Below are 57,499 nucleotides of genomic sequence, written 5' to 3' on the forward strand. Positions count from 1 at the left end.
CGTTCCTGCCGCGACGTTGTGGATTTGCGTGCCGTTCGAACCGCCCAGCGTGACCGAATCCTTCGATGCGTCGTCATAGGCCACGAACGAGTTGGTCGGAGTGCCATCGCTGCCGACCTTCAAACCAGCCTTCGTCAACTGGTCGAGATTCACCGCGTCCTGGTCCGCCGTTCCTGCCGCGACGTTGTGGATCTGCGTGCCGTTCGAACCGCCCAGCGTGACCGAAGCCTTCGACAGATCGTCATAGGCCACGAACGAGTTGGTCGGGGTGCCGTCGCTGTCCGTCGTCAGACCCGCGTCCTTCAACTGCTTCAGGTTGACCGCATCCGCGTCGACCTTGCCCGCTGCAACGTTGGTCAGCGTGACCGGCGTCGTCGAATCCGTGCCGCCCAGCGTGACCATGTCATGCGCCGGCGTGTCGTACTGCACCGAGTTTTCGCCAGGGGCTGCGGCCGCTGCCAGCGCCGTGTCGACGTCGTAATACTTCTTTCCGCCGATCACAAACGTCGGTGTGCTGATCTTGCCGTCCGCACCGACCCCGGCACCGCCGCCGAACGCCTTCGCGGTCGTCGATGCGGTGTTGTAGAGCTGCGAGCCATTGATCGCGTCCGTGCTGCTCGCCGAGATCGTGCCCGGTGCGACATTGACGATCTTCCGTTCCGCTCCGCTTGCACCCACCGAAACTACGTTGCTCTGGCTGCCATCACTGTTGGCGCCGAGAACCACGCTGTTCGTACCGGCCGCTTTCACATTGCTGCCGAACACGAAGGTGTTCGAAGCGCTGACAGTATTGCTTCCACCGATCGAAGCGGAGTTCGTGACACCTTGACCGGCCTTGCCAACCAGCGAGCCATTACCCAACACGATCGACGACGTGCCAGCCGAAGTCGAGTTGTTACCGATCACATACGTGCTGTCGCCGATCGACGTGGCATTCAGACCGACCGCGACCGCACCGTTCGCACCGGAAGCGGAGTTAGTGCCGACCGCGATGCCGTCGGCAGAGCCAGTAAGAACGGTCGCCGTATTTCCAAGCGCGAGACCGCGGGCCGACAGCGTCGTGGCCTTGACGCCGAACGCCGACGAATTGGCGCCGGTGGTCGCCACCTGAACACCTACGCCAACCGAGCCGACACCGGCCGTGGTAACGTTCTGACCCATCGCGACGGCGCCATTCGCGTCCGCGTGCGTGTTGATGCCGGCTGCGAAGGCATCCGTGCCGAGTGCGCTGATGGTGAACGCGGCGGACAGAGGACCCGCCTTGACCCATTTCGAGTCACCCACTGCGGTCGTCAACTGCTGGACGTTCACGGCGTCGGAGGGCGCCGTACCGGTTGCGACGTTGGTGATCTTGACCGGCGCCGACGTGCCCACACCGCCGAGCGTAATGGTGTTCTTCGCACCACTGTCATAGGCCACGAACGCGTTGGTGATGTTGCCGCTCGCATCCGTCGTCATGCCGAGCGTTTTGAGCTGGCTCACGTTGACCGCGTCGGTGTTCTGCGTGCCGGCGCTGACATTGACGAGCTGCCGGGTCATGGTGTCGTTGCCGACCGAAACCGAGTTTACACGGGTTGCAGTCGAAGCAGAGCCGAGAGCCATCGCGTTATCGGCGCTCGCTGTCGCATTGGTGCCCATTGCGAGACTGTTGGCGCCCGTACTCGCCGCCTGATAACCAACGGCGGTAGAATTATCGCCAGAACCGTTCGCTTTGTAACCAATGACGACAGCATTAGTGCCAGTCGCGGTAGAGAGCGCGCCCACCGCCATCGAAAACACGCCGGTGCTAGTTGCCATGTTACCGAACGCGAACGTACCTGAGCCATCTGCAACCGCGCGGGCGCCAACAGCCGTGGCCGCCTCATCAAAGTCTAGAAAGCCAGTACTCGGATTCACTGCGCCGGTCGCCGTGCCGCTCGCCTTGGCAGCGGCACCAAGTGAAAGGTCACCAACGCCGTTCGCGACTCCGCCGTTGATAGCGGTCGCATAAAAACTCAGTGCCTTGGCGAAGTAACCAACGGCGAGGCTGCCGCCGCCCGCAGCCGTCGCCTTTCCGCCAAATGCCTGAGAGTCCGCGCCGGATGCAGTGGACGACGGGCCGACCGCCACCGAGGCCTGACCAGAGGCAAGTGCGTTACTGCCAATGGCGGTTGGCCCCCCCCAAGGATCGCTTCCGCCGGTGGCAGTGCCGCCGTCCAGCCCACCTGCGTGCGCTCCACCCGCCGCCCCGATGCCCAGCAGCGCCACGGCAGCCAGCGCTTTCCGCTTGCTGGACTTGCCGCGACCGGACGCTAGTTCGGAAACCGCGACCCATGAGCCTGTCGACTCATTCCATACGGACTTGTATGTCTTATTCATACCTTGAACACCTTAAATGATAAAAAATCGACTAATAGTTGACGCAGAGTTCGTCATTCTTTTTTAGGACTGCTTACTCTCCCCCAACAGATCGTCCCGTCTGCGATGTCTTCTATAGGTCTACTCCAGCGCTATGGCGCCAGCGGGCAGAAATAGAGACCGCTCCGTTGCGAACGTTGGCGAACTATAGTTTTTGTGAGGCGCTGGCTTAAGGCGAAAACTCTTAAATGCGTACCGGAGATCCACCGTCCGGTTGATCGGTAGTGTTCGCAGTGGAAGCCGCGCTGTTCGGAGACCAGCGTCAACACCTGAAGTCAGGGCATAAGGCGTTCGTCATGCGCTGCCTTTCGCCTCGGTTCCTTCTGCGATGCCGTGTTGCTTTTTTACTTATCCTTGTCGCCAAATAGCAACGGCACTCCTAAACGATTAGGATAATTCTCACGAAAGTCTGCTTTTGGTTCGACGCTTACATGGAAAGCGCGCAAAGCGCCGATCGGGCGGTATCGGTGAAAGCGCTTGCGGTTTGAATCGTCGAAGGAAGAGATTGGCTGTGCTACGCGGAGGCGTGCGTGATGCAGGACGGCCATGTGCAAGCGGATATGTCACTGCGACCGCATGCTGCGATAAGCACCGTCGCAGACCTGTTGGATATTCAGCTATTCGAACTTATACCGCTTTGCTCATGCGTCAATTACGCACGGCTGACGATAACGCCCGATTTTGGAGAATTGCATTCGAATGCATTCACGCCTCGCGCCCCCGAACGCTTGCGCGATGTGAAACCGGGGACGCGTGACCGTGGCGATAGCTGCGCGGACACATCCGGCCGTCGATGTGACAAAAAGGCACAGCTGGCCTGACGACGCGTTCGTCGATGCGTCCGTCGACCCAGCGATGACGGGCTGCAAGTGTGGCGAAGCGCCTAAAGTTGGCTGACCGGCAGCAAAGGCGGGACATGTGCCAGTCAGAAGGGTGTGCGAGCCTTGCCGGCCGAACCGGCCGTCAGAAAGGCTTGATGACCACCAGCAAGGTTGCGCCGAGCAGCCCCAGCACGGGCAATTCGTTGAACATCCGATACCACTTGTCCGAGCGCGTGTTCTCGCCGCGCTGGAACGTGCGCAGCAGCCGGCCGCAATACGCGTGATAAACAATCAGCAACGCGACGATGGTCAGCTTCGCGTGCAGCCAGCCCTGCCCCTGGCCGATGCCGACCACGAGCCACAGCCACAGCCCGCACGCGAGCGCGGGCACGGCGATGAAAGTCATGAAGCGAAACAGTTTGCGCGCCATCAGCAAGAGCCGCGCGGTGGCGGCTGCGTCGCTCTCCATCGCGAGGTTCACGAAAATGCGCGGAAGATAGAACAGCCCCGCGAACCACGAGGCCACCAGCACGATATGCAGCGATTTGATCCAGAGCATCGAGGCAATGCCTTCTTATTGGCGCACTTCGCCGTGGCCGAGGACCACGTACTTGAGCGATGTCAGTCCTTCGAGCCCCACCGGTCCGCGCGCGTGCAGCTTGTCGTTCGAGATGCCGATTTCGGCGCCCAGGCCGAACTCGAAGCCGTCGGCGAAACGGGTCGATGCGTTCACCATCACGCTCGCCGAATCCACTTCGCGCAGGAAGCGCATCGCGCGGTCGTGGTCTTCGGTGAGAATCGCGTCGGTGTGATGCGAGCCGTGTTCGTTGATGTGGTCGATGGCGTCGTCGAGATTTCCGACCACTTTCACCGCCAGCACCGGCGCGAGATATTCGGTGCGCCAGTCTTCCTCCGTCGCCTCGACGAGACCGCCGATCTGCGCCGCTTCCAGCACGGCGCGCGCGCCCGGATCGACGCGCAGCTCGACTTCCTTCGCCTGGAACATGCGCGCGAGCGCGGGCAGCGCCTCGTTCGCGATGCCGCGCGCGACGAGCAGCGTCTCCATCGTGTTGCAGGTGCCGTAGCGATGCGTCTTCGCGTTTTCGCAGACGGCGAGCGTCTTTGCGAGATCGGCGCGGTCGTCGACATAGACGTGGCAGATGCCGTCGAGATGCTTGATCATCGGCACGCGCGCTTCTTCCATCAGCCGCGCGATGAGGCTCTTGCCGCCGCGCGGCACGATCACGTCGACGTAATCGGTCATCGTGATGAGCTTGCCGACCGCCGCGCGATCCGCCGTCTCGACGACCTGCACGGCATCCTGCGGCAATCCGGCGGCCGCGAGCCCTTCGCCGATCAGCTTCGTGAGCGCGGTGTTGCATTCGAGCGCCTCGGAGCCGCCGCGCAGGATCGCCGCGTTGCCGGACTTCAGGCACAGCGCGGCGGCGTCGATGGTCACGTTCGGCCGCGATTCGTAGATGATGCCGATCACGCCGAGCGGCACGCGCATCTGGCCGACCTGGATGCCGGTCGGGCGGAACTTGAGGCCGCTGATTTCGCCGATCGGGTCCGCAAGCGACGCCACCTGGCGCAGGCCTTCGACCATCGTGTTCAGCGCGCGGTCGGACAGTGTGAGGCGGTCGATGAACGCGGCGTCGTGGCCCTTGTCGCGCGCGCGGGCCAGATCGCGGGCGTTCGCTTCTTTCAGCGCGGCGCGTTCGCGTTCGATCGCCTTCGCGACCGCTTCGAGCGCCGCATTGCGCGCGGACGTCGTGGCGCGCGCCATCGCGCGGGACGCGGCGCGCGCGCGGCGGCCAAGGTCGGTCATGTATTCGTCGATGTTCATCGTGGGTCTCTTGCTGTTGCTCGTCGCCGGTCTGCGAGGCGCGCTGAACACGAGCGCGCCGGATGCGGCGGGAACCGAATGCGCCCGCAGAAAAAGGGACGCCCAATAACCTGATTCTAAGCCGATGTGCGTTTCAGCGACGAGGTCGGCCGGGCGCGGGCGCCGGGTTTCCGGAATGCGCGACCGTCATCGCGAGTTCGAACATGCCGTCCCACGGATTCGGCGGCGGCTCGCTGCCCGGCTTGCCGGTGCTGCCGGACAGGCCTTTGACCTGCCGGTCGAGCTTCGCCGCAAGCGTGAGCGCCTTTTCCAGCGCGTTTTCGGTGACACGGGAAAGCGCCGGGCCGATCAGCCGTTCGCGCGGACCCCACACGCGGTTTTCGCGCAGGAGCGTCGCGAGCGGCTTGCCCGCCGCGACGCCGCGCTTGATGCGCAACAGCGTGCGCACTTCCTCGACGAGCGCCCACAGCACCAGCACGGCCGCTTCGCCCTCTCCCTTCAGACCGTCGAGCATGCGCGCGAGACGGCCGACGTCGCCCGTCAGCATCGCCTCGTTGAGCTTGAAGACGTCGTAGCGCGCGACGTTGAGCACGGCGTCGTGAATCTGCTCGAAGGTCAGCACGCCCTCGGGATAGAGCAGCCCGAGCTTCTGGATTTCCTGATGCGCCGCGAGCAGATTGCCCTCGACCCGTTCCGCGATGAACGTCAACGCGCGCCGCCCTTCCTCGCCGGGCGCGACGCGCTGTCCCTGTTGCGAAAGACGCTGGTTGACCCACATCGGCAGTTGAGCGCGCTCGACCGGGTCGATCTTCAGCGCGACGCCCGTACCGGTGATCGCGGTGAACCATGCGGCTTTCTGCGTCGCGGAGTCGAGGCGCGGCAGCGTGATGAGCGTGAGGACGTCGGGGTTGTCGGCGGCGGCGATGGCCTTGAGCGCTTCCGCGCCTTCCTTGCCGGGCTTGCCGGAAGGAATGCGCAACTCGACCAGCTGACGGTCGCCGAACAGCGACATCGACTGGCTCGCGCCGAGGAGGCTGCTCCAGTCGAAATAGCGCTCGACCGTGAACACCGAGCGATCGGTGAACCCGCCCGCGCGCGCGGCCGCGCGGATGCGGTCGCACGCTTCCTGCGCGAGCAGGTGCTCGTCGCCGTAGACGACGTACAGGCCCTTGAGACCCTTGGCGAGATGCGCGTCGAGCGCGTCGAGTTTGATTTGCATGCCAGGCGCGCTTCGCTCAGAGCGGCGGCGTCGGTAGCGGCGCGCGCGGTGCGATGGCCGGCGTCTGCTCGCTCGGCGCGGGATGCAGCGACCGCACGACGGCGAGCCGGCGCGTCAACTGATCGACCGCATCGTTCTGCATGTCGCGATAGAGCAGATCCGCTTCCTGCTGCTTCGCGAGCGCGTATTGCGTGCTGTAGGTCATCGCCCGGTTGAGCGCGATCACGCTCTGCGGGATCAGCACGGTGCCGTCCGCGCCGGTCAGCGAATAGTTCAGCGAATACACCAGCTCGTATTCCTGCACGACGCCCTGCGAGTTCAGGCTCAGCGTGCGCTGCCCGCGTCCCTCGCCGAGCGACAGGATCGCCTCCGGCTTTTCCGACGGCCTGACGACCACGGTGTCGCTGCCGCCCTGCACCATGCGTTCGAGGCGCGCGACCATCTGCGGCGCGCCGCCGCTGATCGCGAGGCGCTTGAAGACGTAGTCCTGCTGCCCGCGCAACTGGAAGCCGCACGCGGACAACGCGAGCGCGCCGCCCACGAGCGACAGGAACGCGCGCCTGCTGACACCGGACTGCGCGTGCGTCCCGGACAAACGATCGCACGCCTTCCCTTCGACGACTTTCCGGCTCACATACACTCCCATGTTTTTCGTTGCGGCTCAGACGACGACGTTGACGAGGCGCCCCGGCACCACGACGACCTTCTTCGGCGCGCGGCCTTCCGAGAACTTCGCGAACATTTCGTGTTCTACGGCCGCCTTTTCGATGGCTTCGCGCGGCGCGTCCTTCGCGACCGTGAGCGAGCCGCGGACCTTGCCGTTCACCTGCAGCACGAGTTCGATTTCGGCCTGTTCGAGCGCGGCTTCGTCGACTTTCGGCCAGGGCGCGTCGAGCAGGTCGCCGAATTCCTTCGCGTAGCCGAGTTCCGACCACAGCTGGAACGTGAGGTGCGGCACGACCGGATACAGCACGCGCAACAGCACGCCGAACGCCTCGTTGAGCACGCCCGCGCTCGCGTTCTTCGCACCTTCGACGGCGTTCAGCATCTTCATCGCCGCCGACACGACCGTGTTGTACTGCAGCCGGCCATAGTCGAAGTCGGCCTGCTTGAGCACGCTGTAGATTTCGCGGCGCAGCGCGCGCTCGGCGTCGGTGAGCGTCGACGCATCGAGCTTCGCGTGCTGCCTGAGCGCATCCGCCTGGGCATGCGCGTATTGCCACACGCGACGCAGAAAGCGGCTCGCGCCCTCGACGCCCGTGCCCGACCATTCGAGCGACTGCTCCGGCGGCGCGGCGAACATCACGAACAGACGCGCGGTATCGGCGCCGTATTGATCGATCAGCGTTTGCGGATCGACCCCGTTGTTCTTCGACTTCGACATCTTCTCGACGCCGCCGAGCACGACCGGCTGGCCGTCCGCGATCAGCACGGCGCCGGTCGGCCGGCCCTTGTCGTCGTGCGACACGGTGACGTCGAGCGGGTTGTACCAGGTCTTCTTGCCCGCCGCGTCTTCGCGATAGTAGGTTTCGTTCAGCACCATGCCCTGCGTGAGCAGGTTTTTCGCGGGTTCGCCGAACTTGACGAGGCCCATGTCGCGCATGACCTTCGTCCAAAAACGCGAATACAAGAGGTGAAGAATCGCGTGCTCGATGCCGCCGATGTACTGATCCATCGGCATCCAGTAATCGGTGCGCTCGTCGACCATCGACTTGGCGTCGGGCGCGGCGTAGCGCGAGAAGTACCACGACGAATCGACGAAGGTGTCCATCGTGTCGGTTTCGCGCTTCGCCGCCGCGCCGCACTTCGGGCACGCGCAGTTCACGAACGCTTCCGACTTCGCGAGCGGATTGCCCGTGCCGTCCGGCACGAGGTCTTCCGGCAGCACGACGGGCAGGTCCTTCTCCGGCACCGGCACGTCGCCGCAGCTCGGGCAATGGATGATCGGGATCGGCGTGCCCCAGTAGCGCTGGCGCGAAATGCCCCAGTCGCGCAGACGCCACGTCACCTGCTTGTCGCCGAAACCGGCCGACTTCAGGTCGGCGGCGATCGCGTCGATGGCTTCTTCCGACGTGAGGCCGTCGTACTTGCCGCTATTGACGAGGCGGCCGCCGGTCTTGTCGGCATACCACTCTTGCCACGCGTCGGTCGAGTAGTCCTTGCCTTCCATCGCGACGACCTGCTTGATCGGCAGATCGTATTTCTTCGCGAACGCGAAGTCGCGTTCGTCGTGCGCCGGCACGCCCATCACCGCGCCTTCGCCGTAGCTCATCAGCACGTAGTTGCCGATCCACACTTCGACCTGTTGCTGCGTCAGCGGATGCGTGACGAAGAAGCCGGTCGCCATACCCTTCTTTTCCATTGTCGCCATGTCCGCTTCGGCGACGCCGCCGCGCTTGCATTCGTCGATGAACGGCTGCAGCGCGGGATTGTCGCGCGCGAGGCGCGTGGCGAGCGGATGTTCGGCGGCGATCGCGGCGAAAGTGACGCCCATGATCGTGTCGGCACGCGTGGTGAACACGCGCAGGAGCTTCGCTTCGCCGTCGATTTCATACGGGAAGCCGAAGTTCACGCCGAAGCTCTTGCCGATCCAGTTCTGCTGCATCACCTTCACGCGCTCGGGCCAGCCGAGACCTTCGAGGTCGTCGAGCAGTTGATCCGCGTAATCGGTGATGCGCATGTAGTACATCGGAATTTCGCGCTTTTCGACGAGCGCGCCCGAGCGCCAGCCGCGCCCGTCGATGACCTGCTCGTTCGCGAGCACGGTCTGGTCGACCGGGTCCCAGTTCACCGTGCCGGTTTTCTTGTACGCGATGCCCTTTTCCAGCATCTTCAGGAACAGCCACTGGTTCCACTTGTAGTAATCGGGCGAGCAGGTGGCGATTTCGCGCGACCAGTCGATCGCGAGGCCCATCGACTGCATCTGCTTCTTCATGTACGCGATGTTGTCGTACGTCCACTTGGCGGGCGGCACGCCGTTCGCCATCGCGGCGTTCTCGGCGGGCATCCCGAACGCGTCCCAACCCATCGGCATCAGCGTGTTGTGACCGTTCATCCGCAGATAGCGGTACATCACGTCGTTGATCGTGTAATTGCGCACGTGGCCCATGTGCAGCTTGCCCGACGGATACGGCAGCATCGAGACGCAGTAGAACTTGGGCTTGGTCGTGGATTCAGTCGACCGGTAGACGTCCTTCGCGCGCCAGTCGCTTTGTGCGGCGGATTCGACGTCGGCGGGTACGTATTTATCGTGCATGGTGTGGTTGGCTGTTCGGCTGATGCTGGAATCTGGCCCGGCCCCGCTCGCTGTGGCGCGTGACAGGGAAATCGGCTTGTTGGCTTGAGTCTACGGTCGTGACGGACGCGCCGATCAGGCAAAGGGCGATTATACCGTTCGGCGACGCGCCCTTGGCGGCGGGTCCGGCGGCCCGGCCAGCGCGGTTTGACGGGGCTTTCGCGGGCTTTGGCAGACTGCCCGCGCTCGGCCTAGCGAGCCTGCACGCCCTTCGGCTGGGTGACGAAACCGATCTTGTCGAGCCCCGCCTGCTGCGCGGCGCTCATCACCTGCGCGATGACGTCGTAGCGCGTTGCCGCCGACGCCCGCAGATGAATTTCCGGCGGCGTCGCGCGCTTGCCTTCGGCCGCGAAGCGCGTGCGCATCTGGTCGAGCGTTACCGGCTGGTCGTTCCAATAGAGCTTGCCGGCGTCGTCGATGGAAAGCGTGATGGTGTCCGGCGTCTCGCGCACGGCTTGCGACGAGACCTTCGGCAATTCGAGCCGGATCGCGTGCGTGAAAAGCGGCGCCGTGATGATGAAGATCACGAGCAGAACGAGCATGACGTCGATGAGCGGCGTCATGTTGATGTCGGCCATCGGCGAGCCGTTCGGTTTTTTTTCGAGTCCGCCGAAGGCCATCGCCGTTACGCCTTGTCGGCGCGGACGCCGCCGCAGAGATAGGCGTGCAGGTCGTGCGCGAAGCCGTCGAGTTCCTCCGAGACCTGCCGCACGTAGCGCCCGAGCACGTTGTACGCGAGCACCGCCGGAATCGCGACGACGAGGCCGAACGCCGTCATGATGAGCGCCTCGCCGACCGGCCCGGCGACGTTTTCGATCATCGCCTGCCCGCTCGCCGCGATGCTGTTGAGCGCGTGATAGATGCCCCAGACCGTGCCGAGCAGCCCGACGAACGGCGCCGTACTGCCGACCGACGCGAGCAGCACCTGTCCGAATTCGAGCCGCCGCTGCGAGTTGAGCAGCGCCTGACGCAGCGCGCGCAGCACGCGCTCGCTGCGCTCGACGCGCGCGAGCAGCGCGCCCGGCACTTCCGCCTCCGACGCATGCCACGCCGCTTCCGCGAGCGGCAGATAGACGCGCTCGCGATCGGTCGCGCGCAATTGGTCGATGCCGTCCGCGAGCGTCGCGGCCTGCCAGAAGCGTTTCAAAGCGCGCGGACCCTGGCGCTTCGCGCGCGAGAGCACCCACGCCTTGACGATCAGAAAACACCAGCTCGCCACCGACATCGCGAGCAGCACGATCGCGACGCCGCGCGTGATGCCGTCGCCGCTTTGCAGATAGTGGATAACGCCCGTGGCCGCCATCGTCAGCTAGGGAACGCTCAGCGCAGGCCGAGCACGTCCTGCATGTCGAAGAAACCGGCGTCGCGGCCGGCGAGGAAGCGCGCGGCGCGCAGCGCGCCCTGCGCATACGAGAGGCGGCTCGCCGACTTGTGCGTGATCTCGATGCGCTCGCCGATGCCCGCGAAGAGCACCGTATGATCGCCGACGATATCGCCGCCGCGGATCGCGGAAAAACCGATAGTCGACGGATCGCGTTCGCCGGTTACGCCTTCGCGGCCGTAGACCGCGCAGTCCTTCAGGTCGCGCCCGAGCGCGCCCGCGATCACTTCGCCCATCGCGAGCGCCGTGCCGGACGGCGCATCGACCTTGTGGCGGTGATGCGCCTCGATAATCTCGATGTCGTAGCCTTCGGCGAACTGCTTGGCGGCGAATTCGAGCAACTTCATCGTCACGTTCACGCCGACGCTCATGTTCGGCGCAAACACCACGCCGATCTGCTCGCCCGCCGCGCGCAGTTGCGCTTTTTGCGCGTCGTCGAAACCGGTCGTGCCGACGATCATCTTGACGTTATGCCGCAGCGCCGCTTCCAGATGCGCGATCGTGCCTTCGGGCCGCGTGAAGTCGATCAGGAAATCGGCGTCGGCGAACACGCGCTCGATGTCGTCGGTGAGCACGACGCCTGTCGTCTTGCCCAGGAACGCGCCCGCGTCCTGGCCGAGCTGCGGCGCGCCGGTACGGTCGAGCGCGCCGGCCAGTTTGGCGTCGGCATCGTTGAGAACGGTTTCGATCAGCATCCGGCCCATGCGGCCCGATGCGCCGGCGATGGCGATTTTCATGGCGTGTCTGCGGTGACTGGGTTGAGACGTGCGTCCGGACCCGGGTGAAACGTGCGACGAAACCCGTCTGGTCTGTCGCGCGCCGGATTCAGACGAGAGACAGCGGGACCACGCCCGCCGTTCCCGAATGACCTGCTCATTGAAGCGCTTTATGACGTGTGCTGCGACCTGCGTCAGTTGCTCGGCGCGCCCTGCTGCGGCACGTAGAACTGCGTCTGCCCGGCGGCGTTCGCGGACGCCGGCGCCGGCGACGAACCCTGCGGACCGACCGCGCTGCTGTCCGGAATGTTGACCGGCTGCGGCTGGCGTTTCAACTGGATTTGCGAATTGCCGGCCGTGGTGGCCGCCGCGCCCGGCGCGCCGCCTGCCGTCTGCGGCACGCTCGCCCGCGCCGACGACTGCGTGCGGCCGGTCGGCGACTGCACCTGGCTTGTCGCGCGGTTGGCGGCCTGCGCGGCCTGCTGGTTCGGGTCGCCCGCGAATGCCGCCGACGCGTCAGGCTGGATCGACGGCTGCTCGGCCGACGGCGCGGTGACGGCAGCCGTCGTGCCCGACGCCGCGGAAGCCGCGACCACCGGCGCGGCCGGGATCGACGCCTTCGCGAGCTTGACGCCCTTGTCGCCGTCGATTTCGGCGAGCAATTCGAGGTTCGAAGGCAGATTCTCGCCGCCCGACCAGCTCACGACGCGATCGCTCGTGAAGTTGACGATGAAGTCGCGCTGCTGCACGACCGACGTGGACCCGCGCTTGAAATAGAACACATAGTCCCAGCGGTCCGAGTGGAACATGTCGGTGAGCAGCGGCGTGCCAAGCAGCGCCTTCACCTGATCGCGCGACATGCCCACCTGCATCTGGCTCGCCGCTTCCTGCGAAACGAAATTGCCCTGCACGACAGTGATTCGATACGGCGTGATGCTTTGTGCAATCCGCTGCGTGACGCTGTCGTAGGTGGAACATCCGGCCAGCGCGGTGGCTAGTACGGCAGCGATCAAGGTTCCCCGCATACGACGGCTCTCCAGGCAATTCGACAAAGATTTTGGCAACATTTCACCTTTCATTTCACCCTGCGTGCGAGGCGTTTTCAGACCACGCTGATTGCTTCCACCGCGGTTCGACTTCGCACGAAGATGACCGAAACGGTAAAAACGCATTACTATGAGAACCTTGAATTGTACTCTAGGGATGCCTAGCCATGACCAATCCCGCCGATCTCAAAAATATCGGGCTCAAGGCGACCCTGCCCCGCCTCAAGATTCTGGAAATTTTTCAGCATAGTCCGGTGCGCCACCTGACGGCCGAAGACGTGTATCGCAACCTGATCCATGAGGAACTCGACATCGGGCTCGCGACGGTTTATCGCGTGCTCACGCAGTTCGAGCAGGCCGGGTTGCTTTCGCGCAGCAATTTCGAATCGGGCAAGGCCGTCTTCGAACTGAACGAAGGGTCGCATCACGATCACCTCGTGTGTATCGACTGCGGACGCGTCGAGGAATTTTTCGACGGCGAAATCGAAAGCCGCCAGCAGGCGATTGCGAAGGACCGCGGTTTCAAGCTGCACGAGCACGCACTCGCGCTTTATGGCGCGTGCACGAAGGAGAATTGCCCGCATCGCAAGCACTGAAGTGCTTGCCTGAAACGGAACCGCCGCCCATCGGCAATGATGGGCGGCGGTTTTTTTGCGCCTCGGGTTGTCAGGCGGCGTGCCGCGCGGACGCCGCGCGAACCAGCACATGCCGTTCTGCCAGATCGATTTCGTCGCAATTCGGCTGGCTGCCGCCACGGTCGACGACGATGAAATCGCCTTCGCGATCCAGCACGATCAGCGGATGGTGCCAGACGCCGCGCGCGTAGTTCACGCCCTGCCAGCCGCGCGTGTGAAAGGCGCGCAACCCCGCGGGATCGAACTCGCCCGGTGGCGCCACGACAACCAGATACGCCACGTCGTGCATCGGCAGGAACGCCTGGCTGCCGAGCGGATGGCGCTCCATCATCGAAATCTCGACCGGCTGCGGTCGCGGCTGGCCGCGAAACACGCTGATGAGCGGCCGCCCGCCCTCGTCGGCGCCGATCTCGACGCGTGCGAGATCGTGAAAGCGCTCGGTCGTGCCGCCATTGATCGGAAAATGGCGCGCGCCTTCCAGTTCGATGACGTCGCCGAAAGGCGCGAACGCCTCGCGCGTCAGGGGTTCCAGCGTCAGCGTTTTCATGGCTTTACTCGATGTCGCCGAAGACGCGCAGCCGCGACACGCCGCCGTCCGGGAAAATATTGAAACGCACGTGCGTCACCGGTCCGAGCGCCGCGACTTCGCTCTCGAAGCGATGCACGTTGTCCATCGACAGCTTCTGCTCGGGCAAGAGCACCGGCCAGAACATCGCCTGCGTGACGAGCGACTCGTCCGTGCCGCCCGCCACGCGCGCCGCCTGCAACGAGCAGCGGTCGGGGAAATTGCCCTTGAAGTGCGCCGTATCGACTTCGATCGCGCGGATCACGCCCGGATGCGCCAGCGCGACGATCGCCCAGTCGTTGCCCGGCTCCCGGCGACGCCGCGTCTCCCAGCCGTCGCCCATGTTGACGCCGCGTCCAGGCATCAGCATCTGCGAGGCCGGCCCGAAATGCTGGTTGTTCGCCGCGACCAGATACGCGCCGTTTTCGATCGCCGCCAGATCGAGCAGCGTGCCGCGCGCGACGCGCGAGAAGTCCGTCTTCGGCTGGCCGTAGACACGCAGCCGCGCGATCCCGCCGTCCGGATAGATGTTCACGCGCAAGTGCGTGTAGGCGCGCGCGTCGGCGATCTCGACGTAATGATGGCGATTGCCCTGCAGCGTCGTCGCGGGGACGATCTCGCGCCAGTCGCCGTTTTCCTGCGGGTTCGGGCTGTCGGTGCAGCACGCCTCGATCGACGCCGCCGGCGGGAAGTTGCCGGTGAAATGGCTCGTGTCGATGTCGATGCCGTGGATCGTGCCCGGCCGCGCGAGCTTGACGATGCAGAAGTCATAGCCCGTCGTGCGCTTGCGGCGCGTTTCCCAGCCGTCCATCCACTTGCCGTGGTCGTCGTACTTGCCGGGGATGAACTGCGCCGGCTGCGGGTCGAGCATGCGCTCCTTCGGCGCAAAGAATTCGTCGCTCGCGAAGAGCGCTTCGGCGCCCAGCCGCGGATCGGCGAGATTCATGTAGCGGCGCGTGAAGGCGGGAGCGTCGGCGTCGAGGATCGGGTTTGCCATGATGATCGTTTCCTTTGAAGTTGAGCGTTACAGCGCGTGCGCGGTTTCGTGCGTGTGTCCGTTCGTGTGCGCGGGCGCCGGCACGAACAGGAAGTCGGCGTCCTGGTCGAGCACGCGTTTGGCGCGCGCCCGGTCGATGTCCTTCTCCCACACGGCGACGACCACCGTCGCCACGCAGTTGCCGATCAGGTTGGTCACGGCCCGCGCGATGCCGACGAACCAGTCGACCGGCAGGATCAGCACGAGGCCGAGCACGGGGATCGCGGGAATCGCGGAGAGCGTCGCGGCGAGAATCACGATGGCCGAGCCGGGAATGCCGTGCGCGCCCTTCGACGTCACGAGCGACACCAGCACCACGACGATCAGATCGTGCAGCGAGAGCGGCGTGTTGGTCGCCTGCGCGATGAAGATGACGGCGAGCGTCAGATAGATCGAGAAGCCGTCGAGGTTGAACGAGTAGCCGGTCGGGATCACGAGGCCGACGGTCGAGTCCTTCACGCCCATCCATTCGAGCTTGCGCATGATCTGCGGCAGCACGGCGTCCGACGAAGCGGTGCCGAGCACGATCGACAGTTCTTCGCGCAGGTAGCGCACGAGCTTGAAGATCGAGAAGCCCGCGAGGCGCATCACGACACCGAGCACGACGAACACGAACAGGAAACAGCTCGCGTAGAACACGACGACGAGCAAGCCCAGTTGCTTGAGCGACGCCACGCCGTACTGGCCGGTCGTGAACGCGATCGCGCCGAGCACGCCGAGCGGCGCGAGCTTGATGACGAACGCCATGATGCGAAAGAACACGTGCGACAGTTCGTCGATCAGGCCCGTCACGCGCTGCGCCTTCTCGCCGAGCAGCGACAGCGCCGCGCCGAACAGCACGGAGAACACGAGCACCTGCAGGATGTCGCCCTTCGCGAAGGCGTCCATCGCGGTGTCGGGGATGATCTTCAGCAGGAAGCCGGCGGTGTCCTTCAGGCCTTTCGCGTGCTCCGTGTAGGTGGTGAGCGACGCGGCATCGAGCGAATGCAGGTCGATGTTCATGCCGACGCCCGGACGCGTCACCCACGCGAGAACGGCGCCGATCACGAGTGCGAGCGTCGTCATGATCTCGAAGTAGACGACCGCCTTCAGGCCGACGCGTCCGACCTTTTTGAGGTCGCCCGCGCTCGCCATGCCGCTCACCACGACGCAGAACACGATCGGCCCGATCACCATCTTGATGAGCTTGAGAAAGCCGTCGCCGAGCGGCTTCAGCGACTGTCCGAAGTGCGGGAACAGCGCCCCGACCACGATGCCTATGATCAACGCGATCATTACCCTGCCAAACAGCGAATTCAGGAATCTCGACACGACCATTCTCCTTCGTCGTCAATCTCAGTCAGAGGATCAATTCAGCAACTGTTCGGACTGGTCGGACCAGTGCTGTGATGACGAATATTAGAAAGCCGATATAGCCCAGTCAAGGACGGTTTGATACCGGTTTACCCGTGTTATCAGGGGCTTGCGGCGATAGGTAAAAATGCTTGTGGGACGGAACGGCGCGCTGCGCCTACAATGGCGGTCAGACCGGACTACTCCGATTAATCCTATGAAAAACGTTCCGCATACCGTGACCGATGCCGCGATCGCGACCATTCGCGACCGCATCGAGGCCAGCGTCTATCCCGTGGGCAGCCTGCTGCCGGCGCAGCGGCAGCTATCGGAGGAACTGGCGATCAGCCGGGCTTCGCTGCGCGAGGCGCTCACGACGCTCGAAGCGCTCGGCATGCTGCATATCCGGCCGGGCAAGGGCGTGTATGTGAGCAGCGCGCAGGCATCGACGTCGCATGCGTGGCGTTTCGCCGATCAGGCGTCGCTGCCCGACACGTACCAGATGCGCTTTGCGCTCGAAGGCTTCGTCGCACGGCTGGCGGCGCATTCGATCGGCGACGGCGATATCGAGTGGCTGCAGGACAATCTCGATTCGCTGCAAGGCGCGCTCATCAGCGCCGAACTTGAAGAAGCGGCGCAGCTCGACTTCGCATTCCATATGCGCATCGTGAGTCTCGCGGGCAACGCGGCGATCGAATCGATCCTGCGCGGCAGCGCCGACATCATGAAGGAAAGCCAGCGCCTGCCGTTCTACCGGCGCGAACTGGTGCTGTCGACCTTTCACGAGCACGCGGCGATCGTCGAAGCGCTCAAGGCGCGGGACAGCGAAGGCGCGGGCCGCGCCATCGAGATGCATATCGTCAACGCCGCGCAGCGCGCGGGCGTGCATTTTCCGCTGCCGCTGAAGGCGTAAACGAAAAAAGCCGCTCCGAAGAGCGGCTTCCTGACAGCAGTCGCGTGGCTTACTTGGCGTTCGCGAGCGCCACAGCCGTATCCAGCATGCGGTTCGAGAAACCCCACTCGTTGTCGTACCAGCTCGACACCTTCACCAGCCGGCCCGACACCTTCGTGAGCGTTGCGTCGAACGTCGACGATGCCGGGTTGTGGTTGAAGTCGATCGAGACGAGCGGCGCATCGTTGTAGCCGAGGATGCCTTTCAGCGCGCCTTCCGACGCGTCCTTCATGATCTTGTTGACTTCATCGACCGTCGTGTCGCGCGCGGCGATGAACGACAGGTCGACCACCGACACGTTGATCGTCGGAACGCGAATCGCGTAGCCGTCGAGCTTGCCGTTCAGTTCCGGCAGCACGAGACCGACCGCCGATGCCGCGCCCGTCTTGGTCGGGATCTGGCTGTGCGTGGCCGAGCGCGCGCGGCGCAGGTCCTCGTGATACACGTCGGTCAGCACCTGGTCGTTCGTGTACGCGTGGATGGTCGTCATCAGGCCGTTCACGAGGCCGATCTTGTCGTTCAGCGGCTTGACGAGCGGCGCGAGGCAGTTCGTCGTGCACGACGCGTTCGAGATGACCGTGTCCGATGCCTTCAGCACGTGGTGGTTCACGCCGTAGACGATGGTCGCGTCGACGTCCTTGCCGCCCGGTGCCGAAATGATGACCTTCTTCGCGCCGCCCTTGATGTGCGCGCTCGCCTTTTCCTTCGTCGTGAAGAAACCGGTGCACTCCATCACGACGTCGACGTTCAGCTCGCCCCACGGCAGTTCGGCCGGGTTGCGGTTCGCCAGCACGCGGATCCGGTCGCCGTTGACGACAAGGTAGTCGCCGTCCACCTTCACTTCGCCCGGGAACTTGCCGTGCGCCGTGTCGTACTGCGTGAGGTGCGCGTTCGTCTTGGCATCGCCGAGATCGTTGATGGCGACAATCTCGATGTCGTGCTTCTTGCCGTTTTCGTAGAGGGCGCGCAACGTGTTGCGGCCGATCCGGCCGTAGCCGTTGATTGCAACGCGAATCGTCATGGTCTATCTCCTTGGCTTAAAAAATACTTCGGGGCGCCGGCGAACACGCACTCACACGCCGGCGAGCGCGGCCTTGGCCGTCTCCACGACATGCTCGACGGTAAAGCCGAAATGCTTGAAGAGGACGCCGGCCGGCGCGGATTCGCCGAACGAATCGATGCCGACCACGCCGCCTTCGAGACCCACATACTTGCGCCAGAAATCCGTCACGCCCGCTTCGATCGCCACGCGCACGACGCCCTTGGGCAACACGCGCTCGCGATACTCGGCGTCCTGGCGGTCGAACACATTGGTCGACGGCATCGACACCACGCGCGCGCCGATGCCTTCCTGCGCGAGCTTGTCGACGGCTTCCATCGCCAGTTGCACTTCCGAGCCCGTCGCGATCAGGATGATCTTGCGCGCGGGGATGTCGTCGTTCCAGTCGCGCAGCACGTAGCCGCCCTTCGCGATGTTCGCGATCTGGACGTCGTTGCGCGGCGAGAACTGCAGGTTCTGACGGCTGAAGATCAGCGCCGACGGACCTTGATGCCCGACGGCCTCAGTCCACGCCACGGCGGTTTCGACCGTGTCGGCCGGACGCCAGGTGGTGAGTTGCGGAATCAGGCGCAGGCTCGACACGTGTTCGATCGACTGGTGCGTCGGGCCGTCTTCGCCGAGACCGATCGAATCGTGCGTGAACACGAAGATGGAACGCGACTTCATCAGCGCGGCGACGCGCAGCGCGTTGCGGCTGTAGTCCGAGAACGTCAGGAACGTGCCGCCGAACGGGCGATAGCCGCCGTGCAGCGCGATGCCGTTGATCGCGGCGCTCATGCCGAACTCGCGCACGCCGTAGTTGATGTGGTTGCCCCACTGGATGCCCTTGCCGTCCGGGTTGGCGTTATCCGCGTCGCCAGCGGCGCGGACCGGCTTCGACGCCTTCCAGTTCGTGAGGTTGGAGCCCGTCAGGTCGGCCGAACCGCCGAGCAGTTCCGGCAGCGCGGCGGCGAGCCCTTCGATCGCCTGTTGCGACGCCTTGCGCGTCGCGACCGTTTCGGCGCGCTGATTCGCCCCTTCGACGATGTTCTTCGCCTGCTCGGCCCAGTCGGCCGGCAGTTCGCCGTTCATGCGGCGCACGAACTCGGCGGCTTGCTGCGGATTTTTCGCGCGATACGCGTCGAACGCCTTGTTCCACTCGGCTTCGGCGCGCGCGCCTTCTTCCTTCGCGTCCCACGCCGCATAGACTTCCTGCGGAATCACGAACGGCTCCCACGACCAGCCGAGCGCCGCGCGCGTGTCGGCGATTTCCTTGGGACCGAGCGGCGCGCCGTGCGCGTCGTGGCCGCCCGCTTTGGTCGGCGCGCCCTTGCCGATCACCGTGCGGCAGCAGATCAGCGTCGGCTTGTCGGATTGCTTCGCCTGCGCGATGGCGGCATCGACCGCGTCGACGTTATGGCCGTCCACCGCGCGGATCACGTTCCAGCCATAGGCTTCGAAGCGCTTCGGGGTGTCGTCGTGGAACCAGTGCTCGACGTCGCCGTCGATGGAGATGCCGTTGTCGTCATAAAGCGCGATCAGCTTGTTCAGCTTGAGCGTGCCGGCGAACGAGCAGGCTTCGTGCGAGATGCCTTCCATCAGGCAGCCGTCGCCGAGGAACACGTAGGTGTGGTGATCGACGATCGACGCGCCGTCCTGGTTGAATTCGGCGGCGAGCAGCGCTTCGGCGAGCGCCATGCCGACCGCGTTCGCGAGACCCTGGCCGAGCGGGCCGGTGGTCGTCTCGACGCCTGCCGTCATGCCGACTTCGGGATGGCCCGGCGTCTTCGAATGCAGCTGGCGGAAATTCTTCAGTTCGGAGATCGGCAGGTCGTAGCCCGTCAGATGCAGCAGCGAATACAGCAGCATCGAGCCGTGTCCGTTCGACAGCACGAAGCGGTCGCGGTCGGCCCAGTGCGGGTTCGTCGGGTTGTGCTTCAGGTGGCGCGACCACAGCGCGACGCCGATTTCCGCCATGCCCATCGGCATGCCCGGATGGCCGGAATTGGCCTGTTGAACGGCGTCCATCGACAACGCGCGAATCGCGTTTGCCATCAGGGCGGTTTGGCTGGAGGTCGGGGTCGTCATGTCGGAGAGTCGGGGGTAAGTCCTGAAAGAATCCTGGGTGTTTCCGGATGACGCGCCGGGCGGCTGCGAACGACACTTTCAGGCCCCGGAACGACGAGAAACGAGGAGGATCGGAGAGCGTGATTCTAACAGACAGGTCCGATCGACATTGCGCGACAGGCCGCGCTCGGCGGCGTGCGCGTGCGCGCTTTCTGGCCGGGCACGCGTCTTCATCGGACGCGCGGGAACGTCCGGCGAAACCGCGTATCGAAGGAGGCGAAGTGCCGCCGCGCGCTGTTTTCTGCGGGCCGTGCGCCCGTCCGACTGTCGAATGCCACGCGCCGCGAGGCTGCGAGCCAGGCTCCGCAAGCCTTCGTGGCACAATGCGCCTCACGGCCAAGCTGCAAGGAGCTTTTCGATGACCGATCCCCGCCCAGCCGATGTGCCCTGGCTGACGCCCTATCTCACCGTGCGCGATGCGCACGTCGCCACCGGCTTCTACGAGCAGGCGCTGGGTTTCGCGGTGCGCGACAGCGTCAACGACGACGGCGCGATCATCCACGTCGAGATGACGTATCGCGGGCAGTTGATCCTGATGTTCGCGCCCGAGGGCGCCTACGGCTCGCAGGCGCGCACGCCGAAGAGCGCCGGGCTGATGGCGCCGCAGTCGTTCTATCTGTATGTCGACGACGTCGATGCGACTTATGCGCGCGCGCTCGCAGTCGGCGCGAAGGGGCTGATCGAACCGCAGGACCAGTTCTGGGGCGACCGTTTCGCGCAGTTCGAAGACCCGGACGGCTATCGCTGGGCGATCGCGCGGCATCTGGGCTGACCGCCGCCCCCCCCCCGCGCGCTTCGAGCGGATTTTTCACGACAGGCTCAACTATCCGCCGGCGCCGCCTTCGGGCCCGCGCCGGCGATCAACGACATGCCACGCTTTTTCGTAGACCGCCCGCTCGCTGCGGGCACAACCGTTCCACTGCCTGACGACGTCGTGCGCCACGTTCACGTCCTGCGCCTGCAAAGCGGCGACTCCGTCACGCTGTTCGATGGCGCCGGCGGCGAGTACGCGGCCGAACTCGTCGAGATCGGCAAGCGCGCGGCCGTCGCGCGCATCGACCGGCACGACGACCGCGAAGCGGAGCCGCCGTACCGCGTGACGCTCGCGCAGGGCGTCGCGGGCGGCGACAAGATGGACTGGCTGATCGAGAAGGCGGTCGAACTCGGCGTCGCGGGCGTCGTGCCGCTGACGGCGGAGCGCGGCGTCGTGCGTCTCGCGGGCGACCGCGCGCTGCGGCGTCAGGCGCACTGGCAGGCGCTTGTGCGCGCGGCGTGCGAGCAATGCGGACGCAACCGGATTCCCGAGGTCGCCCCGCCGCGCGATGTCGACGCGTGGCTCGGCCAGCTCGCGCCCGCAGTCGACGGTGAGTTGCGGCTTCTGCTCTCGCCGCGCGCCGAGGTGAACTTCGCGTGGTTGCCGCAGACGCCGCCCGTCGCGCCGGTCACCGTGCTGATCGGGCCGGAAGCCGGTTTTTCGCCTGACGAGGAGAAATTTATCGTCGATGCGGGATTTTCGACGCTTGCGCTCGGTCCGCGCGTGCTGCGCACGGAGACCGCGGGAATCGCCGTGCTGGCGGCGCTCGCGGCGCGCTGGGGCGGCTGGTAAATGAAAAGGCCGGTCATTGGACCGGCCTTTTCAACTAAGCGCGCGAAAGCAGGCGTCAGGCGAACGAGTAGAACACGCGGAACGCCACGCGTCGCTCGGCCCAGAACTCGGACGCTTCACGGAACACGTCGAGCAGCGTTTCGCGGCCTTCCTTGTCGAATTTCTGCGCGATCGGCAGCGCTTCGAGCACGATCACGAAACCGGGCTGCGATCCCGCTTTATGGACGAGGTCGGTCAGGCAGTCATAGAGCGCGTCGTAATTTTTGCCGAAGTGCTTCGGAAACAGGAACGACGTGGCGATCGTCTCAAGCACTTCCTGCTTGCTCTGAGCCGCGCCGCAATAGGCAAACAAAAAATGCTGGCCGAGCCGGGTCGCTTCGTCGGCGAGTTCCTGCACGCGAAACGCGCGAATCGATTGCACGATGTTCGGCCGCACCGTCCTGAAAAGACTCATGGACCCCTCGTCCGTTGATGACAGCGTCGGGCTCGGTTCGTCGTCGGGGTGGTTGTCGTGTTCAGTCGTGCGCAGCCGCAATACTCGCTGGAACAGGTTGCCATCGCCGGTGGCGAAAAGATCACCCGCCGCACCGTTTCCGTGCGCGTAGATGTTGTCGCTCATGCCGTTCATCCCGAAGTTATCCCGCAATGCGTTGAAAACTGGCGTAGTGGTCGTCGGAGTAGTAACAGTCGCCGATCTGCCGGCGCGGCCCACCGCACACGATCCGGCGCGCTCCGCGGTCGCGGGCCCGCGGCGTGGGGACGGTGTATTCGTGGTAATAGCCGCGCCGATGCGGCGGAAGCAAACGCTCGCGATTGCCGAACACGACGCCGTCCTTCTCGAACGGAAACGGGCCGCCTGACTCGATCAGCCGCAATGTGGCGACGGCCTGCTTCGGCAACTGCGCGATGGCGACGGTGCCCAGTCCGTCCGCTGCTTCGTGCCCGACCTCCTGCCCGTTCGCTTTTCCGGACGACCCGCCCAAGGCGGCCGATTCCGGCGGCATCGGCACGGCCACGGCGCTCGCGCCGGCCGCGTCCTCACGCGTCTGCTCTGCGTGATCGCCTTTGCCACAGCCGCTCAGGGCCACTAAAAGCGCGACGATGCAGTGATGAAACCACGTCCGCTTCACGTAGCGATGTCCCCGCGATGAACCCTGAAATCGACGACCATGAAAGACGTAAGGGTATCGCTAATGACACCCGGAATCAACGTTCGGTCGGGAATCGGCGTTCTCTGAAAGATCCGGGCGACGATCCGGCAACGCACGATTTCCGTCGTCCGCGCTTATTTTTAGGCTAAATCTGAGAGATTTTTATCTTGGTCAGTATAAAAATACAACTCTGGAATGGCTAAGAAACGGCGCGGCACGTTCGCCTCGCTTGTCGCACGTTTCACGGTTTGCACCGTCGCCATCGCCTATTCGAGGAAACGCAAATCCCCTTGCATGCCTCGGGCGTGCCGGTTATCCGGCACGCTTTTTTTTTTCGTTCTCGATGCAAGGCGATGCCCGGCGATGCAACCCACGCGGCGCTCGTTGCGAGCCCCGCGCCTTTGCGCCGCGTTCAGATCGCGCGGTTCAGCGAGGCCGACGCGTCCGCCACCAGCAACGCCGTCATGTTGACGATGCGCCGCACCGTCGCCGATGCCGTCAGCACGTGAACCGGCTTCGCCGCGCCGAGCAGCATCGGCCCGATCGCGATGTTGTTGCCGGCCGCCACTTTCAGCAGGTTGTACGAGATGTTCGCCGAATCGATGTTCGGCAGGATCAGCAGGTTCGCGTCGCCTTCGAGCGTCGATTCCGGCAGCACTTCCTTACGCAGACGCGAATCCAGCGCCACGTCGCCGTGCATTTCCCCGTCCACGTCCAGATCCGGCGCGCGTTCCTTCAGCAGCGCCAGCACGTCGCGCATCTTCTGCGCGGTCGGCGCGTTGCTCGTGCCGAAGTTCGAATGCGACAGGAGCGCGATCTTCGGCTCGATGCCGAAACGGCGCACTTCCTCGGCGGCCATGATCGTGATTTCGCACAGTTGCTCCGGCGTCGGATCGACGTTCACGTGCGTATCGACGATAAAAATCTGGCGGCCCGGCAGCACCAGCGCGTTCATCGCGGCGTAGACGCTGCAGCCCGCCTTCTTGCCGATCACCTGATCGATGAAATGCAGATGGCGATGCGTCGTGCTGACCATGCCGCAGATCATGCCGTCGGCTTCGCCGTGCTCGACCAGCATCGAGCCGATCAGCGTCGTGCGGCGGCGCATTTCGAGCTTCGCCATCTGCTGGCTGATGCCCTTCCTCGCCATCATCTTGTAGTACGTCTGCCAGAAATCGCGGTAACGCTCGTCGTGATCGGTGTCGACGACGGTGAAATCGACACCCGGCGTGAGCCGCAGGCCGAACTTCGTGAGGCGCTGCTGGATGACCGCCGGACGTCCGATCAGGATCGGCTTGGCGATCTTCTCGTCGACCGCGATTTGCACCGCGCGCAGCACGCGCTCTTCTTCGCCTTCCGCGAACACGATGCGCTTCTTCTCCGGCTCGACGCTGCGCGCGAGCTGGAACACCGGCTTCATCGTGGTGCCGCTGTGGTAGACGAATTGCTGCAAATGCTGCTCGTACGCTTCCATGTCCTCGATCGGACGCGTCGCGACGCCGGAATCCATCGCGGCCTTGGCAACCGCCGGCGCGATCTTCACGATCAGACGCGGATCGAAGGGCTTCGGAATCAGGTATTCCGGACCGAACGACAGGTCCTGAATGCCATACGCCGTCGCGACGATATCGCTTTGCTCCTGGCGCGCGAGTTCCGCAATCGCGTTCACGGCGGCGATTTCCATCTCGCGCGTGACGGTGGTCGCGCCCGCGTCGAGCGCGCCGCGGAAGATGAACGGGAAGCAGAGAACGTTGTTGACCTGATTCGGGTAATCCGTGCGGCCGGTGGCGAGCACCGCGTCCGGACGCACTTCGAGCGCGACTTCCGGCAGGATTTCGGGCGTCGGATTGGCGAGCGCGAGAATCAGCGGCTTGGCGGCCATGCCCTTCACCATTTCCGGCTTCAGCACGCCGCCCGCCGACAGACCGAGGAACACATCCGCGCCTTCGATCACGTCCGCGAGCGTGCGGGCGTCGGTCTGACGGGCGAAGCGTTCCTTGTCCGGGTCCATCAGTTCCACGCGGCCCTGATAGACCACACCGGCCAGATCCGTCACATAGATGTTCTCGAGCTTCATGCCGAGATCGACGAGCAGATCCAGACACGCGAGCGCCGCCGCGCCCGCGCCGGAGGCGACCAGCTTCACCTCGCCGATCTCCTTGCCGACCACCTTCAGACCATTGGTGAGCGCCGCCGCGACGACGATCGCCGTGCCGTGCTGGTCGTCGTGGAAGACGGGAATCTTCATGCGCTTCTTGCATTCGCGCTCGACGATGAAGCAGTCCGGCGCCTTGATGTCTTCCAGATTGATGCCGCCGAACGTCGGTTCGAGCGCGGCGATCACGTCCACCAGCTTGTGCGGGTCCGATTCGTTCAGTTCGATGTCGAACACGTCGATGCCCGCGAACTTCTTGAACAGCACCGCCTTGCCTTCCATCACCGGCTTCGACGCGAGCGGGCCGATGTTGCCGAGCCCGAGCACCGCCGTGCCGTTCGTCACGACGCCGACCAGATTGCTGCGCGCGGTAAAGCGCGCGGCATTCAGCGGGTCCTCGACGATGGCCTCGCACGCAAACGCGACGCCCGGCGAATACGCCAGCGCGAGATCGCGCTGGTTGATCATCTGCTTGGTCGGCGCGATCGCGATTTTGCCGGGGGTCGGGAATTCGTGGTAATCGAGCGCAGCTTCGCGCAATTTGGTATTGGCGGTCGTGGTCATGAGGCGGGTAGCAGTGCGAGATTAGAATAGAAGTTCGAACGCATTGTAGCGCCATTCAGGCACCGAATCGGGTTGCAATCCGCGCAATTCGGGTGCAACTGCCTGAACTTGAACGGGCTGAAAACGCTTGGGGCAGAAGGCGCCGCGCGCGTTAAAGTCGCTCATGGCCGTCCAACGCGATTCAACCCGCCGGGAACTGGCCGCATTTGCGCGAGGCGCTGTCAATTCCAATAATCCTAATTTGCCTTCCGGGCTCACCATGCTTTCCGAGTTTTCCCTAATCGAGCGTTTTTTCGCCCGCCGTGCGAGAAGCGGGTCGCCGCCCGGCCAAGCGGCGAAGGTCTCGCGCGCGGCGCTCGGCATCGGCGACGATTGCGCGCTGATCGTCCCGCCGGCCGGCCAGCAGCTCGCGATCTCCACCGACATGCTGGTCGAGGGCCGCCACTTCTTCCCTGACGTCGATCCGCACGCGCTCGGCCACAAGGCGCTCGCGGTCAACCTGTCCGATCTCGCCGCGATGGGCGCCGCGCCGCACGCGTTCACGCTCGCGCTCGCGCTGCCCGGCGCCGACGAACAATGGCTCGCCGCGTTCAGCGACGGCCTCTTCGCGCTCGCCGAGCGCTTCGACTGCGAACTGATCGGCGGCGACACGACGAGCGGTCCGCTCAATATCTGCATCACCGTGTTCGGCGACGTGCCCACGGGCGCCGCGCTGCGCCGCGACGCCGCCCAGCCCGGCGACGACATCTGGGTGTCCGGCACGCTCGGCGACGCCCGCGCGGGCCTCGGCCTCTTGCGCGGCGAATGGGACGTCGACGACGAAGCCGCCGCCGTGCAACTGAAATGCGCGCTGGAGCGCCCGGAGCCGCGCGTCGCGCTCGGGCTCGCCTTGCGCGGCGTGGCGCGCGCGGCGCTCGACATCTCCGACGGGCTCGCCGGCGACCTCGCGCATATAGTGAAGCGCTCGCACGCGCGCGCCGTCGTGGACGCCGACGCCGTGCCGGTCTCCGATGCGCTCGCGGCGCTGCCCGCTCCGGTGCGGCGCACCTGCGCGCTCGCGGGCGGCGACGACTACGAACTGTGCTTCACCGCGCCCGCCGAAGCACGCGCGACGATCTCGGCGATCGGCGAGCGCGAACGCGTGCGCGTCACCCGCATCGGTACAATCGAGCGCATCGCCGATGCTTCCGCTCGCGCGCCGTCCATCGCCTGGCACGACCGCAGCGGCGCACCGCTTTCCCTGACGTTGCAAGGCTTCGATCATTTTCATGCAGACTGACCCCCCGATCGCGGGCGACTCGCCCGCTTCCGCGCCCAAGCCGCGCAAGGCGAGCGCGCGCTTCATGCTCACGCATCCGCTGCACATCCTCTCGCTCGGCTTCGGCAGCGGCCTCTCGCCGATCGCGCCGGGCACCGTCGGCACGCTCTTCGCGTGGGTGTCGTTCGTCGCGTTCAATCCGTATCTGACAGTGGCCGAATGGGGCGCGCTGATCGTCGCGGGCTTTGTCGCGGGCTGCTGGTTCTGCGGCTTCACCGCGACGAAGATGGGCACAGCCGACCCGTCGCCGGTCGTGTGGGACGAGATCGTCGCGTTCTGGCTCGTGCTGCTCTTCGTCACGCCGGTCACGTTCACCGGACAGTTGTGGGCGTTCATCGTGTTCCGCTTCTTCGACATGGTGAAGCCGCCGCCCATCCGCTATTTCGACCGCCATCTGAAGGGCGGCTTCGGCATCATGTTCGACGACCTCGTCGCGGCTTTCTTCACCCTGCTCGTGATCGCGCTCTGGCGCATGACGGTCTGACGCTCCCTCTTCCGGCTCCTTCGAGACACATCATGGCTCCCGATAACGTCGTTCACCAACTTGCGATCCGCGTCGGCAACAAGCTGCGCGACGAACGGCTCATGCTCGCCACGGCCGAATCGTGCACGGGCGGCATGGTCGCGGCCGCGATCACGGACATTTCCGGCAGCAGCAACTGGTTCGAGCGCGGTTTTGTCACCTATTCGAATCTCGCGAAGACGGAGATGATCGGCGTGCCGGCCGCGCTCATCGACCAGCATGGCGCGGTGAGCGAGCCCGTCGCGAAAGCGATGGCCGAGGGCGCGCTGCGCAACAGCCGCGCGCAGGTGTCGGTGTCGATCACGGGCGTCGCCGGCCCGGCGGGCGGCAGCGACGCGAAGCCGGTCGGCACGGTATCGTTCGCGTGGAGCAACCGGCTGCATACCGCTGTCGAGACGCAGCATTTCAAGGGCGACCGCGAGCAGGTGCGCGCGCAAGCCGCCGCGCACGCGTTGCGCGGCCTCTTGCTCCTGCTGGAGCGCCGGGAAAAGTAGACGCAGAGCGCACGCCCACCGCGGCGCTCGGCGGAAAGACGGCCGCCGGCCGCGCCGAATCGAACGAACTAGTCTGAATGAACGCTACGACCCCACCGATTACGTACGACCGATCCCAGATCACTCATTGGCTCGACGCCAGAACGGTCGCAAAGGCGGTCCAGTGTGTCGGCGCCGTGTCGGGCATGCGCTGGCTCGGCAGCGAATGCCTGACCGCCCACGTGCAGGGCACGCAGCGCGCGCCGTATGCGGTCAATCTGGTTTTCGTGCGCGCGCGCAACGGCGTCGAGCTTCACGATGCGTGCACGTGCCCCGTCGGATTCCGCTGCAAGCACATCGGCGCCGTGTTGCTCGCGAACCTGCAATCGACGAGCGACGTTGAATCCGATCCCGCGAAACCCGGCGGGATGCGTCCCGAACTCGCCGAATGGCTCAGGATGTTCCGCTCGCATGTCGGATCGACGCGGCGCGCCACGGCAGCGTCGTCCGAATCGAAATCGCAGGCGACGTATGCGCTCGTCTACCTGTTCGCCGCCGACGAAGGGAACCAGCCCGAGCTGAAAATCTTCAAGGTGCGCCTGGGCGTCGACGGCTCGATCCGCGACATCGACCGATGGAACGCGAGCCAGGCGGCGTTGGCGAATCCGGCGAAGTTCATCACCGACGACGACCTGACGATCCTGCGCGCGCTCGCCCCGAGCCGTCTCGCGAGCGACGTGATGGGCCGGTTTTTCCTGAGCGGCCCCGACGGCGCGGCGATCGTCGCGAAACTGCTCGCGACGGGGCGGCTTCTCACGCGGCTCGACAAGCCCGAGGCGGGCCGCGTCGAAGCAGGCGCTGCATTGCGCGAGGGCGCGGCGCGCCCGGGCCGCATCGACTGGATGCCGGAAACGAATAACCGCCTGCGGCCGGTGCTGCGCGCCGAACCCGACGCCACCGCCATCATTCCCACCGACCCGCCCTGGTATCTCGACGCAAAGACGGGCGAAGCGGGCGTCGTCGAAGCGCCGATGCCCGCGCGGCAACTCGCCGACTACCTCCGCATGCCGCCGATCTCGCTCGCGGAAGCGCCCTTCGTCGCCGAGGTGCTGCTCGAATGCGCGAGCGCGCTGCCGCAGCCGCTGCCCTTGCCGCCGCTGCGCGATTCCGGCGCGATCCGCGTGATCGACATCGCGCCCGTGCCGGTGCTGACGCTCGACACGCTGCCCGTGCATGTCGCGCGTTTCGGCAAGTACGACCACCGCGCGACCTCGCTCGATTTCGCGATGGTGGGCTTCGACTACGACGGCCTCACCGTCGACGCCGAAAGCGCCACGACGCAACTGCAACGCCGCGGCCATGAACTCGTCGAAGTGAGACGCCGCGCCGACGCCGAAAGCGAACGGCTTCAGCAACTCGCCGACGCCGGGCTGCAAAAGCTTTCGCTGCAGCACGTGTACGGGCCGAAGCCGTTTCCCGTGGGCCTGCGCGTGCTGAACGACCCGAAGGCGTGGGAGCGCTTCGTCGCCGACGTATTGCCGGTCCTGCGCCGCGACGGCTGGCGCGTGACGATGACACGCGATTTCACCTTCAACGTGATCGAAATCGACGACATCGACGGCAGCGCGCACAGCTCGGGCGATGGCTGGTTCGACGTCGAAATGGGCATCACGGCGGGCGAGCAGAAGCTGCGCCTGGAGCCGCTCCTCGCGGACCTGTTCCGGCGCGACCGGCGCTGGCTGGGCGGCATGCTCGATTCGATCGCCGACGACGAAGGCGTCGAACTGCGCACGGACAGCGGCGAGCGGCTGCGCCTCATGGCGAGCCGGCTCAAGCCGGTCGTGCGCGTCCTGATCGACCTCTTCAGCGGGATGCGCGAAGGCGAGACGCTGCGCATTCCCGCGCTCGACGCCGGCCGCCTCGCCGCGCTCGACGACACCCATCGCTGGCAGTTTCGTGGCGATACCGCCGTGATCGAACTCGCGCGGCGGCTGCAGGGCGCGAGCGGCCCGCGCGAGACGGCGCCGCCCGCGGGCCTGAACGCCGAGTTGCGCGCGTATCAGCGCGAAGGCCTCGCGTGGATGCAGTTCCTGCGCGAGCACGCGCTGTCAGGCGTCCTCGCCGACGACATGGGTCTCGGCAAGACCGTGCAGACGCTCGCGCACATCCTCGCGGAGAAGGAAGCGGGACGCCTCGACCGCCCCGCGCTGATCGTCCTGCCGACGACGCTCGTCCACAACTGGTGCGAGGAAGCGAGCCGCTTCGCGCCGGGCCTCAGGGTGCTGAACCTGCACGGGCCGGAACGCCATGACCGCTTCGCGCAGATCGGCGAACACGACCTGATCCTCACGACCTACGCGCTTCTCTGGCGCGATCACGAAGCGCTCGTGCAGCACGATTACCACCTGCTGATCCTCGACGAAGCGCAGTACGTCAAGAACGCGACGACCAAGTCGGCGGCGAGCATCCGCAGCCTGCGCGCGCGGCATCGGCTGTGTCTCACCGGCACGCCGCTCGAAAACCATCTCGGCGAGCTGTGGGCGCAGTTCGATTTCCTGCTGCCGGGTTTTCTAGGCACCCAGCGCGATTTCACCAAACGCTGGCGCACGCCGATCGAAAAGGACGGCGACAACGTGCGGCGCGAACTGCTCGCGCGGCGCATCCGGCCGTTCATGCTGCGCCGGCGCAAGGACGAAGTGGCGAAGGAACTGCCGCCGAAGACGACGATCGTGCGCACCGTCGATCTGGAAGGCGCGCAGCGCGATCTCTACGAAACCGTGCGCGCGGCGATGCAGGAAAAGGTACGCGCCGCGATTTCGGAACAAGGCTTCGCGCGCAGCCACATCGTCGTGCTCGACGCGCTGCTGAAGCTGCGGCAGGTGTGCTGCGATCCGTCGCTCGTCAAACTGAAGCAGGCGAAGCGCGTGGAGGAATCCGCGAAGCTCGACTTGCTGCTCGCGATGCTGCCCGAACTGATCGAGGAAGGCCGGCGTGTGCTCGTCTTCTCCCAGTTCACGGGGATGCTCGCGATCATCGCCACCGCGCTCGACCAGGCGGGCATCGCCTACGCGATGCTCACGGGCGATACGGTCGACCGCAGGGCGCCGGTGCGGCGCTTCCAGGAGGGCGAGGTGCCGCTCTTCCTGATCAGCCTGAAGGCGGGCGGCGTCGGCCTGAACCTGACCGCCGCCGATACGGTGATCCACTACGACCCGTGGTGGAATCCGGCCGCCGAGAACCAGGCAACCGACCGCGCGCACCGGCTCGGTCAGGACAAGCCGGTGTTCGTGTACAAGCTGATCGCGGCGGGCAGCATCGAGGAGAAGATCGTCGCGATGCAGGAGAAGAAGGCGGCGCTCGCCGCGAGCATCCTGTCGGACGACGCGGCGGGCGCGGTGAAGTTTTCCGCCGAAGACCTCGACGCGCTGTTCGCGCCGATACCTTCAGCTTGACTGCGTTTAACGATAAAGATTGATCGTGTCGCGGGTCTTTTTCGCGGCTTGTGCGACGGCGCTGGCGAAATCGTCGTCACGGCCGGCGTAGATGATCGCGCGCGACGAGTTGATCAGCATCCCCGCGCCGCCTGCCGTGCGTCCGGCGCGCACGGTCGCTTCGACGTCGCCGCCCTGCGCGCCGATGCCCGGAATCAAAAGCGGCATCTCGCCGACGATCCCCCGCACCACTTCGATTTCCTTCGGAAACGTCGCGCCGACGACGAGCCCCAGTTGCCCGGCCGCGTTCCATTTTTCGGCGGCGAGTTGCGCGACGACCTGATAGAGCGGGCGGCCTTGCGTCTCCAGGAATTGCAGGTCCGAGCCGCCCGGATTCGACGTGCGGCACAGCACGATCACGCCGCGCCCTTCGTGCGCGAGATACGGCTCGATGGAGTCGAAACCCATGTAGGGATTCACGGTGACGGCGTCGGCGTCGTAGCGCTCGAAGGCTTCGCGCGCGTACTGCTCGGCGGTGCTGCCGATGTCGCCGCGCTTGGCGTCGAGGATCACGGGCAGGCCGGGATGCTGCTCGTGGATGTGCGTGATCAACTGCTCGAGCTGGTCTTCGGCGCGATGGGCGGCGAAGTAGGCGATCTGCGGCTTGAACGAGGAGGCATAGGGCGCGGTGACATCGACGATCGCACGGCAGAAGTCGAAGATCGCGTCGGGGCGGTTGTTGAGCGAGCCGGGGAATTTCGACGGCTCGGGGTCGAGGCCGACGCACAGGAGCGATTGGGTGCGCGCCCAGGCGGCATTAAGGGATTCGATGAAGGACATGAAAGCGTGCGATCCGGGTGAGATGACACGCATTTTAACGCGCATGCAGACAGAGCCCGCACGCTCGGATGCGGCATCAGTCGTTCGAGGCGCCCGCTCGTCGGGACGCCGACCGCGTCATCGCACGGCGGCCCGCCCCCGCGCCTTCGCCCCCGCCGCCGCTCTTGGCCGCCCGCGCCTGACCGCTTCCCCGGTCCGCTCGACGGTGAAGCGGAACTCCCGCGCGAGCTTTTCCCCCGGTGCCAGCACGGTCATCCCGTGCGCTTCCCCGCCGCCCGGCAGGTTCACCGCGTTGATCGGATGATCGACCGGTTCGAAGCAGAAGTAATCGGCCCCCGGCGGCGCATACAGCACGTAGTAATCCGTATTGGCGGAAATCGTCAGCGACAGGCGCCGCTTCGGCCATAACACGCTCGTGCGCCCGCTCCATCCGGTGAACGCGTTGTTGACCATCGTCGAGGGCATCGGATACGCGACGCCGAACTGCCACGCCGGCGGCGCCGGCACATGCCGCACCGGCAACCAGTCGTCGCCGCAAAGCCACAGGCCGCCCGCCGCCGCCGACAGTTCCGTGTCCGCCTCGCGCATCAGGAACGGATGCAGTCCGAGCCCGAACGGCAGCGCGTCGCGGCCGGTGTTCTCGACGTCCAGCGCCACGACGAGCGTCGCGCCATCCAGCCGATACGTCTGCGCCGCGCGATACGAATACGGCGTGCCGCCGCGCCGGTCGAGCGTCAGACGCACCCGCGACGCCTCCTCTTCGTCGACTTCCCACGCGCCGAGCCAGCCGTCGCCGTGCAGCGGCAGCGGTTCGTCGTCGCGATTGCGCGGCACGTCGATCGCGCGCCCGGAAAAGTTGAAATGCCCGTTGCCGATCCGGTTCGAATACGGCAGCAGCGGATAACACGCAAGCTGGTTCGGATCGGTGTCCGCGTTCGGATGCGCGCACGGCCGGAAGATCGGCACGAGCGCGCCTTCATGACGCCAGTCGAAACGCGTGATGCCGCCGCCGAGCGCGGGCGCCACGTCGAGCCGCAGATTGGAATTCGCGAGCGTGATGCAGCCTTCGATGCCCGCCCCGCCCATCGCAACCACCGACGTGCCGGGACCCGGCCGGATCGGCGGCTCGGTGGCGGCGGCGAGCTTGGAGCGCCGCGCGTTGGCAGCCGCCGTGGAGGACGTCGAGGCAGGATTCACACTTTGCGCTGAACGAGCAACAGTCATGGCTCACGCTCCATCGAGAGGCGACAGCCCGGCATCGCCGGGTCGGGTGGGCGGCGCGTCATCTGCGCGCCGCCTCGGATGCTTCATGCCTTGCCTGCGAACACCGGTTCGGCGATCCCGCTTGCAGCGGGCGTCGCGATGAACACGCCGCCCGCGTGCGGATCGCGTTGCAGCGCCGCTTCGTCGAGACCGACGCGCGCGCTCGTCACGAAGAGCGTGTCGAGCGCCGCGCCGCCGAACGCGACGCAGCTCGGCTGGGCGCTCGGCACGTCGATGCGCGCCGTCTCGCGGCCATCGGGCGCATAGCGCACGACGCGCGCGCCGCCCCACTGCGCGTTCCACAGGCCGCCGTCGCGATCGACGGTCGAGCCGTCCGGCACGCCGTCCGCGTCGCTTAGTTTGACGAACAGTCGATCGTTCGCGAAGGTCGGATAGTCGCATGCGCGGATGTGCCGCGTCGGCGAATCGCAGTAGTACATCGTCGCGCCGTCCGGGCTGAACGCGATGCTGTTCGAAATGGCGCAGTCCGCGAGCGGCAGGCGTTCGAGCGACAGATCCGCGTTCAGTCGATAAAAGCCGCCGATCGCCTCGGCCTGCGCGACATCGTGCTTCGTGCCGAACACGAAGCGGCCTTGCCGGTCGCAGCGGCCGTCGTTCAGGCGCGTCGCCAGCCCCGCTTCCACTTCGACGATGGTTTCGATCTCGCCCGTCGCGAGATCGAAGAACGCGAGCCGCGACGCGAGCCCGAGCAACAGCACGCGCGGATCGGCGCAGGCCGCAAAGCAGCACAGGCGCTCGGGCATCGCGAACGACACGCTCGTCTGGTCGCGCGGATCGTAGCGCCACAGGCGCGCGCCTTCGATGTCGGTCCAGTAGAACCGGCCGCTCGCCGCGCACCACGTCGCGCCTTCGCCGAGCGCGCACTGGCTGTCGATCAGAAGCTGCGCGGCCGCGTTCATCACGCCCAGCCTCCGTCGACGATCACGTCCTGCGCCGTCATCATGCGGCTGTCGTCGGCGGCGAGGAAGAGCGCCGCGCGCGCGAGATGCTCGGGCATCAATTCGGCGTCGATGCACTGTCCTTCCTTGATCGCGCGGCGCCCGGCGTCGTCGAGCCAGAGACGCTTTTGCTTGTCCGTCATCACCCAGCCGGGCACGAGCGTGTTGACGCGGATATTGAACGGCCCGAGATCGCGCGCGAGACCGCGCGTCATGCCCTGCACGCCCGATTTCGCCGTCACGTAGACCGGATAGTTGCCGTTCTTGAGCATCCAGCTAATCGAGCCGAGGTTGATGATCGACCCGCTGCCGAGCTGCTTCATGTCGTCGATCACGGCCTGCGCCGCGAAAAACTGGTGACGGATGTTCACGGCGATGCCCGCGTCGTAGGACTCGGGCGTCACGTCCTCGATCTTGTGGCGCTTGTCGTTCGCCGCGTTGTTCACGAGCACGCCAATTGGGCCGAGCGCGCTGCGCACATCGGCGATGCCCTTTTTAAGCGCGTCGATGTCGGTGAGGTCGACGCGCAGGAACATCGGCCGGTAGCGGCCTTGCGCCAGATCGGCGCCCAACTGGTCGGCGAGCGCTTCGCCCGCGTCGGTGTCGATGTCGAAGAACGCGACCTTTGCGCCCTGATCGAAGAAATGCTCGACGAAAGCCGCGCCGATGCCGGTCGCGCCGCCCGTGATCAGCACCGTCTTGCCGGCGAGGCTCGGAAAGCGCGCGTAGCCGCTGTCGATCGAAGATGCCATGATTGATCCCTCTGATGAATTAGTCGCGCGAGCCGCGGTTCTTCAACTGGTCGAGCAGCACGGCGGCGAGCAGAATCGCGCCGCGCACGAGGTACTGATAGAACGCGTCGATGTTGAGCAGGTTCATCACGTTCTCGACCGTGCCCATGATGAGCACGCCGATCACCACGCCCGAAATCGTCGCGCGGCCGCCCAGGAGCGACACGCCGCCCAGCACGCACGCCGAAATCACGTTCAGCTCGAAACCTTGCGCGGCGTTCGGCTGGCCCGAGGTGATGCGCGAGGCGAGGATCACGCCCGCGAGCGCGGTCACGCCACCCTGGATCATGAAGATCCAGACGCGCGTGCGCTCGACGTTGATCCCCGCGAGCCGCGACGCTTCCGGATTGCCGCCGATCGCCAAAGTATTGCGACCATACACCGTTTGATTGAGCATGACGCCAAAAACGATGAAGCACGCGAGCGTCACCCAGATCGGCAGCGAGATGCCCGCGAACGCGAGGCTGCCGAGCGCGATGAACGTGTCCGACGACACGCCGACGGCTTGTCCGTGCGACACGATGAAGCCGAGTCCGCGCACGATTTCCATCGTCGCGAGCGTCGTAATCAGCGCGTTGATCCGCAGGTAGGCGATCACCGCGCCGTTCACGAAGCCGATCACCGCGCCCGCCGCGACCGCCGCGACGATCGCGATGGCGGTGTTGTCGGTGGCGTTGAGCACCATCGCGCAGAGCACGCCGGCGAACGCGATCGTCGAGCCGACCGAGAGGTCGAAGTCGCGCGAGGCGAGGCAGAACATCATCGTGCACGCGACCATGCCGATCTGCGAAATCGACAGCGCGAGGCCGAGCATGTTCTCGATCGAGAAGAAGTGATCGACGGTTGCCGACATCGTGACGAACATCACGATGAAGATGACGATCAGGCTGTATTCGGTGATCTGCTGCCACCATTTTTGCTTGTCGGATTTCTGCGGGATCAGCGCGTTCGCGACCGACTCGCTCGCCTGGCTGACGATGTTTTCTCTTGCTTCCATGATTCGCTCCGTGTTCCTTTGAACCTGTTCAGGCTGCCCGAGCCGTCGTATCCGACTGCGGCAGCGCGAGACTCAGCACCGACTGTTCGTTCGCCTTCGCACGCGACAATTCGCCCGCGATCCGCCCCTGCCGCATCACGACGATCCGGTCCGACACGCCGAGCACTTCCGGCAGTTCCGACGAGATCATCACGATCGCGCAACCGCGCTCGGCCAACTGATAAATGACGTTGTAGATTTCGTGCTTCGCGCCGACGTCGATGCCGCGCGTCGGTTCATCGAGGATCACGACCTTCAGGTCGGGCTCGGCGAGCCAGCGCGACAGAATCGCCTTCTGCTGGTTGCCGCCCGACAGGAAGCGGATCTTCTGCTTGCGGCTCGGCGTCTTGATCTTCAAGAGCTTGATGAAACGCTCGGCCGTCTGCGCTTCCTTCTTGCGGTCGAGGAAAAATCCCGCGCGCAGATAATGACGCCGGCACGAGATGTTGATGTTCTCGGCGACCGTCGCCATCGCGATCACACCTTCTTCCTTGCGATCCTCCGGGCACAGCACGATGCCGTTCCGGATCGCCTCGCCGGTGCTGCGCACCTTGATCGGACGGCCGTCGAGTTCGATCGTGCCGGCCTTCTTCTTGTCCGCGCCGTAGACGAGGTGCATCAGTTCGCTGCGCCCCGCGCCGACCAGCCCGAAGAAGCCGACGATCTCGCCGCGCCGCACGTCGAAGCTCGCCGGACTCTTGATCGCGTGCCCTTCCACGTTCGCGACGGCAAAGCGCACCGGACCGAGTTCGCGCGGCCTGTAGTCGTAGATGTCGCTGATTTCGCGGCCGACCATCTCCGCGACAAGCGTGTCGCGCGGCACTTCCGCGAGCTTCGGATGCGAGCCGATCAGGCGGCCGTCGCGGAAGATCGTGCAGGTGTTGCACAGCTCGTAGATCTCGTCCATGCGGTGCGAGATGTAGATGAGCGCGCGCTGGTCCGCCTGCAGGTCGCGCACGAGCTTGAAGAGCACTTCGGTTTCGCGGTGCGAGAGCGAACTGGTCGGCTCGTCGAGCGCGATCACGCGCGCGTTGCGCAACAGCGCCTTGCAGATTTCGACCATCTGCCGTTGCGCGATGGAAAGCTTCCTCAGCTTCGCGTTCGGATCGAGATCGACGCCCATCGCGACGAGCCGCTCCTTCACGTGCTTTTTCGCCTCGCGCTTGTTCACCCAGCCGAACGTGCTCGGCAGCGCGCCGAGCAGCAGGTTTTCGGCGACGGTGAGATCGGGCACGTATTGCAGTTCCTGATGAATCACCGCGATGCCGGCCGCAATCGACGCGGCCGCGCTCGGGAAATGCACTTCATTGCCGTCGATGAGCACGCGGCCCGAATCGGGCTGGTACTCACCGCCGAGAATCTTGAGCAAGGTCGATTTACCCGCGCCGTTCTCGCCCATCAGGCCGTGAACTTCGCCGGCGTGGACGTCGAAGGACACGCCGTCGAGCGCGCGCACGCCTGGAAACACCTTGCCGATATTGTCAAAACGCAGCGTCGCTGACACATCGCCTCCTGAATTCTTCGATACCGCCCGCGCCATTCGGGCGCGGGCGGCCTTTTCGCCAAGCCGTGCTTACTTCGCCGAAGCGAGGCCCATCTTTTCACGCACTTCCGCGACGTTGTCGCGAGTCGCGAGCATGCCGCTCGTGAGCGTGAGCTTCGGCGGTTCCTTGCCGTCCTTGATCCAGTCGTACATCAGCGTGGAGGTTTCCTCGCCGTGACGCTTCGGGCTGATGATGACGGTGCCGTAGAAACCGGTCGGGTTCGGCTTCTTGAACTCGTTCAGCGCCGAATCCGAGCCGCCGATGCCCACGCCGATCATGTTGTCCGCCTTGAAGCCGCGGCCTTCCGCGGCGCGCACGGCGCCGAGCACACCTTCGTCGTTCAGCGCGAAGGCCACCCAGTGCTTGAACTTGGTGTTCTTCGTGAGCGCGATGTTGGCGGCGTTGAACGCGTTTTCCGTGTCGGTCTTCGCCTGCGGCGCCATGATGATGTTCGCCTTCGGGAAGCCCGCGGCGACCAGCGCGTCGGCGGCACCCGCCGTACGGTCGTGGGCCGTCGGCAACTGTTCGTAGGTCACGTCGATCGCGCCGACGTCGGCCATGTTCCAGCCGCGCTTCTTGATCTCGGCGGCGATGCCCTCGCCCACCTGCTTGCCGATGTTGTACGCCGAGATGCCCATGTGCGGCACCGACTCGATCGGCTTGCCGGCGCCGTCGACGAGGCGGTCGTCGACGGTCATCATCTTGAGCTTGTCGGCCTTCGCCTTCGCGACGATGCCCGGCCCGAGCTTCACGTCCGGCGTGCAGATCACGAAGCCCTGCGCCTTCTGGGCGGCGAGGTTATCGATCGCGCTCATCACCTTCTCACCCGAGGGCGCGCCGATCTTCACGAGCGTGAAGCCCTTTTCCTTCGCGGCGATTTCGGCGAACTTCCACTCGTCCTGGAACCACGGCTCTTCCGGCTGCTTCACGAGGAAGCCGATCTTGATCTGCTCGTCGGCGGCCTGCGCGACCGGCGCGGCAAGCATGGTGGCGCTCGCGGCGGTGGTCGCGGCAACCAGCGTGAGGAAAATTCTGCGTTTCATCTTGGTGTCTCCTGACGTATGTCTCAAGTCCATGCGCTGTTTTGACGAGCGCTACGAAGGTGTGTGGCCGTGTCTTGTTTTCGTGATGCCGCACCACGGCCCGTGCGTCGTGCATTCTTCCAATCAATCGTGATACAGCGCCGAGCGCCCGCCATCCACGGTGATGCAGCTCGCGTTGATGAACGGCGCCTCGTCCGATGCGAGGAACACCGCCGTCATCGCGACTTCCTCCGGCCGGCCGATGCGCTTCATCGGCTGGAGATCGAGCGTCGCCTGCCTGGCGGCGGCCGGATCGGCCTGCTCGTTCCACCAGTCGTGCGTGAGTTGCGTTTCGATGTAACCCGGCGCGATTGCATTGACGCGCACGTTGTTCGGCGCGTATTCGATACCGAGCGCGCGCGTCAGGCCGATCACGCCGTGTTTCGCGACCGGATACGGAAAGCAGCCGGGAATGATCTTGAAACTGTGCGTCGACGCGATGTTCACGATGCTTCCCGCGCCGCGCCCGACCATGCCGGGCAGCACCGCGCGGCAGCCGTTCCAGACGCCGTCGAGATCGACGGCGAAGCAGCGGCGCCAGTCGTCGTCGGTCATCGTGAGCGGGTCGCGGAACACGTTGATGCCCGCGTTGTTCACGAGCGTGTCGACGGGGCCGAACGCCTGCTCCGCCTGCGCAACCGCCTCTCGCACCGACGCGCTTTGCGTCACGTCGGTCGCGACGGCGAGCACGTCGTGCCAGCCGGTTGCGTCCGAGATGCGTGCGGCCGTCTCGCGCGCGGTCTCGATATCGAGTTCCGCCAGCACGACCGACGCGCCTTCGCGCGCGAACGCGAGCGCGATCGCCGCGCCGATCCCGCGACCGGCGCCGGTGACGATCGCGACCTTGCCGGCGAGCCGCGTCATTTCTTCTCGCCCCGCGCGATCCGCAGACCGCCGATGAACGCCTTCGCATGCGACCCGGTGACGGCAGCGCTCTGCCCCGGCTTGTACAGCGCCGAGCCGAGGCCGAAGCCGTTCGCGCCCGCCGTCAGGAACGGTCCCATGTTGTCCGGCGCGATCCCGCCGACCGGCACGAGCGGCACGGCCGGCGCGATCACCGCGCGCCATGCCTTCACCACTTCCGGGCCGAGCTGCTCGGCGGGGAACATCTTCAGCACGTCGGCGCCGTTCTTCAGCGCGAGAAACGCCTCGTTCGGCGTCGCGACGCCCGGCGCGCACGCCATGCCGAGCGCCTTCGCGGCGCGCACGACGTCGGCGTCGCTGTGCGGCATCACGATCAGCTCGCCGCCGGCCGCCTTCACCTGAGCGACGAAGCTGGAATGCAGCACCGTCCCCGCGCCGACGATCGCATCGGCCGGCAGCGCCTGGCGGATCGCCGCGATGCTGTCGAACGGCTGCGGCGAGTTGAGCGGCACCTCGACGATGCGAAAGCCCGCTTCGTAGAGCGCGCGGCCGTGCTCGGCGGCGTCGGCGGGCGTGATGCCGCGCAGGATCGCGATCAGCGGACAGGCGCTGAACGCGGCGTCGAGTCCGGCGTGCGGCGCGTAGGGCGCGGGCAGGTTGATGTGAGGCTGCATGGCGTTGCTCCTTTCAACTCGCGCGGGCGGCGGACGTCACAAGTCCCGCCTGCGCTGCAATCCGGAAGAGACCGCGCTCGGTCGCCTCTGCGACGGTCTTGGTGTCGTGGCAGCCGAAGCGCGCCAGTGCCACGCGATAGCGCTCGCACAGCGCATCGTTGCCGATCAGGCGCAGCGTCTTGCCCGCGAGCGTCGAATGCTCGCGCACCAGCACTTCGTTCAGGCCGCGCAATTCGTGGCCGATCAAGAGGCCGGAGAGATAGTCCGGCTGCTGCTCCGGCGCGAGCTGTCCGGTGAGGCCGAGCGTGCGCGTGCTGAAGATCGTCGCGAGAAGTCCCGCGTGGCCGGCGTCCTTCGCGGTATCGACGCCGCGCACGAACGCCTGCGCGTCCTGCTGGTCGGTCGCGCGCATCGTGCGGCCGAGGATGGTGTGATCGCGCAGCGCGCCGAAAGTCTCGCCCGTCATGAACGTATAGAAGCGCTCGATGCGCCCCCCGAACACGAACGCCCACTTTGCATGCGTGCCCGGCAGGCCGATCAGCGCGCCATGCGGCTCGTTTTCGAGCGCGGCGTCGCCGGCGAGCGCGCCGAAAATCTGCGTTTCCTCGCCGCGCATCACGTTCGGCATCGCGCCCGCCTGCAGGACGCCCGGCACGATATGCACGGTCGCGCCGTTCGCCGCCTTCACCTTCACGATGCCATTCACGAGCGCCGGCGCATCGGCGGGCGTTTCGATGTACGGCGCCTCCAGCCAGCCCTGCGCGCTGCCGACCATGCCCGCCGCGATCACCGGCAGTTTCGCGTTGCCCGCGAGCCACGCGCCGCAGGTGTCGTCGAACGCCTGATCGAAGCCGCCGGCCGGCAGATTCATGATCCCCGCCGAAGACGCCCGCGTGTCCAGCACCGCGCCGTCGTCGCCGAGCAGGTAGGCGCGCAGCGCGGTCGTGCCCCAGTCGAGCGCGACCAGCGCGGCGCCTGCGTGTGGGTCGGCGCCGCTCATCGCTTGATCCTGCGCGTGGTCGGCTGCGGCACACGCCAGCCGAGTTCTTCCGAGATCGCGCGCGCTTCGCGCTGCACGACCGGAATCAGTTCCTCCATCCGCTCGTGCGGCATGTACGGAATCGTGCTCGCAACAGACAGCGCGGCCACGATCGCCCCCGACGCATCCCGCACCGGCGCCGCGACGCAGCGGATCGACGCCTCGTTTTCTTCGAGATCGAACGTGAATCCGCCTTGCGCGTAGCGCGTCATGCGCTGCGTGAAGATGTCGATGTCAGGGCGGTTGTCCGGCTTGAAGCTCGCGCCCGCGAGCGCCCGGTGCGACGCATCCAGCAGACGGGTCCACGCGTCGTGCGGCAGGTCGAGCATCATCGCCTTGCCGATGCCGGTCGACGCGAGCGGCATCCGGTGCCCGACGCGCGAGCGCATTTCCAGACCGCGCGTGCCGGGAATCTTGTCGATGTAGAGGACGTCGTCGCCGTCGCGCACGCCGAGGTGGATCGTGTCGTGGGTATGCTCGGCGAGCGCTTCCAGGTGCGGGCGCGCCACCGCCGTGAGCGGCATCTGTTCGAGCGCGATCGTGCCGAGTTCGATCAGCTTCGGCCCGAGCAGATAGCCGCCCTGCACTTGCCGCAGATAGCGCGCCTGCACGAGCGAACTGACGAGGCGATGTGTCGTGCTGCGCGTCGTGCCGAGCGCCGCGCCGAATGCGCGCAGATCGCGTGCGCCGTTCGCGGCGGCTTCGAGAATCGCGAGGCCGCGCAGGAGTGTCTGCGTGCCCGCCTGTTGCGGCGTGATGTCGACGAGCGCGCTCGGCAGCGCGAGCGCGTCGGGATCGCGGACGGCCGGTTTGGCGGCGGCCTTCGGCTGCTGCGCGCGATCCGGCGTGGCCGTGCCGCCGGCGACGTCGATCTCGGTATTCGGTGATTTGTTCATGGCGCTCGATGCTCGTTGGACCGTGCCGCCGCGGCGTCAGGCGAGACGCTGCGCAATCGCGCGGGATGCTCGATGGGAAGTGGCCGAATGAGCCGAAGCGACCTGCGGACGCAGGCGGGCGATCGATTGCATGATGTGTCTCCGTTCTTTTTGTCGCGCGGGCGGGTGAAACATCGCGCCGCGTCGCAGGTGCCGTTCAGGCTGTGGACGGATTCTAGTTCCGACTGTCTCAAAAATTCAATATGTGATTGCGGTGTTCAGATAATGGGAGTCAGTTCGTCAGCCAATCGCAGGACAAAACAAAAAAGCCCTGACGAATCAGGGCTTATGCGTTTAGCGGCGATCAACTAAAAAAAGCTTATTGCGGCAGTTCCGCCGCGCCCATGCGCCGCGCGATCACGCCCGTGCGCTGCGCGAGATACGCCGAATTGCGATGCTCGTCGAAATAGCGCGGACGCGGCAGCATGACCGCGAGCCGCGCGCTTTGCCACGCCGTCAGTTTCGCCGCCGAGCTCTTGTAGTAATAGTGCGCGGCCGCTTCGGCGCCATAGACGCCGTTGCCCCATTCGACCGAGTTCAGATAAATCTCGAAGATGCGTTCCTTGTCCATCCAGAACTCGAGCATCGCGGTGATGACGAGCTCCTGCGCCTTGCGGACGTAGCTCTTCTCCCGCGACAGGAACAGATTGCGCGCGAGCTGCTGCGAAATCGTCGAGCCGCCCGCGACGATGCGTCCGCGCGCCTTGTTCTTCTCCCACGCCTGGAGGATGGCGTCGGTTTCGTAGCCGTTGTTGCTCGCGAAGTTCGCATCCTCCGACGCGATGATCGCGCGCTTCAGATTGCGCGAAATCTGGTCGTAGGGCACCCAGGTGCGCTGCACCGACAAGTCTGGCCGCTCCGCCTTGAGCCGCCACGCGTCGGAACGCATGAACGCGGTCGACGACGGATTCACCACCGTCCAGATGCCGATCTGCACGAAGTAAAAGAGCTGCGTCGCGATGAGCGCGATGCCGAGCACCGAGACGCCGTATGCAATCCAGCGCGCCGGGCCGAGACGGGCCGCGGGTTTCGCTCGTGTCGTCGTCGAGGAGGCCATGTGCGCGGTCCGGTGGATGCGGGACTCGTCAGGCCTTGGCGGTCAGCGCCTGGCGCAACTCGCGCAGCACCGCGCCGCCGTCCGGCCGCACGCCGCGCCACACGAAGAACGATTCCGCCGCCTGCTCGACCAGCATGCCGAGCCCGTCCGACGCGCGCGCGCCGAGCGACTCCGCGTGCTGCATGAACACGGTCGGCTTGGGGCTGTACATCATGTCGTAGGCGAGCGTGCCGGGGCCGAAGGCGCGGTCGTCGCAATCGGGGAGCGCGGCGTCGAGACTGCCCGCCGTCGCGTTCACGATGACGTCGTAAGGCCCGGCTTCGACGATCTGAGCGCCGCCGCCCGAAAAGCGCACCGACGCGGCGCTCGCGGCGTCGGCGAAACGCTCGGCCAGTTGCTGTGCCTTCGCCGCCGTGCGATTGACGATGGTGAGCGCGGCCGGCTTCTTCTCGAACATCGGCAGCACGACGCCGCGCGCCGCCCCGCCCGCGCCGAGCAGCAGGATGCGCGCGCCTTGCAGCGACACGCCGAGGTTCTGCTCGATGTCGCGCACGATGCCGACGCCGTCGGTGTTGTCGCCGCGCACGCCTTCCGCGGTGAACGCGAGCGTGTTCACCGCGCCCGCCGCCGCGGCGCGCGGCGTCAGCGAATCGGCGAACGCGTGGGCGTCGAGCTTGAACGGCACCGTCACGTTCATGCCGCGCCCGCCCGCTTCGATGAACGCGCGCACGTCGTTGTCAAAGCCGCCGATCGTGCCGAGAATGCGCCCGTAGTCGACCGGCTCGCCCGTCTGCTCGGCAAAGCGCGCGTGAATCCACGGCGATTTGCTGTGTTCGACCGGATTGCCGATGACGGCGTAACGTTCCTTGCTCATCGCGTCGGCTCCGTGGCGTCGGACGAAGGTTGTTCGGGGTTTTCCGTGGGAGCGTCCGGCGAGGCCTCGGCTTGCGCTTCCGCTTCGCTTTGCGCGCTCAGATCGTCCGTTTCGATGATTTCCTCTTCCGGCTCTTCCTCCTCGGCCGCCGCCGCCGACGGCGCGTCGATCACGTGCAGCAGCCGGCACGACGCCTCGACCGTCAATTCGTCGATCGACATCACGTCGAGCATCACCTTCGTTCCGCGCGCGTGCACGCCGAGCGCCGGCACATGCAGGATCAGCGGAATTTCGTCGAGGCGCACGAGGTCGTCCTTCACCACCGAGCCTTGCACCTGCCGGCGGTTTTCCTGCCTGATCCAGCGCAGACACCAGAAATATTCCATGCGCCGCTGGTAATCGGCGTAGGCGGAATAGGTATCGTCGAAACCTTGCACGACGGCGAAGAGATCCGCGTCTTTCGGCTTGAACGGCGCGGCGAGTTTCGCCATCACGCCGTGCTGCACGCACGCGAGCAACTGCCACTGATTCACCAGATCGACGTAGCGGCGCAACGGCGACGTGCTCCACGCATATTGCGCGACGCCCAAACCTTCGTGCGGCGCGGGCGTCGTCTGCATGCGCGTGCGCTTCGGGCCCGGTCCGCCGAAACCGCGCTGCGAGCGATAGATGCCCGGCACGCCGTGATCGTTGAGGAACGCGCCCCACGACGAATTCGCGAGAATCGCCAGCTCCGCGACGATCAGATCGAGCGGCGAGCCACGTCGGCGCGGCGTGATCGTGATGTGCTCGCCTTCGACGTAGAAGTTGAAGTCGTTGTTGCGCTGCACTTCGCGCTTGAGACCGTAGGTCGCGCGCGCTTCCTGACGCTTTTCGAAGAGCGCCTGCGCGAGCGGCCACAGCACGGCGATGTCGTCCTTGTGCGGATAGTCGCCAGTGCCGTTCGCGAGCGTTTCCTCGGTGACGAACTCGTCGAGATGGTTGTGGCGCAAGTTGTTCGTCACGAACACGCGTTCGGCGCGCGTCTCGGTCGCGACGATCTCCTGCGTCTCGCGATTCACGATGATGTAGAGCGAGAGCGCCGGACGCAATCCGCCCTCGGCGAGCGTGAACGCCTCGACGACGCTGTCGGGCAGCATCGTGATCTTGTCGCCGGGCATGTAGACCGTCGAGAGGCGCGTGCGCGCGATCGCGTCGACCATGTCGCCGCGCGTGATGCCGAGCGCCGGCGCCGCGATGTGGATGCCGATCCGCACGCGGCCATCGGCGAGATGCTCGACGGAGAAGGCGTCGTCGATTTCGGTGGTCGTGACGTCGTCGATGGAGAACGCTTCGACGTCCGCTTCCGGCAGATCGTCGGGCAGCGGCGGCACCTGAACCGCCGGGAAGCCGACGCCGTGCGGGAAGAATTCGGAGAGAAAGCGCGCCTCGTGCAGCGCGCGCGCCGACGGAATGCCGCCGCATTCGAGCATCAGCCGCGCCTGCGAGATGCCGCGCGCGGCGGCGGCAGCTTCGAGCGCCTTGTATTCGATCGAATTCTTGTCGGGCTTCGTGAGCAGGCCGATCGCTTTTCCGACCAGCGCCTCGGGCAGCTTGCCCGCCTTCAGTTCCTCTTCGTAGCCCGCCTGGATGAGCGCCTGCTGGCGCTTTCTCTCCAGCGACGCGAGCGCCATCTGCAACTGTTCCTGCGGCGCGCGCTGATACTGCCCGCGGCCCTTGCGCCGGAAATACACCGGCGCGCCGTGCATCCGCAGGACGAGCGCGGCGCGCTCCACGGCGCCGAACTTGTCGCCGAAATAATCGGCGCCGAGCGTCGCGAACGGGAATTCCTCGTCGGGCGCGCATTCCCACAGAAAATCGAGATCGATCTCCTGCGCGACGGTGTCCGCTTCCTTCATCAGGTCGCCGGCGGCGGGCTTCTCGAATTCGATCAGCACGTCTTTCGCGCGCACCTTCGCCCGCCGCCCGCCCGGCAATTCGACCTGGAACGCGTCGCCCTGTCTGGACAGCACCGCGCCGGCCTTGAAACTACCCGATTCCTCGAAGAAGACGTTCACTCAATACTCTCGTAAGACGGTGGAGCCGCGAGCCGGACAGGCTCACTGGCAATGGATTTAGCTTAGGGCAATGCACACGGCGCGTGAAAGTGCGACGCCGCTTTCGCGCGGCACGCGGCGTCAGGCCGCCATTGTTGCCGTCGCCGCGTTCAGGCCGCCGCGGACGCTGCCACCGCAGGCGGCCGGGGTGCGCAAAACGCGATCACCTGATCCAGATACGCCGGGAAATCGCTGATCGCGTGATCGCCGCCCTGGATCAGCGTCGTTCGTACATTCGGGTAGTGGTCGAGCATCGTGCGGTAGTCGAGCACTTCGTCGCCGGTCGCGGCGAGCAGATAGTAGCGCTCGGGCCGCGTGACCGGTTCGACGGACAACGCGCGCAGTTCGTCCAGATGGCCCGGCGTGACGACGACGCTGCCGCCGCCGTGCCACAGCGGCTGCTCGCCGAGGTAATGGCTCAGGTCGCGCTGCGGGACGACCGCCGGGTTGAGCAGCACCGCGCGCCAGCCGTGTTTTTCGGCGAGATACGTCGCGTAATAGCCGCCGAGCGAACTGCCGATCACGGTGACGTCGCCCGCCGCGACGCCCTCGGTCAGCATTTCGGCCAGTTCGATCGCTTCACGCGGCGATACGGGCAGCGTCGGGCATTGCCATTCGTCGAGCCGCCCGAGTTCGGCGAGGCGCTCGCGCATCGCGCGCGCCTTGAACGACTGCGGCGACGAACGAAAGCCGTGCAGGTAAAGGATCACGCGTGGCCCCTGGCGGGGCGCGCCGACAGCGCGTCCAGCAGTTTCTGATGCACGCCGCCGAATCCGCCGTTGCTCATCACGAGAACGTGATCGCCCGGCTGTGCGGCGGCGACGACCGCCTTGACCAACTGATCGATTTCGTTGAACGCCTGCGCCTTCGCGCCGAGCGGTGCGAGCGCGTCGGCGAGATCCCAGCCGAGCTTGTCGCGGCCTTCGCGCGCGCCGTAGCCGAAGACGAGATCGGCATCGGCGAGACTCGACGGCAACTGCGCCTTCATCGTGCCGAGCTTCATCGTGTTCGAGCGCGGTTCCAGCACGGCGAGAATGCGCGCCATCTTCCCCTCGCCGCCGATGCGCGTGCGCAGTCCGGCGACCGTGGTCTCGATCGCGGTCGGATGATGGGCGAAGTCGTCGTAGACGGTGATGCCGTCGACGCTGCCCTTCACTTCCATGCGCCGCTTCACGTTGCGAAAACTCCCGAGCGATTTCACCGCTTGCGACGGCGGCACGCCGACCGAGCGCGCCGCCGCGATCGCGGCAAGCGCATTCATGCGGTTGTGCTCGCCCTGCACTTGCCAGTCGACGACCCCGAGCCGCTCGCCTTCCCAGTAGACGGCGAACTGCTCGTCGACGGGCGCGCCGTCAGTGGCGGGCAGCGCCTGCCAGCCGCCTTCGACGCCGAAACGCTCGACGCCCGACCAGCAGCCGCGCGTCAGCACGCGTTCGAGCGCGGCTTCACGCCCGTTCGTCACGATGCGCCCAACGCCCGGCACGGTGCGCACGAGATGGTGGAATTGCGTTTCGATCGCGGCGAGATCGGGGAAGATGTCGGCGTGATCGAATTCCAGGTTGTTCAGCACCGCCGTGCGCGGCCGGTAGTGCACGAACTTCGAACGCTTGTCGAAGAACGCGGTGTCGTACTCGTCGGCTTCGATCACGAAGAAGCTCGACTCCGTGAGCCGCGCCGAAATGCCGAAATTCAGCGGCACGCCGCCGATCAGGAAGCCCGGATTCAGCCCGCCTTCTTCCAGGAGCCACGCGAGCATCGAACTCGTCGTGGTCTTGCCGTGCGTGCCGGCGACGGCCAGCACCCATTTGCCCGCCAGCACATGCTCGCCGAGCCACTGCGGCCCGGAGGTATAAGGCAGCCCGCGATCGAGGATCGCCTCCATCAGCGGATTGCCGCGCGTCACGACGTTGCCGATCACGAACAGGTCCGGTTCGAGCGAAAGCTGCTCGACGCCGTAGCCTTCGATCAATTCGATGCCTTGCGCTTCGAGTTGCGTGCTCATCGGCGGATAGACGCCGGCATCGCAGCCGGTGACCTTGTGACCCGCCTCGCGGGCGAGGACGGCGAGACCGCCCATGAAGGTGCCGCAGATGCCGAGGATGTGGATGTGCATAAAGCGTGTCGGCGCCAGCGCGCCAGTCCCGGAAAACGTTGGACGGGCGGCTTTCGGATGCCCGTCGGCGAAGATGCAAGAAGGCGCTCATTGTAACCGAGGCGCCCGGCGCACCGGCTTTGCGGCCGTCCCGCGCGCGCATTGGCGCGGCACCCTGCCTCGGCGGGCCGCGCCTGAATCTCTAGTATTATTCCGAGATGGTGCGCAAATCTCACTTCGATCCGCAGCGCGTTCGCGAGGAAATCGCCATCGCGGCTGCACGGATGATCGCCGAAGACGGGCTCGACTACTCCACCGCGAAGCGCAAGGCGGCGCGGCAGGTTGTCGGCGAATCGAAGGTCGGCGGCGAATGGCTGCCGGATAACGACCAGATCGAGGAAGAAATCCGCGAATATCAGGCGATCTTCCAGAGCGACAGCCAGCCCGCCGTGCTGCGCCGGATGCGCGAAGTCGCGCTCGACTGGATGCTGCGGCTCGAACCGTTCAATCCGTACCTGACGGGCGCGGTGCTCAACGGCACGGCCGGCGAACATTCCGACGTCCATCTGCAATGTTTCTGCGACAACCCGAAGGAAGTCGCGATCTATCTGCTCAACGCCAACATCCAGTACGACGTCTCCGAGACACGGCATTTCGCCGGGCGCGGTTACGTCGAAACCCTGAGCTTCCTCAATCGCCCGACGCGCGCAGAGGAGCCGGTCGGCATCCACATTGCGCTCTACGACACCAACGACTTGCGCGGCGCGGTTCGCGCGGACGGCCGCGGGCGGCTTGCGCGCGCGAACGCGGCCGCCGTGCGCGCGCTGCTCGACCACGCAGACGGCGCCGGCGGCCCGGGCACGCCGCCGCTCGGCATCGCCGGCTGAGCAGCCAAACGACTCACGTTCACTCACTCGCCATCCAATGAACTCCAAACGCATTCTTGCGGCGCTCGTCGTCGCGATCGCCGCCACTGGCGGCGGCTTCTACGCGGGCCATCTGATGACGGGCAACACGACCGAGGCCGCGCCGTCGACCGATGCCGTCGGCCAGTTGTGGGGCGCTTCGCTGCAAAACGCGGCGGGGACTCAGCCATCGCTCGCGGCGTTCAAGGGCAAGCCGGTCGTCGTGAACTTCTGGGCGTCGTGGTGCGGCCCGTGCGTGAAGGAAATGCCCGCGCTCTCCGCGATGCACCGCGAGTACGAAAAGAAAGGGATCACGTTCATCGGACTGGGCGTCGACACGGAAAAGAACGTGAACGATTTCCTGCAAAAGGTGAAGGTGGACTATCCGGTGTATATCGCGGGATTCGGCGGCGCCGACCTCGCGCGCCGCTTCGGTGACGACGCCGGCGGGTTGCCATTTACCGTCGTAATCGACGCAAAAGGCGTCGTTCGTTCGACAAAACTCGGCGAAGTCGATCTCGCGGAGTTGAAAAAGACGCTCGACGCGCTGTAATAGTTCGACGCGACTTGGCCTCAAAAGGCGCCAATTTGTCGCTTGTTTGCGGGATTTTAAAAGAACATACTGCCGCACAGACCATGCGCCAGGTAATTTGTTCCGCGTCGGAATTCATCCGATTCCTGTAAAACTAGACAAAATTCTCTAAACGGCGCTAAAGTGCGCCCAATTCGCATCAACCCATGCGCACGGCCGATGCGCATCAACCGAGCGACTATGACACCACCGCTGGCGCTGCACGGCTTCGAAGCGACTTGCCCGGCATCGTGAAGCGACGGACCGGCCGGCAACGTATTACCCACATATCAAGTCAAGCACCGGATGCGTTTCCGGTCTCCAAGTATTGAAAGGGGATTTTTCGATGGACCTTCGTAAACTCAAAACGCTGATCGACCTCGTCTCGGAATCGGGTATCTCGGAACTCGAAGTGACGGAAGGCGAAGGAAAGGTTCGCATCGTCAAGAACGCCGCGCCCGTGTACATGCAGGCGCCGCAGCAGTACATGCCGCAAGGCCAGGTCCAGGCCGCGCCGCAATTCGGCACGCCGGGCGACGCGGGCGCCGCCGCTGCGGGCGCGCCCGCCGCCACGCCGGCCGCCGCCGCGCCGCAAGGCCACATCGTGACCTCCCCAATGGTCGGCTCGTTCTACCGCGCGCCGTCGCCGGGCGCCGATCCGTTCGTGCAGGTCGGCGACACGGTGAAGGAAGGCCAGACCATCTGCATCATCGAAGCGATGAAGCTCCTGAACGAAATCGAAGCGGACAAGTCGGGCGTCATCAAGGAAATCCTCGTCGATAACGGTCAGGCGGTCGAGTACGGCCAGCCGCTGTTCCTGATCGGCGACTGAGCAAACGACACCATGCCGCGCCGGACGCGCCGCGCTATTCCGACAGCGTGCCTCCGGCGTCAGGCCAGCACTCCGTGTCGCGTTGGCGTCGCCGCATCGAGTCCGGCAGAACGCGCCGCCGATCCTCCAGGGCTGCACACGCGGCCCGTTGACGAGTCGAATAATTGCTATGTTTGAAAAAATCCTCATTGCGAACCGTGGCGAAATCGCGCTTCGCATCCAGCGCGCGTGCCGCGAACTGGGCGTCAAGACGGTCATCGTCTATTCGGAAGCCGACAAGGAAGCGAAGTACGTGAAGCTCGCCGACGAAGCCGTCTGCATCGGACCGGCGCCGTCGAACCTGTCGTACCTGAACATGCCGGCGCTCATCAGCGCGGCCGAAGTCACCGACGCCGAAGCGATCCACCCCGGCTACGGCTTCCTCTCGGAGAACGCGGACTTCGCGGAGCGCGTCGAGCAGTCCGGCTTCACGTTCATCGGCCCGCGCCCGGAAACGATCCGCATGATGGGCGACAAGGTCACCGCCAAGCAGACGATGATCAAGACCGGCGTGCCGTGCGTGCCGGGTTCGGAAGGCGCGTTGCCGGAAGATCCGAAGGAGATCGTGAAGATTGCGCGCGCCGTCGGCTATCCGGTGATCATCAAGGCGGCGGGCGGCGGCGGCGGGCGCGGCATGCGCGTGGTGCACACGGAAGCGGCGCTCGTGAACGCGGTCAACATGACGCGCGAAGAAGCGGGCCGCGCGTTCGGCAATCCGCAGGTCTACATGGAGAAGTTCCTGGAGAACCCGCGCCACATCGAAATCCAGATTCTGTCGGATTCGTTTCGCAACGCGATCTGGCTCGGCGAGCGCGACTGCTCGATGCAGCGCCGTCACCAGAAAGTGATCGAGGAAGCGCCGGCGCCGGGCATTCCGCGACGCCTGATCGACCGCATCGGCGACCGTTGCGCCGAGGCGTGCAAGAAGATGGGCTATCTCGGCGCGGGCACGTTCGAATTCCTGTACGAAAACAACGAGTTCTATTTCATCGAAATGAACACGCGCGTGCAGGTCGAGCATCCGGTGACGGAACTCATCACGGGCGTCGACATCGTGCAGGAACAGATCCGTATCGCCGCCGGCGAGAAGCTGATGTTCCGCCAGAAGGACATCCAGTTCCGCGGCCACGCGATCGAATGCCGCATCAACGCGGAAGATCCGTTCAAGTTCACGCCGTCGCCGGGCCGTTTGACGTCGTGGCATTCGCCGGGCGGCCCCGGCATCCGCGTCGATTCGCACGCGTACAACGGCTATTTTGTCCCGCCGAACTACGATTCGATGATCGGCAAGCTGATTTCCTACGGCGCGACCCGCGAACAGGCGATCAACCGCATGCGCATCGCGCTCTCGGAGATGGTCGTCGAGGGCATTTCGACCAACATCCCGCTGCATCGCGAGATGATGATCGACGCGAAATTCGTCGAGGGCGGCACGAGCATCCACTACCTCGAAAACAAGCTGGCCGCGCGCCAGGCGGCCGTGGCCGCGGAAGAGGCGTAAAGACGATGAGTTACCGGGAATTGATCGCCGAACTGGATCGCGAGCACGCGGAAGCACTGTCGGACGCGCTGCTCGACATCGGCGCGCTCTCGGTTTCGGTGGAAGACGCCGACGCCGATACGCCCGACGAGCAGCCGCTCTTCGGCGAGCCCGGCCTCACGCCTGATCGCAGCGCCTGGAACCGCTCGCGCGTCGTCGCGCTGCTTGCCGAAGACGCCGATCCCGCCGTGCTGCTCGCGGCGGCGTCGAACGAAATCGGTCTCGCAGAAACGCCCGCTTTCACCGTGCGCGACGTCGAGGAACAGGACTGGGTTCGGCTCACGCAGTCGCAATTCGATCCGATTTCGATCGGCGAGCGCATCTGGGTCGTGCCGTCCTGGCACGACGCCCCCGATCCGAACGCGCTCATTCTCGAACTCGATCCGGGTCTCGCGTTCGGCACCGGCAGCCATCCGACGACACGTCTTTGCATGGAATGGCTGGAGCAGTCGGTGCAAAAAGAACAGTCGGTGCTCGACTACGGCTGCGGCTCCGGCATCCTCGCGATTCTCGCGAAGAAGTGCGGCGCGAATCCGGTGTTCGGCATCGACATCGACCCGCAAGCCGTCGAATCGGCGCGCCGGAACAGCGAGCGCAACCGCGCGGACGTCACCTACGGCCTGCCGGACGATTGTCCCGAAGGCGAGTTCGATATCGTCGTCGCGAATATTCTTTCGAATCCGCTCAAACTGATGGCGTCGATGCTCGCTTCGAAGGTGAAGCCGGGCGGGCGCATCGCGCTGTCGGGCATTCTCGCGCGGCAGGCCGACGAAGTGGCGGCCGTCTATGCACAATGGATCGACATCGGCGTCTGGCGCGAACACGAAGGCTGGGTATGCCTCGCCGGAACTCGACGCTAAAGCATTTAGAATAGCGCCATCGTCCACGAACCGGCCCTCGGGCCTTCGGCTCAAACATGGCGCTGGCAACCCGCTGTCCACACTGCGACACCGTTTTCCGACTCGATCCGCATCTGCTCGCGCCTCACGACGGCCGCGTGCGCTGCGGCTATTGCCAGGAAGTCTTCGACGCCGCGCATCATCAGTTCGAACTCGCGCCTGACGAGCCGGCGACGCCGGCCGAAGTCGGACATGAAGCCGCTTCGGCTTCTGTTCCCACTTCCGTTCCTGTTCCTGCTGCCGCGTCCGCCGGCTTGTTCGCGGACGTGCATCGCGAAGACGACGCGCGTTCGCCCGTCGCCGAAACACCGTTGACGACCGGCTCGCACGCCGGTGAAGCGGTCACGGCCGATACGCCTGCGGAAGCTCCCCCCGCCGATACCCCGCTCGAATCCTTCGGCAAGCCACATACGAAGTCGTTCGTCGCAGACGATGCCGCGTCGGGCGAAGAGACGGTCTTCGCGCCGTTCGCCGACGATCTCGCTCGCCGCGAAACGGCCGCGGAACCCGCGGCTCGGCATGAACGCGAAGCGAAACCGGCGTCTTCGACGCGCGATCGCGTGGAACCGTCGCTCGATGAGCGGCCCGAACCATTCGTCGCACCGCTCGACGAGCCAAGCGGCAAGCGCCTTGTTCGCGCGCGCACGGGACCGTTGGTCGAGCCTTCCGACGAAGCGCGGACGCGGACGCCGGCCGGCGCGCAGCCTGAAGTTGGTACGGAACGCTTCGCCGAGCGCCGTGACGAACCCTTCGTCGATCCATCGCGGCGCGGCGCGAACGAATCCGAACGCCCCGCGCCAGGTCACGCATGGCCGTCCGATTCCGAACCGCGCTTCAACGCGCCGCCTTCGGGCGCCGACGGATTCTCCGATCGCAACAACGGCGAGGCCGCGCCCTATCCCGGCATGCGCGAGACCGTCCCGCCGTGGCGCTCACCGAAGTTCTGGAAGGTGACCGGGCGCGTGGCCGCCGTCGTGCTCGCCGTCACGCTGGTGCTGCAACTGGCATGGTGGCAACGCGAAACCGTGATCGTCTACTTCCCGCACGCGCAGTCGATCTATGCCTCGGCTTGCGAGCAGATCGGCTGCATCGTGACGCCCCCGCGCGACATCGACGGACTGCAGATCGAAAACTCCGGCTTAAGGCAAGTCGACGGACCGCACAAGCTGGAACTGAAGCTGTCGCTGCGCAACCGGTACGACGTCGCGCTCGCCTATCCGGCGCTCGAACTCACCTTGCTCGACGAGAAGAACAACATCGCGATTCGCCGCGTACTTTGGCCGCAGGATTACGCGCGCCCGGGTACGATATTCGCCACGGGCCTGGCCGCCCGCAGCACGCAGCCGGTGATCGTGCGGCTCGATACCGGCGACGCGGTCGCCGCGAACTATCGCGTGCAGGTTTTTTATCCGTGATGCCCAGCAGCAGGACGCCCCGCTTTTCCCTGACGCGCGCCCGCCAACGGACGCGCGCTTTCCTCTGAACATCTGATGCAATCCAGGAGCGCAACATGAGTCAAGTTACCCTCGGCGGCAACCCGATCGACGTGGCCGGCAGCTTCCCGTCGGCAGGACAGCAGGCCCCTGATTTCACGCTCGTCGGCGCGGACCTCGGCGACGTCAAGCTCGCGAACTTCGCGGGCAAGCGCAAAGTGCTGAACATCGTCCCGAGTCTCGATACGCCCACCTGCGCCACTTCCACGCGCAAGTTCAACGAAGCGGCCGGCAAGCTCGACAACACGGCCGTCGTCGTTGTCTCGGGCGACCTGCCCTTCGCGGCCAAGCGCTTTTGCGTGACCGAAGGCCTGCAGAACGTCGTCACCGCATCGACGTTCCGTGGCACGGAATTCGCACAGGCTTATGGCGTCGATGTCACGAGCGGGCCGCTGAGGGGCCTGACGGCGCGCGCGGTCGTCGTGATCGATGCGAATGACAAGGTCGTTTATTCCGAACTCGTGTCCGAAATCAAGAACGAGCCGAATTACGACGCGGCGCTCGCAGCGCTGAAGTAAAAGTCAAAGCAGTGTTCGCGCGGACCGTTCGCGGTCCGCGCATTCGTGAGGCTGCGCGTGCAGTCTGACGAATGCGCCTTTCCCTTCACCGATTCGTTTCAAAGGACGTTTGCCTTGGCTACGCTCATCTGCGGCTCGCTCGCCTACGACAACATCATGACCTTCCAGGGCCGCTTCGGCGACCACATCCTGCCGGACCAGGTGCACATGCTGAACATCAGCTTCCTGGTGCCGACGATGCGCCGCAACTTCGGCGGCTGCGCGGGCAACATCGCGTACGCGCTGAAGCTGCTCGGCGGCGACGCGAAGATCATGGCGACGCTCGGCGAAGCCGACGCGCAGCTCTACCTCGACCGGCTCGACGCGCTCGGTTTGTCGAAGGACTACGTGCGCGTGCTGCCCGATCAGCACTCGGCGCAATGCTTCATCACGACCGATCTCGCGAATAATCAGATCACCGCGTTCCACCCGGGCGCGATGATGGAATCGCACCTGAATCGCGCCGACGAGGCACGCGGGATCACGCTCGGCATCGTCGCGCCCGACGGCGCCGACGGCATGCGCCAGCACGCCGACCAGTTCGCGAAGGCCGGCGTGCCGTTCGTCTTCGATCCGGGCCAGGGCCTGCCGATCCTCGAAGGTGTAGAGCTTCGTCACATGATTGAACTTGCCACTTACGTGGCGGTCAACGATTACGAAGCCAAGCTGTTGAGCAACAAGACCGGCTGGTCGATCGAAGACATCGCAAGCCGCGTCGAGGCGCTGGTGGTGACGCGCGGCGAGTTCGGCGCGCAGATCCACCACAAAGAGGGCATCGAGGAGATTCCGGTCGTGAAGGCGCGGCAGGTGGTCGACCCGACAGGCTGCGGCGACGCGTTCCGCGGTGGTCTCCTGTACGGCATCGAAAACAAGCTTGGCTGGGAGAAGACCGGTCGTCTTGCCAGCCTGATGGGCGCGCTTAAAATCGAACATCAGGGGCCGCAGACTTACGCGCCGACGCGCGCCGAAATCGAAGAGCGTTTCAAGCAGGCATTCGGAACCAGCCTGTCGTAATTTGTGGAGCAAGGGAATGAAAAGCATGAGTCGTGTTGCGCTGGCCGTGGCGCTGGTCAGCTCGGTTGCAATGTCCGGTTGCGCCTATAACAGCAGTTCGCCCGATGTCTACACGGCATCGCAGGCGCAGCGCGAAGAAACGGTCCGCATGGCGACCGTCGAAAGCGTGCGCGGCGTGAAGATCAGTTCGAACAACGGACAGCCGAGCGGCCTCGGCGCGATCGGCGGCGGCGCGCTCGGCGCGGTGGCCGGCAGCACGATCGGCGGCGGCACCGGCTCGATCCTCACGGGCATCATCGGCGGTCTGGCGGGCGCGGTCGCGGGTAACGCGGTGGAGAACAACGTCGCGGTGAAGAACGGCCTCGAGATCACCGTGCGTCTGGATAACGGCGACATGCGCGCCATCACGCAGACATCGTCCGGCGAAGTTTTCCAGGCGGGCGAACGGGTTCGCCTGTTGTCGAGCGGCGGCGTGACGCGCGTCACGCACTGAGCAGCTTAGGAACGAAGGCGTTGGCCGTCAGGCGGAATCGCCGATGGCCTGGAGCACGCTTACCAGCGCATGTGCCGAACGGCACGTGCGCTTTTTTGCGTCCGTCCGATGCCCGTCCGATGAAAGCGAGCCCGCGGGATTCGTTCACGCCGATAAAAAACCCGCCGTCGGATTGCTCCGGCGACGGGTTTTGACCGGGTAGCCCTACCCGGCCGAGAGACACATCGAGTGTGTCGCGATGCTACGTGCTGCCCGGTGCTTACGGACGGCTGCCCGTCGGGAACGGCCATGCCGCAGCCGGGTTCAACGCCGTCTTGACCGCCGAAGCCGGAGCCGGAGCTGCCGGAGTCGTGGCGGTGGTTGCCGGAGCTGCAGGGGCGCT

General features: G+C 65.6%; 52 protein-coding genes (1 of these 52 running past the window's edge). 17 read left to right on the forward strand and 35 right to left on the reverse strand.

What is annotated here, in order from left to right; genetic code table 11:
* The 10 genes from QCE48_RS12665 to QCE48_RS12710 all read right to left on the reverse strand — a co-directional run.
* Positions 1–2,358 (reverse strand): ESPR-type extended signal peptide-containing protein (locus QCE48_RS12665; RefSeq protein WP_309794163.1); only part of this gene is annotated, 2,358 nt, incomplete at its 3' end.
* Positions 2,359–3,360: 1,002 nt separating this feature from the next.
* A complete protein-coding gene (locus tag QCE48_RS12670; protein WP_309787450.1) occupies positions 3,361–3,777 on the reverse strand; it encodes a CopD family protein in 417 nt (138 codons plus the stop codon).
* A 15-nt stretch (positions 3,778–3,792) separates the two neighbouring features.
* Positions 3,793–5,064: a glutamate-5-semialdehyde dehydrogenase gene (locus QCE48_RS12675; protein WP_309787449.1), complete on the reverse strand. Its 1,272-nt coding sequence runs from the start codon at positions 5,062–5,064 to the stop codon at positions 3,793–3,795.
* 133 nt (positions 5,065–5,197) lie between these two features.
* Positions 5,198–6,283: a DNA polymerase III subunit delta gene (gene holA, locus QCE48_RS12680; RefSeq protein ID WP_309787448.1), complete on the reverse strand. Its 1,086-nt coding sequence runs from the start codon at positions 6,281–6,283 to the stop codon at positions 5,198–5,200.
* Between the two features lie 16 nt (positions 6,284–6,299).
* Positions 6,300–6,878, reverse strand: a complete 579-nt coding sequence (lptE, locus tag QCE48_RS12685; protein WP_309788331.1) for an LPS assembly lipoprotein LptE — start codon at positions 6,876–6,878, stop codon at positions 6,300–6,302.
* A gap of 66 nt (positions 6,879–6,944) precedes the next feature.
* Positions 6,945–9,539: a leucine--tRNA ligase gene (leuS, locus tag QCE48_RS12690; RefSeq protein WP_309787447.1), complete on the reverse strand. Its 2,595-nt coding sequence runs from the start codon at positions 9,537–9,539 to the stop codon at positions 6,945–6,947.
* Between the two features lie 230 nt (positions 9,540–9,769).
* Positions 9,770–10,198 carry a biopolymer transporter ExbD gene (locus tag QCE48_RS12695; protein ID WP_309787445.1) on the reverse strand — a complete coding sequence of 143 codons (429 nt, stop codon included), beginning with the start codon at positions 10,196–10,198 and terminating at the stop codon, positions 9,770–9,772.
* A 5-nt stretch (positions 10,199–10,203) separates the two neighbouring features.
* Entirely contained in the window at positions 10,204–10,881 is a 678-nt protein-coding gene (locus QCE48_RS12700; protein ID WP_309787444.1) for a MotA/TolQ/ExbB proton channel family protein, read from the reverse strand.
* A gap of 17 nt (positions 10,882–10,898) precedes the next feature.
* Complete coding sequence (dapB, locus tag QCE48_RS12705) at positions 10,899–11,696, reverse strand: 4-hydroxy-tetrahydrodipicolinate reductase (RefSeq protein ID WP_309787442.1); 798 nt, start codon at positions 11,694–11,696, stop codon at positions 10,899–10,901.
* Positions 11,697–11,869: 173 nt separating this feature from the next.
* The gene (locus tag QCE48_RS12710) at positions 11,870–12,700 is read right to left on the reverse strand and encodes an outer membrane protein assembly factor BamE (RefSeq protein ID WP_309787441.1); all 831 of its coding nucleotides are present in this window, start codon (positions 12,698–12,700) and stop codon (positions 11,870–11,872) included.
* Positions 12,701–12,888: 188 nt separating this feature from the next.
* On the opposite strand from QCE48_RS12710, the gene fur reads away from it, so the two are divergent.
* A complete protein-coding gene (fur, locus tag QCE48_RS12715) occupies positions 12,889–13,317 on the forward strand; it encodes a ferric iron uptake transcriptional regulator (RefSeq protein ID WP_309787440.1) in 429 nt (142 codons plus the stop codon).
* A gap of 70 nt (positions 13,318–13,387) precedes the next feature.
* On the opposite strand, the gene QCE48_RS12720 is transcribed toward fur, so the two are convergent.
* Genes QCE48_RS12720 through QCE48_RS12730 form a run of 3 tightly spaced genes read right to left on the reverse strand, consistent with a single transcriptional unit; the run spans position 13,388 to position 16,268 of the window.
* Positions 13,388–13,903: an ureidoglycolate lyase gene (locus QCE48_RS12720; protein WP_309787439.1), complete on the reverse strand. Its 516-nt coding sequence runs from the start codon at positions 13,901–13,903 to the stop codon at positions 13,388–13,390.
* A gap of 4 nt (positions 13,904–13,907) precedes the next feature.
* Entirely contained in the window at positions 13,908–14,918 is a 1,011-nt protein-coding gene (gene alc / locus QCE48_RS12725; RefSeq protein ID WP_309787438.1) for an allantoicase, read from the reverse strand.
* A 27-nt stretch (positions 14,919–14,945) separates the two neighbouring features.
* A complete protein-coding gene (locus tag QCE48_RS12730; RefSeq protein WP_309787436.1) occupies positions 14,946–16,268 on the reverse strand; it encodes a C4-dicarboxylate transporter DctA in 1,323 nt (440 codons plus the stop codon).
* A gap of 238 nt (positions 16,269–16,506) precedes the next feature.
* On the opposite strand from QCE48_RS12730, the gene QCE48_RS12735 reads away from it, so the two are divergent.
* Positions 16,507–17,202 carry a FadR/GntR family transcriptional regulator gene (locus QCE48_RS12735; RefSeq protein WP_309787434.1) on the forward strand — a complete coding sequence of 232 codons (696 nt, stop codon included), beginning with the start codon at positions 16,507–16,509 and terminating at the stop codon, positions 17,200–17,202.
* A gap of 49 nt (positions 17,203–17,251) precedes the next feature.
* Here QCE48_RS12735 and gap read toward each other — a convergent pair whose 3' ends face one another.
* Both gap and tkt read right to left on the reverse strand, forming a co-directional pair.
* Positions 17,252–18,262 (reverse strand): type I glyceraldehyde-3-phosphate dehydrogenase, encoded by a 1,011-nt coding sequence (gap, locus tag QCE48_RS12740; protein WP_309787433.1) that lies wholly within the window; start codon positions 18,260–18,262, stop codon positions 17,252–17,254.
* A 51-nt stretch (positions 18,263–18,313) separates the two neighbouring features.
* Complete coding sequence (gene tkt, locus QCE48_RS12745; protein WP_309787432.1) at positions 18,314–20,368, reverse strand: transketolase; 2,055 nt, start codon at positions 20,366–20,368, stop codon at positions 18,314–18,316.
* 397 nt (positions 20,369–20,765) lie between these two features.
* Here tkt and QCE48_RS12750 point away from each other — a divergent pair, with 397 nt between their 5' ends.
* A complete protein-coding gene (locus tag QCE48_RS12750) occupies positions 20,766–21,179 on the forward strand; it encodes a VOC family protein (RefSeq protein ID WP_309787431.1) in 414 nt (137 codons plus the stop codon).
* 96 nt (positions 21,180–21,275) lie between these two features.
* A complete protein-coding gene (locus QCE48_RS12755) occupies positions 21,276–22,013 on the forward strand; it encodes a 16S rRNA (uracil(1498)-N(3))-methyltransferase (protein WP_309787430.1) in 738 nt (245 codons plus the stop codon).
* Positions 22,014–22,068: 55 nt separating this feature from the next.
* Here the strand turns inward: QCE48_RS12755 and QCE48_RS12760 are convergent, their stop codons facing one another.
* The 3 genes from QCE48_RS12760 to QCE48_RS12770 form a co-directional block, all read right to left on the reverse strand.
* Positions 22,069–22,632 (reverse strand): barstar family protein, encoded by a 564-nt coding sequence (locus tag QCE48_RS12760; protein WP_309787429.1) that lies wholly within the window; start codon positions 22,630–22,632, stop codon positions 22,069–22,071.
* A gap of 16 nt (positions 22,633–22,648) precedes the next feature.
* Complete coding sequence (locus QCE48_RS12765) at positions 22,649–23,143, reverse strand: ribonuclease (protein WP_309787427.1); 495 nt, start codon at positions 23,141–23,143, stop codon at positions 22,649–22,651.
* A gap of 433 nt (positions 23,144–23,576) precedes the next feature.
* A complete protein-coding gene (locus tag QCE48_RS12770) occupies positions 23,577–25,883 on the reverse strand; it encodes an NADP-dependent malic enzyme (RefSeq protein WP_309787426.1) in 2,307 nt (768 codons plus the stop codon).
* Positions 25,884–26,142: 259 nt separating this feature from the next.
* On the opposite strand from QCE48_RS12770, the gene thiL reads away from it, so the two are divergent.
* The 4 genes from thiL to QCE48_RS12790 all read left to right on the forward strand — a co-directional run bounded on the left by thiL (position 26,143) and on the right by QCE48_RS12790 (position 31,649).
* The gene (gene thiL / locus QCE48_RS12775) at positions 26,143–27,162 is read left to right on the forward strand and encodes a thiamine-phosphate kinase (RefSeq protein WP_309787424.1); all 1,020 of its coding nucleotides are present in this window, start codon (positions 26,143–26,145) and stop codon (positions 27,160–27,162) included.
* Positions 27,152–27,685, forward strand: a complete 534-nt coding sequence (locus QCE48_RS12780) for a phosphatidylglycerophosphatase A (protein ID WP_309787423.1) — start codon at positions 27,152–27,154, stop codon at positions 27,683–27,685. The genes thiL and QCE48_RS12780 overlap by 11 nt, the downstream gene beginning before the upstream one ends.
* 32 nt (positions 27,686–27,717) lie before the next feature.
* On the forward strand, positions 27,718–28,218 hold the full coding sequence (locus QCE48_RS12785) for a CinA family protein (RefSeq protein ID WP_309787422.1): 501 nt from the start codon (positions 27,718–27,720) through the stop codon (positions 28,216–28,218).
* 77 nt (positions 28,219–28,295) lie between these two features.
* Entirely contained in the window at positions 28,296–31,649 is a 3,354-nt protein-coding gene (locus QCE48_RS12790) for a DEAD/DEAH box helicase (protein WP_309787421.1), read from the forward strand.
* A 6-nt stretch (positions 31,650–31,655) separates the two neighbouring features.
* Here the strand turns inward: QCE48_RS12790 and pyrF are convergent, their stop codons facing one another.
* The 16 genes from pyrF to mpl all read right to left on the reverse strand — a co-directional run bounded on the left by pyrF (position 31,656) and on the right by mpl (position 48,795).
* Positions 31,656–32,468, reverse strand: coding sequence for an orotidine-5'-phosphate decarboxylase (gene pyrF, locus QCE48_RS12795; RefSeq protein WP_309787419.1), 813 nt, complete (start codon positions 32,466–32,468; stop codon positions 31,656–31,658).
* Positions 32,469–32,585: 117 nt separating this feature from the next.
* Entirely contained in the window at positions 32,586–33,692 is a 1,107-nt protein-coding gene (locus QCE48_RS12800) for an aldose 1-epimerase (protein WP_309787417.1), read from the reverse strand.
* Positions 33,693–33,775: 83 nt separating this feature from the next.
* Entirely contained in the window at positions 33,776–34,651 is an 876-nt protein-coding gene (locus tag QCE48_RS12805; RefSeq protein WP_309788330.1) for an SMP-30/gluconolactonase/LRE family protein, read from the reverse strand.
* Positions 34,651–35,442 carry an SDR family oxidoreductase gene (locus tag QCE48_RS12810; RefSeq protein WP_309787416.1) on the reverse strand — a complete coding sequence of 264 codons (792 nt, stop codon included), beginning with the start codon at positions 35,440–35,442 and terminating at the stop codon, positions 34,651–34,653. Before QCE48_RS12810 ends, QCE48_RS12805 begins: the two co-directional genes overlap by 1 nt.
* Positions 35,443–35,461: 19 nt before the next feature.
* A complete protein-coding gene (gene araH / locus QCE48_RS12815) occupies positions 35,462–36,478 on the reverse strand; it encodes an L-arabinose ABC transporter permease AraH (protein WP_116563742.1) in 1,017 nt (338 codons plus the stop codon).
* Between the two features lie 28 nt (positions 36,479–36,506).
* Positions 36,507–38,021 (reverse strand): L-arabinose ABC transporter ATP-binding protein AraG, encoded by a 1,515-nt coding sequence (gene araG, locus QCE48_RS12820; RefSeq protein ID WP_309787411.1) that lies wholly within the window; start codon positions 38,019–38,021, stop codon positions 36,507–36,509.
* 69 nt (positions 38,022–38,090) lie between these two features.
* Entirely contained in the window at positions 38,091–39,104 is a 1,014-nt protein-coding gene (locus tag QCE48_RS12825) for an arabinose ABC transporter substrate-binding protein (RefSeq protein ID WP_309787409.1), read from the reverse strand.
* A gap of 123 nt (positions 39,105–39,227) precedes the next feature.
* Complete coding sequence (locus QCE48_RS12830; RefSeq protein ID WP_309787408.1) at positions 39,228–40,007, reverse strand: SDR family oxidoreductase; 780 nt, start codon at positions 40,005–40,007, stop codon at positions 39,228–39,230.
* The gene (locus QCE48_RS12835) at positions 40,004–40,681 is read right to left on the reverse strand and encodes a 2-dehydro-3-deoxy-6-phosphogalactonate aldolase (protein WP_309787406.1); all 678 of its coding nucleotides are present in this window, start codon (positions 40,679–40,681) and stop codon (positions 40,004–40,006) included. The genes QCE48_RS12830 and QCE48_RS12835 overlap by 4 nt, the downstream gene beginning before the upstream one ends.
* A gap of 13 nt (positions 40,682–40,694) precedes the next feature.
* A complete protein-coding gene (locus QCE48_RS12840; RefSeq protein WP_309787404.1) occupies positions 40,695–41,681 on the reverse strand; it encodes a 2-dehydro-3-deoxygalactonokinase in 987 nt (328 codons plus the stop codon).
* Positions 41,678–42,616 (reverse strand): IclR family transcriptional regulator, encoded by a 939-nt coding sequence (locus QCE48_RS12845; protein WP_309787401.1) that lies wholly within the window; start codon positions 42,614–42,616, stop codon positions 41,678–41,680. Before QCE48_RS12845 ends, QCE48_RS12840 begins: the two co-directional genes overlap by 4 nt.
* Positions 42,617–42,974: 358 nt before the next feature.
* On the reverse strand, positions 42,975–43,712 hold the full coding sequence (mtgA, locus tag QCE48_RS12850) for a monofunctional biosynthetic peptidoglycan transglycosylase (RefSeq protein WP_309787399.1): 738 nt from the start codon (positions 43,710–43,712) through the stop codon (positions 42,975–42,977).
* Positions 43,713–43,740: 28 nt separating this feature from the next.
* Positions 43,741–44,586 carry a shikimate dehydrogenase gene (gene aroE / locus QCE48_RS12855; protein WP_309787398.1) on the reverse strand — a complete coding sequence of 282 codons (846 nt, stop codon included), beginning with the start codon at positions 44,584–44,586 and terminating at the stop codon, positions 43,741–43,743.
* Positions 44,583–46,643: an RNB domain-containing ribonuclease gene (locus tag QCE48_RS12860; RefSeq protein ID WP_309787396.1), complete on the reverse strand. Its 2,061-nt coding sequence runs from the start codon at positions 46,641–46,643 to the stop codon at positions 44,583–44,585. The genes aroE and QCE48_RS12860 overlap by 4 nt, the downstream gene beginning before the upstream one ends.
* A 149-nt stretch (positions 46,644–46,792) precedes the next feature.
* Entirely contained in the window at positions 46,793–47,392 is a 600-nt protein-coding gene (locus QCE48_RS12865) for a YqiA/YcfP family alpha/beta fold hydrolase (RefSeq protein ID WP_309787394.1), read from the reverse strand.
* Positions 47,389–48,795: a UDP-N-acetylmuramate:L-alanyl-gamma-D-glutamyl-meso-diaminopimelate ligase gene (gene mpl / locus QCE48_RS12870; RefSeq protein ID WP_309787392.1), complete on the reverse strand. Its 1,407-nt coding sequence runs from the start codon at positions 48,793–48,795 to the stop codon at positions 47,389–47,391. The genes QCE48_RS12865 and mpl overlap by 4 nt, the downstream gene beginning before the upstream one ends.
* Before the next feature lie 197 nt (positions 48,796–48,992).
* Between mpl and QCE48_RS12875 the strand changes: the two genes are divergently transcribed.
* The 9 genes from QCE48_RS12875 (at position 48,993) to QCE48_RS12915 (ending at position 57,117) form a co-directional block, all read left to right on the forward strand.
* Positions 48,993–49,661 carry a UDP-N-acetylmuramate--alanine ligase gene (locus QCE48_RS12875; protein WP_309787390.1) on the forward strand — a complete coding sequence of 223 codons (669 nt, stop codon included), beginning with the start codon at positions 48,993–48,995 and terminating at the stop codon, positions 49,659–49,661.
* A 37-nt stretch (positions 49,662–49,698) separates the two neighbouring features.
* Positions 49,699–50,232 (forward strand): TlpA disulfide reductase family protein, encoded by a 534-nt coding sequence (locus QCE48_RS12880; protein ID WP_309787387.1) that lies wholly within the window; start codon positions 49,699–49,701, stop codon positions 50,230–50,232.
* Positions 50,233–50,596: 364 nt separating this feature from the next.
* Positions 50,597–51,082: an acetyl-CoA carboxylase biotin carboxyl carrier protein gene (gene accB / locus QCE48_RS12885; RefSeq protein WP_309787385.1), complete on the forward strand. Its 486-nt coding sequence runs from the start codon at positions 50,597–50,599 to the stop codon at positions 51,080–51,082.
* Positions 51,083–51,251: 169 nt separating this feature from the next.
* Entirely contained in the window at positions 51,252–52,622 is a 1,371-nt protein-coding gene (accC, locus tag QCE48_RS12890) for an acetyl-CoA carboxylase biotin carboxylase subunit (protein ID WP_116563714.1), read from the forward strand.
* Between the two features lie 5 nt (positions 52,623–52,627).
* A complete protein-coding gene (gene prmA / locus QCE48_RS12895) occupies positions 52,628–53,521 on the forward strand; it encodes a 50S ribosomal protein L11 methyltransferase (protein WP_309787382.1) in 894 nt (297 codons plus the stop codon).
* Positions 53,522–53,577: 56 nt separating this feature from the next.
* On the forward strand, positions 53,578–54,975 hold the full coding sequence (locus tag QCE48_RS12900; protein WP_309787381.1) for a DUF3426 domain-containing protein: 1,398 nt from the start codon (positions 53,578–53,580) through the stop codon (positions 54,973–54,975).
* A 95-nt stretch (positions 54,976–55,070) separates the two neighbouring features.
* Complete coding sequence (gene tpx, locus QCE48_RS12905; protein ID WP_309787378.1) at positions 55,071–55,571, forward strand: thiol peroxidase; 501 nt, start codon at positions 55,071–55,073, stop codon at positions 55,569–55,571.
* Positions 55,572–55,685: 114 nt separating this feature from the next.
* Entirely contained in the window at positions 55,686–56,624 is a 939-nt protein-coding gene (locus QCE48_RS12910; protein ID WP_309787376.1) for a carbohydrate kinase family protein, read from the forward strand.
* A 16-nt stretch (positions 56,625–56,640) separates the two neighbouring features.
* Positions 56,641–57,117: a glycine zipper 2TM domain-containing protein gene (locus tag QCE48_RS12915; RefSeq protein ID WP_087632300.1), complete on the forward strand. Its 477-nt coding sequence runs from the start codon at positions 56,641–56,643 to the stop codon at positions 57,115–57,117.
* A gap of 259 nt (positions 57,118–57,376) precedes the next feature.
* Here QCE48_RS12915 and QCE48_RS12920 read toward each other — a convergent pair whose 3' ends face one another.
* On the reverse strand, positions 57,377–57,499 hold the end of the coding sequence (locus tag QCE48_RS12920) for a histone H1-like DNA-binding protein (protein ID WP_309787364.1). Its footprint extends 645 nt past the window's final position; the window shows 123 of its 768 coding nt (coding positions 646–768); its start codon lies beyond the right edge, outside the window; it ends in the stop codon at positions 57,377–57,379.

The sequence above is a fragment of the Caballeronia sp. LZ024 genome (assembly GCF_031451455.1).
In the GTDB taxonomy this organism is placed as follows: domain Bacteria; phylum Pseudomonadota; class Gammaproteobacteria; order Burkholderiales; family Burkholderiaceae; genus Caballeronia; species Caballeronia telluris.

Bases quoted from the DNA above. Each gene is read 5' to 3' on its own strand.
- QCE48_RS12670 (WP_309787450.1), bottom strand. From the start codon at position 3,777: ATGCTCTGGATCAAATCGCTGCATATCGTGCTGGTGGCCTCGTGGTTC.
- QCE48_RS12675 (WP_309787449.1), bottom strand. From the start codon at position 5,064: ATGAACATCGACGAATACATGACCGACCTTGGCCGCCGCGCGCGCGCC.
- holA (WP_309787448.1), bottom strand. From the start codon at position 6,283: ATGCAAATCAAACTCGACGCGCTCGACGCGCATCTCGCCAAGGGTCTC.
- leuS (WP_309787447.1), bottom strand. From the start codon at position 9,539: ATGCACGATAAATACGTACCCGCCGACGTCGAATCCGCCGCACAAAGC.
- QCE48_RS12695 (WP_309787445.1), bottom strand. From the start codon at position 10,198: ATGGCCTTCGGCGGACTCGAAAAAAAACCGAACGGCTCGCCGATGGCC.
- QCE48_RS12700 (WP_309787444.1), bottom strand. From the start codon at position 10,881: ATGGCGGCCACGGGCGTTATCCACTATCTGCAAAGCGGCGACGGCATC.
- dapB (WP_309787442.1), bottom strand. From the start codon at position 11,696: ATGAAAATCGCCATCGCCGGCGCATCGGGCCGCATGGGCCGGATGCTG.
- QCE48_RS12710 (WP_309787441.1), bottom strand. From the start codon at position 12,700: ATGCGGGGAACCTTGATCGCTGCCGTACTAGCCACCGCGCTGGCCGGA.
- fur (WP_309787440.1), top strand. From the start codon at position 12,889: ATGACCAATCCCGCCGATCTCAAAAATATCGGGCTCAAGGCGACCCTG.
- QCE48_RS12720 (WP_309787439.1), bottom strand. From the start codon at position 13,903: ATGAAAACGCTGACGCTGGAACCCCTGACGCGCGAGGCGTTCGCGCCT.
- alc (WP_309787438.1), bottom strand. From the start codon at position 14,918: ATGGCAAACCCGATCCTCGACGCCGACGCTCCCGCCTTCACGCGCCGC.
- QCE48_RS12735 (WP_309787434.1), top strand. From the start codon at position 16,507: ATGAAAAACGTTCCGCATACCGTGACCGATGCCGCGATCGCGACCATT.
- gap (WP_309787433.1), bottom strand. From the start codon at position 18,262: ATGACGATTCGCGTTGCAATCAACGGCTACGGCCGGATCGGCCGCAAC.
- tkt (WP_309787432.1), bottom strand. From the start codon at position 20,368: ATGACGACCCCGACCTCCAGCCAAACCGCCCTGATGGCAAACGCGATT.
- QCE48_RS12750 (WP_309787431.1), top strand. From the start codon at position 20,766: ATGACCGATCCCCGCCCAGCCGATGTGCCCTGGCTGACGCCCTATCTC.
- QCE48_RS12755 (WP_309787430.1), top strand. From the start codon at position 21,276: ATGCCACGCTTTTTCGTAGACCGCCCGCTCGCTGCGGGCACAACCGTT.
- QCE48_RS12760 (WP_309787429.1), bottom strand. From the start codon at position 22,632: ATGAGCGACAACATCTACGCGCACGGAAACGGTGCGGCGGGTGATCTT.
- QCE48_RS12770 (WP_309787426.1), bottom strand. From the start codon at position 25,883: ATGACCACGACCGCCAATACCAAATTGCGCGAAGCTGCGCTCGATTAC.
- thiL (WP_309787424.1), top strand. From the start codon at position 26,143: ATGCTTTCCGAGTTTTCCCTAATCGAGCGTTTTTTCGCCCGCCGTGCG.
- QCE48_RS12780 (WP_309787423.1), top strand. From the start codon at position 27,152: ATGCAGACTGACCCCCCGATCGCGGGCGACTCGCCCGCTTCCGCGCCC.
- QCE48_RS12785 (WP_309787422.1), top strand. From the start codon at position 27,718: ATGGCTCCCGATAACGTCGTTCACCAACTTGCGATCCGCGTCGGCAAC.
- QCE48_RS12790 (WP_309787421.1), top strand. From the start codon at position 28,296: ATGAACGCTACGACCCCACCGATTACGTACGACCGATCCCAGATCACT.
- pyrF (WP_309787419.1), bottom strand. From the start codon at position 32,468: ATGTCCTTCATCGAATCCCTTAATGCCGCCTGGGCGCGCACCCAATCG.
- QCE48_RS12800 (WP_309787417.1), bottom strand. From the start codon at position 33,692: ATGACTGTTGCTCGTTCAGCGCAAAGTGTGAATCCTGCCTCGACGTCC.
- QCE48_RS12805 (WP_309788330.1), bottom strand. From the start codon at position 34,651: ATGAACGCGGCCGCGCAGCTTCTGATCGACAGCCAGTGCGCGCTCGGC.
- QCE48_RS12810 (WP_309787416.1), bottom strand. From the start codon at position 35,442: ATGGCATCTTCGATCGACAGCGGCTACGCGCGCTTTCCGAGCCTCGCC.
- araH (WP_116563742.1), bottom strand. From the start codon at position 36,478: ATGGAAGCAAGAGAAAACATCGTCAGCCAGGCGAGCGAGTCGGTCGCG.
- QCE48_RS12825 (WP_309787409.1), bottom strand. From the start codon at position 39,104: ATGAAACGCAGAATTTTCCTCACGCTGGTTGCCGCGACCACCGCCGCG.
- QCE48_RS12830 (WP_309787408.1), bottom strand. From the start codon at position 40,007: ATGACGCGGCTCGCCGGCAAGGTCGCGATCGTCACCGGCGCCGGTCGC.
- QCE48_RS12835 (WP_309787406.1), bottom strand. From the start codon at position 40,681: ATGCAGCCTCACATCAACCTGCCCGCGCCCTACGCGCCGCACGCCGGA.
- QCE48_RS12840 (WP_309787404.1), bottom strand. From the start codon at position 41,681: ATGAGCGGCGCCGACCCACACGCAGGCGCCGCGCTGGTCGCGCTCGAC.
- QCE48_RS12845 (WP_309787401.1), bottom strand. From the start codon at position 42,616: ATGAACAAATCACCGAATACCGAGATCGACGTCGCCGGCGGCACGGCC.
- mtgA (WP_309787399.1), bottom strand. From the start codon at position 43,712: ATGGCCTCCTCGACGACGACACGAGCGAAACCCGCGGCCCGTCTCGGC.
- aroE (WP_309787398.1), bottom strand. From the start codon at position 44,586: ATGAGCAAGGAACGTTACGCCGTCATCGGCAATCCGGTCGAACACAGC.
- mpl (WP_309787392.1), bottom strand. From the start codon at position 48,795: ATGCACATCCACATCCTCGGCATCTGCGGCACCTTCATGGGCGGTCTC.
- QCE48_RS12875 (WP_309787390.1), top strand. From the start codon at position 48,993: ATGGTGCGCAAATCTCACTTCGATCCGCAGCGCGTTCGCGAGGAAATC.
- QCE48_RS12880 (WP_309787387.1), top strand. From the start codon at position 49,699: ATGAACTCCAAACGCATTCTTGCGGCGCTCGTCGTCGCGATCGCCGCC.
- accB (WP_309787385.1), top strand. From the start codon at position 50,597: ATGGACCTTCGTAAACTCAAAACGCTGATCGACCTCGTCTCGGAATCG.
- accC (WP_116563714.1), top strand. From the start codon at position 51,252: ATGTTTGAAAAAATCCTCATTGCGAACCGTGGCGAAATCGCGCTTCGC.
- prmA (WP_309787382.1), top strand. From the start codon at position 52,628: ATGAGTTACCGGGAATTGATCGCCGAACTGGATCGCGAGCACGCGGAA.
- QCE48_RS12900 (WP_309787381.1), top strand. From the start codon at position 53,578: ATGGCGCTGGCAACCCGCTGTCCACACTGCGACACCGTTTTCCGACTC.
- tpx (WP_309787378.1), top strand. From the start codon at position 55,071: ATGAGTCAAGTTACCCTCGGCGGCAACCCGATCGACGTGGCCGGCAGC.
- QCE48_RS12915 (WP_087632300.1), top strand. From the start codon at position 56,641: ATGAAAAGCATGAGTCGTGTTGCGCTGGCCGTGGCGCTGGTCAGCTCG.